General features: G+C 63.4%; 46 protein-coding genes (2 of these 46 running past the window's edge). 24 read left to right on the top strand and 22 right to left on the bottom strand.

What is annotated here, in order from left to right; all coding sequences use genetic code 11:
- From dnaX to H7688_RS06550, 5 genes are all read left to right on the top strand, one after another.
- Window positions 1-1,524, top strand: partial view of a DNA polymerase III subunit gamma/tau gene (dnaX, locus tag H7688_RS06530; RefSeq protein ID WP_183360249.1) — the 3' portion only. 207 nt of this gene lie to the left of the window's left edge; 1,524 of the gene's 1,731 nt are visible here — the last part of the coding sequence; the start codon falls outside the window, past its left edge; the stop codon is at window positions 1,522-1,524.
- 54 nt (window positions 1,525-1,578) lie between these two features.
- The gene (locus tag H7688_RS06535; RefSeq protein ID WP_183360250.1) at window positions 1,579-1,893 is read left to right on the top strand and encodes a YbaB/EbfC family nucleoid-associated protein; all 315 of its coding nucleotides are present in this window, start codon (window positions 1,579-1,581) and stop codon (window positions 1,891-1,893) included.
- Between the two features lie 183 nt (window positions 1,894-2,076).
- Window positions 2,077-2,670, top strand: a complete 594-nt coding sequence (gene recR, locus H7688_RS06540; protein ID WP_183360251.1) for a recombination mediator RecR — start codon at window positions 2,077-2,079, stop codon at window positions 2,668-2,670.
- Window positions 2,671-2,759: 89 nt separating this feature from the next.
- On the top strand, window positions 2,760-6,332 hold the full coding sequence (gene nifJ / locus H7688_RS06545) for a pyruvate:ferredoxin (flavodoxin) oxidoreductase (RefSeq protein ID WP_183360252.1): 3,573 nt from the start codon (window positions 2,760-2,762) through the stop codon (window positions 6,330-6,332).
- Between the two features lie 98 nt (window positions 6,333-6,430).
- On the top strand, window positions 6,431-6,631 hold the full coding sequence (locus tag H7688_RS06550) for a cold-shock protein (RefSeq protein WP_183353814.1): 201 nt from the start codon (window positions 6,431-6,433) through the stop codon (window positions 6,629-6,631).
- A gap of 114 nt (window positions 6,632-6,745) precedes the next feature.
- Here the strand turns inward: H7688_RS06550 and H7688_RS06555 are convergent, their stop codons facing one another.
- Window positions 6,746-7,393: a pentapeptide repeat-containing protein gene (locus H7688_RS06555; protein WP_183360253.1), complete on the bottom strand. Its 648-nt coding sequence runs from the start codon at window positions 7,391-7,393 to the stop codon at window positions 6,746-6,748.
- 205 nt (window positions 7,394-7,598) lie between these two features.
- Here H7688_RS06555 and uvrA point away from each other — a divergent pair, with 205 nt between their 5' ends.
- The 5 genes from uvrA to H7688_RS06580 all read left to right on the top strand — a co-directional run bounded on the left by uvrA (window position 7,599) and on the right by H7688_RS06580 (window position 14,178).
- Window positions 7,599-10,439 carry an excinuclease ABC subunit UvrA gene (gene uvrA / locus H7688_RS06560; RefSeq protein ID WP_183360254.1) on the top strand — a complete coding sequence of 947 codons (2,841 nt, stop codon included), beginning with the start codon at window positions 7,599-7,601 and terminating at the stop codon, window positions 10,437-10,439.
- A gap of 30 nt (window positions 10,440-10,469) precedes the next feature.
- Complete coding sequence (locus H7688_RS06565) at window positions 10,470-10,637, top strand: hypothetical protein (RefSeq protein WP_183360255.1); 168 nt, start codon at window positions 10,470-10,472, stop codon at window positions 10,635-10,637.
- Between the two features lie 231 nt (window positions 10,638-10,868).
- A complete protein-coding gene (locus H7688_RS06570) occupies window positions 10,869-11,441 on the top strand; it encodes a hypothetical protein (RefSeq protein ID WP_183360256.1) in 573 nt (190 codons plus the stop codon).
- A gap of 137 nt (window positions 11,442-11,578) precedes the next feature.
- Window positions 11,579-13,096, top strand: coding sequence for a class I SAM-dependent methyltransferase (locus tag H7688_RS06575; protein WP_183360257.1), 1,518 nt, complete (start codon window positions 11,579-11,581; stop codon window positions 13,094-13,096).
- Between the two features lie 86 nt (window positions 13,097-13,182).
- Window positions 13,183-14,178, top strand: a complete 996-nt coding sequence (locus H7688_RS06580; protein WP_183360258.1) for a serine/threonine protein kinase — start codon at window positions 13,183-13,185, stop codon at window positions 14,176-14,178.
- 160 nt (window positions 14,179-14,338) lie between these two features.
- Here H7688_RS06580 and H7688_RS06585 read toward each other — a convergent pair whose 3' ends face one another.
- The 7 genes from H7688_RS06585 to H7688_RS06615 form a co-directional block, all read right to left on the bottom strand.
- Complete coding sequence (locus H7688_RS06585; protein ID WP_183360259.1) at window positions 14,339-15,364, bottom strand: adenosine deaminase; 1,026 nt, start codon at window positions 15,362-15,364, stop codon at window positions 14,339-14,341.
- Between the two features lie 45 nt (window positions 15,365-15,409).
- Window positions 15,410-15,937: a hypothetical protein gene (locus H7688_RS06590; protein ID WP_246329727.1), complete on the bottom strand. Its 528-nt coding sequence runs from the start codon at window positions 15,935-15,937 to the stop codon at window positions 15,410-15,412.
- The gene (locus H7688_RS06595; RefSeq protein WP_246329728.1) at window positions 15,934-17,184 is read right to left on the bottom strand and encodes a GGDEF domain-containing protein; all 1,251 of its coding nucleotides are present in this window, start codon (window positions 17,182-17,184) and stop codon (window positions 15,934-15,936) included. Before H7688_RS06595 ends, H7688_RS06590 begins: the two co-directional genes overlap by 4 nt.
- Window positions 17,185-17,312: 128 nt before the next feature.
- Window positions 17,313-17,831: a shikimate kinase gene (locus tag H7688_RS06600; RefSeq protein ID WP_183360261.1), complete on the bottom strand. Its 519-nt coding sequence runs from the start codon at window positions 17,829-17,831 to the stop codon at window positions 17,313-17,315.
- A gap of 157 nt (window positions 17,832-17,988) precedes the next feature.
- Window positions 17,989-18,420, bottom strand: coding sequence for a hypothetical protein (locus tag H7688_RS06605; RefSeq protein ID WP_183360262.1), 432 nt, complete (start codon window positions 18,418-18,420; stop codon window positions 17,989-17,991).
- An 86-nt stretch (window positions 18,421-18,506) separates the two neighbouring features.
- Window positions 18,507-18,806, bottom strand: coding sequence for a hypothetical protein (locus tag H7688_RS06610; RefSeq protein ID WP_183360263.1), 300 nt, complete (start codon window positions 18,804-18,806; stop codon window positions 18,507-18,509).
- 75 nt (window positions 18,807-18,881) lie between these two features.
- Window positions 18,882-19,667 carry a rhomboid family intramembrane serine protease gene (locus tag H7688_RS06615; protein ID WP_183360264.1) on the bottom strand — a complete coding sequence of 262 codons (786 nt, stop codon included), beginning with the start codon at window positions 19,665-19,667 and terminating at the stop codon, window positions 18,882-18,884.
- A 541-nt stretch (window positions 19,668-20,208) separates the two neighbouring features.
- Between H7688_RS06615 and H7688_RS06620 the strand changes: the two genes are divergently transcribed.
- The gene (locus H7688_RS06620; RefSeq protein WP_183360265.1) at window positions 20,209-21,870 is read left to right on the top strand and encodes a hypothetical protein; all 1,662 of its coding nucleotides are present in this window, start codon (window positions 20,209-20,211) and stop codon (window positions 21,868-21,870) included.
- Between the two features lie 37 nt (window positions 21,871-21,907).
- A complete protein-coding gene (locus H7688_RS06625; RefSeq protein WP_183360266.1) occupies window positions 21,908-23,128 on the top strand; it encodes a LysM peptidoglycan-binding domain-containing protein in 1,221 nt (406 codons plus the stop codon).
- A gap of 258 nt (window positions 23,129-23,386) precedes the next feature.
- Here the strand turns inward: H7688_RS06625 and H7688_RS06630 are convergent, their stop codons facing one another.
- Complete coding sequence (locus H7688_RS06630) at window positions 23,387-24,100, bottom strand: lytic transglycosylase domain-containing protein (RefSeq protein ID WP_183360267.1); 714 nt, start codon at window positions 24,098-24,100, stop codon at window positions 23,387-23,389.
- 364 nt (window positions 24,101-24,464) lie between these two features.
- Between H7688_RS06630 and H7688_RS06635 the strand changes: the two genes are divergently transcribed.
- The 3 genes from H7688_RS06635 to H7688_RS06645 are packed head-to-tail and all read left to right on the top strand — an operon-like array spanning window position 24,465 to window position 26,799.
- Window positions 24,465-25,550: a transglutaminase-like domain-containing protein gene (locus H7688_RS06635; protein WP_183360268.1), complete on the top strand. Its 1,086-nt coding sequence runs from the start codon at window positions 24,465-24,467 to the stop codon at window positions 25,548-25,550.
- Between the two features lie 14 nt (window positions 25,551-25,564).
- Window positions 25,565-26,116, top strand: a complete 552-nt coding sequence (locus H7688_RS06640; protein ID WP_183360269.1) for a DUF350 domain-containing protein — start codon at window positions 25,565-25,567, stop codon at window positions 26,114-26,116.
- A 23-nt stretch (window positions 26,117-26,139) separates the two neighbouring features.
- The gene (locus H7688_RS06645; RefSeq protein WP_183360270.1) at window positions 26,140-26,799 is read left to right on the top strand and encodes a YceH family protein; all 660 of its coding nucleotides are present in this window, start codon (window positions 26,140-26,142) and stop codon (window positions 26,797-26,799) included.
- A gap of 269 nt (window positions 26,800-27,068) precedes the next feature.
- On the opposite strand, the gene H7688_RS06650 is transcribed toward H7688_RS06645, so the two are convergent.
- The 10 genes from H7688_RS06650 to traF all read right to left on the bottom strand — a co-directional run bounded on the left by H7688_RS06650 (window position 27,069) and on the right by traF (window position 37,109).
- Complete coding sequence (locus tag H7688_RS06650; protein WP_183360271.1) at window positions 27,069-28,139, bottom strand: type IV pilus twitching motility protein PilT; 1,071 nt, start codon at window positions 28,137-28,139, stop codon at window positions 27,069-27,071.
- A gap of 24 nt (window positions 28,140-28,163) precedes the next feature.
- Complete coding sequence (locus H7688_RS06655) at window positions 28,164-29,891, bottom strand: DUF4388 domain-containing protein (RefSeq protein ID WP_183360272.1); 1,728 nt, start codon at window positions 29,889-29,891, stop codon at window positions 28,164-28,166.
- Between the two features lie 141 nt (window positions 29,892-30,032).
- On the bottom strand, window positions 30,033-30,929 hold the full coding sequence (locus H7688_RS06660) for a triphosphoribosyl-dephospho-CoA synthase (protein WP_183360273.1): 897 nt from the start codon (window positions 30,927-30,929) through the stop codon (window positions 30,033-30,035).
- Window positions 30,919-31,413, bottom strand: coding sequence for a citrate lyase holo-[acyl-carrier protein] synthase (locus H7688_RS06665; protein WP_183360274.1), 495 nt, complete (start codon window positions 31,411-31,413; stop codon window positions 30,919-30,921). The genes H7688_RS06660 and H7688_RS06665 overlap by 11 nt, the downstream gene beginning before the upstream one ends.
- Window positions 31,388-32,926 (bottom strand): citrate lyase subunit alpha, encoded by a 1,539-nt coding sequence (citF, locus tag H7688_RS06670; RefSeq protein WP_183360275.1) that lies wholly within the window; start codon window positions 32,924-32,926, stop codon window positions 31,388-31,390. Before citF ends, H7688_RS06665 begins: the two co-directional genes overlap by 26 nt.
- Window positions 32,913-33,833: an HpcH/HpaI aldolase/citrate lyase family protein gene (locus H7688_RS06675; protein WP_183360276.1), complete on the bottom strand. Its 921-nt coding sequence runs from the start codon at window positions 33,831-33,833 to the stop codon at window positions 32,913-32,915. The genes citF and H7688_RS06675 overlap by 14 nt, the downstream gene beginning before the upstream one ends.
- Window positions 33,834-34,310, bottom strand: a complete 477-nt coding sequence (locus H7688_RS06680) for a PPC domain-containing DNA-binding protein (protein ID WP_183360367.1) — start codon at window positions 34,308-34,310, stop codon at window positions 33,834-33,836.
- Between the two features lie 9 nt (window positions 34,311-34,319).
- A complete protein-coding gene (gene citD / locus H7688_RS06685) occupies window positions 34,320-34,583 on the bottom strand; it encodes a citrate lyase acyl carrier protein (protein ID WP_183360277.1) in 264 nt (87 codons plus the stop codon).
- Window positions 34,580-35,584 carry a [citrate (pro-3S)-lyase] ligase gene (locus tag H7688_RS06690; RefSeq protein WP_183360278.1) on the bottom strand — a complete coding sequence of 335 codons (1,005 nt, stop codon included), beginning with the start codon at window positions 35,582-35,584 and terminating at the stop codon, window positions 34,580-34,582. The genes citD and H7688_RS06690 overlap by 4 nt, the downstream gene beginning before the upstream one ends.
- 301 nt (window positions 35,585-35,885) lie before the next feature.
- Window positions 35,886-37,109, bottom strand: a complete 1,224-nt coding sequence (gene traF / locus H7688_RS06695; RefSeq protein ID WP_183360279.1) for a conjugal transfer protein TraF — start codon at window positions 37,107-37,109, stop codon at window positions 35,886-35,888.
- Between the two features lie 329 nt (window positions 37,110-37,438).
- Here traF and H7688_RS06700 point away from each other — a divergent pair, with 329 nt between their 5' ends.
- From H7688_RS06700 to priA, 5 genes are all read left to right on the top strand, one after another.
- Window positions 37,439-39,925 (top strand): penicillin-binding protein 1A, encoded by a 2,487-nt coding sequence (locus tag H7688_RS06700; protein WP_183360280.1) that lies wholly within the window; start codon window positions 37,439-37,441, stop codon window positions 39,923-39,925.
- Between the two features lie 213 nt (window positions 39,926-40,138).
- On the top strand, window positions 40,139-40,420 hold the full coding sequence (gene hbs, locus H7688_RS06705) for a non-specific DNA-binding protein Hbs (RefSeq protein WP_183353842.1): 282 nt from the start codon (window positions 40,139-40,141) through the stop codon (window positions 40,418-40,420).
- 454 nt (window positions 40,421-40,874) lie between these two features.
- A complete protein-coding gene (locus H7688_RS06710) occupies window positions 40,875-42,185 on the top strand; it encodes a DEAD/DEAH box helicase (protein WP_183360281.1) in 1,311 nt (436 codons plus the stop codon).
- A 150-nt stretch (window positions 42,186-42,335) separates the two neighbouring features.
- Window positions 42,336-43,523 (top strand): FprA family A-type flavoprotein, encoded by a 1,188-nt coding sequence (locus H7688_RS06715; RefSeq protein ID WP_183360282.1) that lies wholly within the window; start codon window positions 42,336-42,338, stop codon window positions 43,521-43,523.
- A 132-nt stretch (window positions 43,524-43,655) separates the two neighbouring features.
- A complete protein-coding gene (gene priA, locus H7688_RS06720; RefSeq protein ID WP_183360283.1) occupies window positions 43,656-45,929 on the top strand; it encodes a replication restart helicase PriA in 2,274 nt (757 codons plus the stop codon).
- Window positions 45,930-46,124: 195 nt separating this feature from the next.
- On the opposite strand, the gene H7688_RS06725 is transcribed toward priA, so the two are convergent.
- From H7688_RS06725 to H7688_RS06735, 3 genes are all read right to left on the bottom strand, one after another.
- Window positions 46,125-47,975 (bottom strand): cytochrome c3 family protein, encoded by a 1,851-nt coding sequence (locus tag H7688_RS06725; RefSeq protein WP_183360284.1) that lies wholly within the window; start codon window positions 47,973-47,975, stop codon window positions 46,125-46,127.
- A gap of 448 nt (window positions 47,976-48,423) precedes the next feature.
- Window positions 48,424-50,268 carry a B12-binding domain-containing radical SAM protein gene (locus H7688_RS06730; RefSeq protein WP_183360285.1) on the bottom strand — a complete coding sequence of 615 codons (1,845 nt, stop codon included), beginning with the start codon at window positions 50,266-50,268 and terminating at the stop codon, window positions 48,424-48,426.
- The gene (locus H7688_RS06735) at window positions 50,265-50,816 is read right to left on the bottom strand and encodes an MXAN_5187 C-terminal domain-containing protein (protein ID WP_183360286.1); all 552 of its coding nucleotides are present in this window, start codon (window positions 50,814-50,816) and stop codon (window positions 50,265-50,267) included. Before H7688_RS06735 ends, H7688_RS06730 begins: the two co-directional genes overlap by 4 nt.
- 158 nt (window positions 50,817-50,974) lie before the next feature.
- On the opposite strand from H7688_RS06735, the gene glmU reads away from it, so the two are divergent.
- From glmU to H7688_RS06755, 4 genes are all read left to right on the top strand, one after another.
- Window positions 50,975-52,348 (top strand): bifunctional UDP-N-acetylglucosamine diphosphorylase/glucosamine-1-phosphate N-acetyltransferase GlmU, encoded by a 1,374-nt coding sequence (glmU, locus tag H7688_RS06740; RefSeq protein ID WP_183360287.1) that lies wholly within the window; start codon window positions 50,975-50,977, stop codon window positions 52,346-52,348.
- A 313-nt stretch (window positions 52,349-52,661) separates the two neighbouring features.
- A complete protein-coding gene (gene glmS / locus H7688_RS06745; protein ID WP_183360288.1) occupies window positions 52,662-54,491 on the top strand; it encodes a glutamine--fructose-6-phosphate transaminase (isomerizing) in 1,830 nt (609 codons plus the stop codon).
- Between the two features lie 968 nt (window positions 54,492-55,459).
- Window positions 55,460-56,260, top strand: a complete 801-nt coding sequence (locus tag H7688_RS06750) for a TnsA endonuclease N-terminal domain-containing protein (protein WP_183360289.1) — start codon at window positions 55,460-55,462, stop codon at window positions 56,258-56,260.
- Between the two features lie 9 nt (window positions 56,261-56,269).
- A protein-coding gene (locus H7688_RS06755) for a TnsB C-terminal domain-containing protein (RefSeq protein ID WP_183360290.1) crosses the window boundary here: on the top strand, window positions 56,270-57,129 show its start. It continues 1,336 nt past the right edge of the window; 860 of the gene's 2,196 nt are visible here — the first part of the coding sequence; it begins with the start codon at window positions 56,270-56,272; its stop codon lies beyond the right edge, outside the window.

The following is a 57,129-nucleotide window of genomic DNA, read 5'->3' on the forward strand; positions in this document are numbered from 1 at the left end:
GTCGAGCCGTGCAACCACTGCTCGGCGTGCCTCGAGATCACCGAGGGGAACTCGGTCGACGTCTTCGAGATCGACGGCGCCTCCAACACCGGCGTCGACGACATCCGCGAACTACGCGACAACATCAAGTACCTCCCCTCGCGCTCGCGCTACAAGATCTTCATCATCGATGAAGTGCACATGCTCACCACCAACGCCTTCAACGCCCTGTTGAAGACGCTGGAAGAGCCCCCCGCCCACGTCAAGTTCATCTTCGCCACCACCGAACCGCACAAGGTCCCCATCACCATCCTGTCCCGCTGCCAGCGCTTCGACTTCAAGCGGATCGCGTTGCCGCGCATCGTCTCGAGGCTGCGCTACATCGTAGACCAGGAAGGGGTCTCGGTAAGCGATGAGGCGCTCACCATCGTGGCCCGCAAGGGGGATGGCAGCATGCGCGACTCGCTGACCACCCTGGACCAGGTGCTCGCCTTCTGCGGAGAGCAGGTCTCGGACGAGGAGGTTACCGCTCTTCTCGGGGTTGTGGACCGCCGCCTGATCCTGGACGCCGCGCGCGCCGTCTTCGAGCGCGACCTGCGCGGGGTGCTGGAACTGGTGGCCCGGGTGGACAGCTTCGGCTACAACATGCGCCAGTTCTGCCAGGAGCTCATCGACCTGTTCCGCGCGGTGGCGATCATCCAGGCGGTGGGGGATGCCCAGGGGCTTTTGGACCTCTCCGAGGCGGAACTCGCCGAACTGGCCGGCCTCGCCAAGACGCAGAACCCGGGCGAGTTGCAGCGCCACCTCACCCTGCTTCTGAAGGCGGAAGGGGAGATGGGGCAGGCAAGCTTCCCGCGGCTCGTGCTGGAGATGGCACTCATGAAGATGGCCACCCTGCGCCCGGCAGTACCGGTGCAGGAGCTTTTGCAGCGGATCGCGGCGCTGGAAGGGGGAGCTCCCCCGGCAGCGCGCCCGGCCCAGCTGGCAGCCGCCGAGCGTACCGCAGCGGCTCCCCGGCCCCAGGCACCCGTTGCCCAGGCTGCCCCGTCCGGTGCAGCACCCCGCCCGGCTGCCGCGCCGGCGCCTCAGGCCCCGCGTCCCGCGCCCCAGGCTGCTCCGGCCGGTCCCCCCGTGGGCTCCGGGGACCTCTGGGGGAGCCTGGTGCGCTTCATAAAGGGTAAGAAGCCGATGCTCGGCTCGCTTCTGGAGCAGGTCTACCCGGTCCGTGTGACCCCGCAGAGCCTGGAACTGGGCTGCCTGGCCGGCTCCTACGAGCTGATGCAGGTGCAGGACAACGCCAAGCAGGCCGAGCTGCGCGCCCTGGCCGGCGAGCACTTCGGCGGCAACCCCACCTTGAAGGTGGTGGCGCTGGATGCCGTCCCCAGTAACGCCGCCCCGAGCCTCTCGGAAAAAAAAAGCCTTGAAGACGCCGAACGGGCCGCAACCCTGAGGCGCGAGGCGGAAGAACACCCCCTGGTGACCGCCGCCGTCGAGCTCTTCGACGGCGAGATCGCCGAAGTAACCGAAATCAAGACAAAGCCCTGACGAAAGCCTCACGGCGCTCGTCGGGACAGGTCAGATACTCACGCGGAGGATACGATGTCTAAAGGTTTGGCGCAGATCATGAAGCAGGCTCAGATGATGCAGCAGAAGATGGGTAAACTGCAGGAAGAAGCGGCGGAGAAAACCGCCGAGGCGACCGCAGGCGGCGGTGCCGTAACAGTGGTTGTCAACGGGAAGAACCAGGTGCTCTCCCTGACCATCAAGAAAGAGGCGGTCGATCCGGAGGACGTCGAGATGCTGCAGGATCTCATCCTCAGCGCGGTGAACGAGGCACTGAAAAAAGTGCACCAGGCGATGAGCGAGGAGATGAGCAAGATCACCGGCGGCCTGAACATCCCGGGACTCTTCTAAGAAAAGACCTACAGTTAGGCGCGGATGCCGGCCGGGCGGGACGATCCTTCGATCGGAACATCCCGGACCGTCATCCGCGTTTTGCGTTCAATTTCTGGTGTTTTAATTAATTAACCGATTCTCGGTCAAAAAATTTTTTGGCCAAAATAATCAGTAAAAAAATGTTTTATCCGTGGTGGGAATATGCTACATTTTTCGAACTCGCTGACCCGGCTGGTAGGTGAACTCAAGAAATTACCAGGAGTTGGCGAGAAGAGCGCACTGCGACTGGCGTTTCACCTCCTGAAGCATCCCGACAACATCGACGCCCTGGCCGAGAGCCTCACCCTGGTGCGGGAGCGGGTCAGGTTCTGCTCGGTCTGCTTCGCCATCACCGAGGAGGACCCCTGCTGGATCTGCTCGGGAGAGCGCGACGCCAGCACCCTCTGCGTGGTGGAGGAGCCCCAGGACATCCTGGCCATCGAGAAGAGCCGGGCCTTCCGCGGGCGCTACCACGTGATGCAGGGAGCCCTTTCCCCCTTGAGCGGGGTAACCCCGGCGGAACTGAGGATCGCCGAGCTCATGAAGCGGCTGGAGGGGGGCGAGGTTCGCGAGGTGCTCATCGCCACCAACTTCAGCGTCGAGGGTGAGGCGACCGCACTTTTCTTGACAAAGCTCATCAAGCCGTTATCCATTAGAGTCACCCGGCTGGCCCACGGCATCCCCATCGGCAGCGACCTCGAATACGTAGATGCAGCAACGGTGCAGCGCGCCGTCGAAGGGCGCTCTGAATTGTGAACCGTAATCCACGGCGGAACCGACCCGGAAAACCGACCGCCGTTCAACCGCTTCATTAATCCTAGCCCTATTCTCACAGGAGGAAATCAATGTCCCGCAGAATGGTAACGATCGACGGTAATACTGCCGCAGCACACGTGGCGCACGCCACCAACGAGGTGATCGCCATCTACCCGATCACCCCTTCCTCCGTCATGGGGGAGATCTCGGACGAGAAGAGCGCCCGGGGCGAGAAGAACATCTGGGGAACCGTACCTTTCGTCTCGGAGCTGCAGTCCGAGGGTGGCGCCTCCGGCGCCGTGCACGGTGCGCTGCAGGCCGGTGCCCTTACCACGACCTTTACCGCAAGCCAGGGCTTGCTCCTCATGATCCCGAACATGTTCAAGATCGCCGGCGAATTGACCTCGACGGTGTTCCACATCTCGGCCCGCGCCATCTCGGCCGCAGCGCTGAACATCTTCGGCGACCACTCCGACGTCATGGCGGCCCGCTCCACCGGCTGGGGGATGCTCTGCTCCAACAACGTGCAGGAGGTCATGGACTTCGCCCTGATCGCCCAGGCTGCGACGCTTAGGGCCCGGGTTCCCTTCATGCACTTCTTCGACGGCTTCAGGACCTCCCACGAGGTACAGAAGGTCGAGGAGCTTACCTTCGACGACATGCGCGCCATGCTCACCGACGAGTTGGTGCAGGCGCACCGCGACCGCGCGCTCACCCCGGACCGCCCGGTGATGCGCGGCACCGCCCAGAACCCGGACGTCTACTTCCAGGGTCGCGAGACCGTGAACGCCTTCTACCCGAAGGCGATGACCATCGTCCAGGAGGAGATGGACAAGTTCGCCAAGGTGACCGGCCGCAGCTACAAGCTCGTCGAGTACGTGGGCGCCCCGGACGCGGAGCGCGTGGTCATCGTGATGGGGAGCGCCGCCGACACCTTCCAGGAGACCCTGGAGACCCTGAACAAGAACGGCGAGAAGGTCGGCCTCCTGAAAGTACGCTTGTTCCGTCCCTTCCCGGCGGAAATCCTGGCTGCCGCCATCCCGGCCACGGCCAGGAAGATCGCCGTACTGGACCGCACCAAGGAGCCGGGCTCCCTGGGCGAACCGCTCTACCTCGACGTGCGCACCGCCGTCGGCGAGGCGATGGCCGATGGCACGGTCTCTTTCCCGGGGTACCCGATCATCGTCGGCGGCCGCTTCGGCCTGGGATCCAAGGAGCTCACCCCGGGGATGGCCAAGGGGGTCTACGACAACCTGAAACTCGACAAGCCGAAGAACCACTTCGTGGTCGGTATCGTCGAGGACGTGACCAACTGCTCGCTCCCCTACGACGCCAAGTTCATGAACCCCTCCCCGGGCACCTACTCGGCGATGTTCTACGGCCTCGGTTCCGACGGCACCGTGGGCGCCAACAAGAACTCCATCAAGATCATCGGCGAGCACTCGGACAACAACGTCCAGGCCTACTTCGTGTACGACTCGAAGAAGGCGGGCAGCGTGACCACCTCGCACCTAAGGTTCGGCAAGGGGGAGATCCGCTCCCCGTACCTGATCGACCAGGCGGACTTCGTGGCCTGCCACAACTTCTCCTTCCTGGAGAAGTACGACATGCTGGAGCGCGCCAAGACGGGCGGCACCTTCCTGCTCTGCTCGCCGTTTGACAAGGACTCGGTCTGGGATTCCATGCCGGTCGAGGTGCAGAAAGAAATCATCGCCAAGAAGCTCAAGTTCTACGTGATCGACGCCATCAGGCTCGCCGAGGAACTGGGTCTGGGCGCCCGCATCAACGTGATCATGCAGACCGCCTTCTTCAAGATCTCCGGCATCATGGAGCTGCAGGTCGCCATCGACGCCATCAAGGACGCCATCAAGAAGTCCTACGGCAAGTCCGGCGAGAAGGTCGTCGAGATGAACAACAAGGCGGTGGATGCGGCGCTCGCCAACATCTTCGAGGTTAAGGTGCCGGCCCAGGCCAGCAGCAAGCTGAAGAAGCCGCCGGTCGTCGGTGCCCACGCCCCTGCCTTCGTCCAGGAGGTCACCGCCCCGATCATCGCCGGCTACGGCGACAACCTGCCGGTCTCCAAGATGCCGGCCGACGGCACCTTCCCGACCGCGACCTCGCAGTACGAGAAACGCAACATCGCCGTGGACATCCCGGTCTGGGACGAGGCGCTCTGCATCCAGTGCGGCATCTGCTCGTTCGTCTGCCCGCACGCCACCATCAGGATGAAGGTGTACGAGGGCGACAGCCTCAAGGGTGCGCCGGAGACCTTCAAGTCGGCCGACGCCCGCGGCAACGAGTTCAAGGGGATGAAGTGCACCGTGCAGGTCGCCCCGGAAGACTGCACCGGCTGCGGCGCCTGCGTCTACAACTGCCCGGCGAAGTCCAAGGAAGATCCCAAGCACAAGGCGATCAACATGAAGTTCCAGGCCCCGCTCAGGGCGACCGAGGCGGCCAACTACGACTTCTTCCTGCAGATCCCGGACACCGATCCGAAGCTCTACAAGCGCGACACCCTGAAGGGAAGCCAACTGATCACCCCGCTCTTCGAGTACTCGGGCGCCTGCGCCGGCTGCGGCGAGACCCCGTACTTAAAGCTCATGTCGCAGCTCTTCGGCGACCGCGCCATGATCGCCAACGCGACCGGCTGCACCTCGATCTACGGCGGCAACCTCCCGACCACCCCCTGGTCGCAGAATCAGGATGGCCGCGGCCCGGCCTGGTCCAACTCGCTCTTCGAGGACAACGCCGAGTTCGGCTTCGGCATGCGACTGGCCATCGACAAGTTCAACGAGGCGGCCCGCGAGCTGGTGACCCAGCTGATCGGCTGCTCCTGCAAGTCCTGCGATCCGGTCAAGCCGGTCATGCAGGAGATCCTCGCCGCCGACCAGAAGGACCAGGCGGGCGTCGAGGCGCAGCGCGGGCGCGTGGCGAAGCTGAAAGAGGCGCTGGCTGGCTGCAGTGAGCCGGCCGCCAAGAAGCTCCTCTCCATCGCCGACTACCTGGTGAAGAAGTCGGTCTGGTGCGTGGGCGGCGACGGCTGGGCCTACGACATCGGCTACGGCGGCCTGGACCACGTGATCGCCTCCGGCAAGAACGTGAACCTCCTGGTGCTCGACACCGAGGTGTACTCGAACACCGGCGGCCAAGCCTCCAAGGCTACCCCGATGGGGGCCGTGGCCCAGTTCGCCGCAGGCGGCAAGCCGCAGGCCAAGAAGGACCTGGCGATGATCGCCATGGCCTACGGCAACGTCTACGTGGCGCGCGTGGCGCTCTCCAACCCCGGCCAGGTGGTGAAGGCGTTCCTCGAGGCGGAAGCCTACGACGGACCGTCCCTGATCATCGCCTACAGCCACTGCATCGCCCACGGCATCGACATGGCGAGCGCCGTAGAGGAGGACCGCCGTGCGGTTGCCTCAGGTCACTGGCCGCTCTTGCGCTACAACCCGGAGCTGGCCGAGGCAGGGAAGAACCCGCTGCTGCTCGATTCCAAGGAGCCGACCATCACGCTCGAGGAGTACGCCTACGGCGAGAACCGCTACCGGGTGCTCAAGAAGAACAACCCGGAGGCCGCGGCGGCCCTCATGGCGCGCTCCAGCGAGCTCACCACCCGTCGCTTCGACCTCTACAAGCGGATGGCCGAGATGGAGTTCGGCAAATAGCTTGACACCATTAGGACGTAAAGCCTAAGATCTTAACAGTGGCGGGGAGATCGTCCCCGCCCGATTTTCAACCAGAAGTTAGTAAGGAGAATGCAGGAATGGCACAAGGCGTAGTGAAGTGGTTCAACGACAGCAAAGGTTTTGGTTTTATCGAACAGGACAACGGTGATGATGTCTTCGTGCATTTCTCCGCTATCCAGGGTGATGGGTTTAAGTCCCTGGCGGAAGGCGACCAGGTTTCCTTCGACGTTCAGAAGGGGCCGAAAGGTCTGCAGGCCGCAAACGTGGTGAAAATCTAGTAACTGACGACAACGGCTGACAAAAGCGAAAAAGCCCCGGAGAGATCCGGGGCTTTTTTCGTTGAGGCTGGCAGTGGGTGATCGATCCCGATTCCTCGGATCTGCCCCATGGGGTTACTCGATGCAGCTGCCGACCGAGCCGTTGCGGCAGACCGTCTTGTCGATCCAGAGAGCGCCGTCCATGCGGCTTCCGTCCAGGCGGGTGCCGCGCAGGCGGGCCTGGCTCAGGCTGGCGCCGCGCAGGTTGGCGCCGGTCAGGTCGGCGAGCTCCAGGTCGGTCTCGGCGAGGTCGGCACGCTCCAGGTTGGCCATGCGCAGGTTGACCCGGTTCAGCTTGGCACCGCTTAGGTCCATGCCGGTCAGGTTGAGCCCGGAGAGGTCCATGCCCGAGAGGTCCCGGGTGGTGCTCAGGATGCCGCGCACCTCGTTTTCGGAGAGTCGGCGGTTGTAGACCTTGGCCTGGGCCGGGTCGGTCTTTCCCTTGGCCTTATGCGCCCTGGCCTTCTTCTTTTTGGTTGCCGGCTTCTTCTTCGGCTCGGCGGGCTTGGCGGTGCCGTTCCCCTCGGCGGCAAGTGCAGCGAGCTTCGCCTCGGCGAGTGCCAGTTTACGGGACTGCACCTCGTTGCTCGGCTCGGCCTTCTCGGGCGCCGCCGCTGCAACAGCTGCCACGGCCGCGGGGGGCGCCGGTTCGGACGCGGCCAGGACGGCCGCGGGGAGAGCCAGGCTGAGGGCGATAAGTATGATCTGGTAACGGCGGTTCATGCGTCGCCTCCGGTAAATGGACATCAGGACTCTGCTGCACTGAACCTATCGGCTTCAGCTGAAAAAACTGTAGCGATTTCCTCGCCTGGCGTGAGGAAACCGGCCCTTTACGGAGAAAACCGGGAAAATGAGTGCACGATGTGCTATATTCTAATGTTACCTTCGGCCCACCTGGTTGGGTGGAAAATCTGGATGCGGGAGTACCATGGCAACGAACAAAATTATCATTAAGGGTGCCTGCGAGCACAACCTGAAGTGCATCGATGTGGAGATCCCCCGGGACCAGCTGGTAGTCATCACCGGTATCTCGGGATCGGGAAAATCAACGCTGGCCTTCGACACCATCTACGCGGAAGGGCAGCGCCGCTACGTCGAGTCGCTCTCGGCCTACGCCCGGCAGTTCCTGGAGCAGATGGAAAAACCGGACGTCGAGTCCATCGAGGGGCTCTCGCCTGCCATCTCCATCGAGCAGAAGACAACCAGCAAGAACCCCCGCTCGACGGTAGGGACCGTCACCGAAATCTACGACTACCTGCGCCTGTTGTTCGCGCGGGTCGGCAAGCCCTACTGCTACAGCTGCGGGAAGCTGATCTCCTCGCAGACCGTCTCGCAGATGGTGGACCAGGTGATGACCCTGCCGCAGGGGACCAAGCTGACGCTCCTGTCCCCGATCATCCGGGGGCGCAAGGGGGAGTACAAGAAGGAACTCGCCCAGTTACGCAAGGAAGGGTTCGTCCGGGTCATCGTGGACGGCACCACCCACGATCTCTCCGACGAGATCGAGATGGACAAAAAGAAGAAGCACGACATCGACATCGTGGTGGACCGCCTGGTGGTGAAGCCGGGGATCGAGAAGCGCCTGGCCGATTCGCTGGAGACCGCGCTGCACCACGCCGAGGGGATCGTCAAGCTGGGGGTGTCGGAAGACCAGGCCCTCGGCAACAAGGCGGAGACGCTCATCTTCTCCGAGTCCATGGCCTGCATCGACTGCGGCATCTCCTACCCGGAGATGACCCCGCGCATGTTTTCCTTCAACAACCCCTACGGCGCCTGCCCGGACTGCACGGGGCTTGGGACCCGCATGTACCTGGACGCCGACCTGGTGGTCCCGGATCCCGACCTCTCGATCCGGGAAGGGGCCATCGCCCCCTGGGAGAAACGCTTCTCGGGCTGGTACCAGCAGACCCTCGAGGCGCTCGCCAAGGCCTACGGTTTCTCGACCACGGTCCCCTACAACAAACTTCCCGAGAAGGCCAGGGAGGTGATCATGAACGGCTCGGGCGGCCGCCTGGTCGACTTCTGGTGGGAGGACGATTCCGGCAAGCGCCACAACTACCAGAAGGCCTTCGAGGGTGTGCTGAACAACCTGGAGCGCCGCTACCGCGAGAGCGAATCGGAGCAGGTGCGCGAGGAGCTGGAAAAGTACATGAACGTGATGCCCTGCCCGACCTGCCAGGGGGCGCGCCTCAAGAAGGAGGCGCTCTTCGTCAGGGTAGGGGGGCAGAACGTGCAGCAGGTGACCTCGCTCTCCATCAAGGACGCGCTCACCTTCTTCAACACCCTGTCGCTCTCCGAGAAGGAGGAGGACATCGCGCGCCGCATCCTGAAGGAGATCCGCGAGCGCCTGAACTTCCTGGTGAACGTGGGGCTCGACTACCTTTCGCTCGACCGCTCTTCGGGGACGCTCTCCGGCGGCGAGGGGCAGCGCATCCGGCTCGCCACCCAGATCGGCTCCTCGCTGGTCGGGGTCCTCTACATCCTGGACGAGCCCTCGATCGGCCTGCACCAGCGCGACAACGGGCGCCTCTTGCAGACGCTGCGCCACCTGCGTGACATCGGTAACACGGTGCTCGTTGTGGAGCACGACGAGGAGACCATCCAGGAGGCGGACTGGGTGATCGACATGGGGCCCGGTGCCGGGGTGCATGGCGGCGAAGTGGTGGCCCAGGGAACGCCGGCGGAGATCATGGCCAACCCGCGCTCGCTCACGGGGCGGTTCCTCTCGGGCGCGCTCTCCATTCCGATCCCCAAAAAACGGCGCAAGGGGCAGCGCTTCCTGACCATCGAGAAGGCGACCGAGAACAACCTGAAGGACGTCTCGGTGGACATCCCGCTGGGTGTCCTCACCTGCGTGACCGGCGTCTCGGGCTCGGGCAAATCAACGCTCGTCATCGACACGCTGTACCAGACCCTGAACCAGCACATCTACAAGAGCCGCGAGAAGGCCGGGGCGGTGAAGGCGATCAAGGGTCTCGAGGTGCTGGACAAGGTGATCAACATCGACCAGTCCCCCATCGGCAGGACGCCGCGCTCCAACCCGGCTACCTACACCGGCCTCTTCACCGAGATCCGGGACATCTTCGCCCAGCTCCCCGAGTCGAAGATGCGCGGCTACAAGCCGGGGCGCTACTCCTTCAACGTGAAGGGGGGGCGCTGCGAGGCCTGCTCGGGTGACGGCATCATCAAGATCGAGATGCACTTTTTGCCCGACGTCTTCGTACAGTGCGAGGTCTGCAAGGGGGCGCGCTACAACCGGGAGACCCTGGAGGTGCACTTCAAGGGTAAATCGATCGCCGAAGTGCTGGACATGACGGTCTCCCAGGCGCTCATGTTCCTGGAGCACATCCCGCGCATCAAGAGCAAGCTGAAGACCCTGGAGGACGTGGGGCTCGGCTACATCAGGCTCGGGCAGTCGGCGACCACCCTCTCCGGCGGCGAGGCGCAGCGCGTGAAGCTCGCCAAGGAGCTTTCCAAGAGGGCCACCGGGCGGACCATCTACATCCTGGACGAACCGACCACCGGCCTCCATTTCGCGGACATTGCCAAGCTTCTGGAGGTGCTGCACAAGCTGGTCGACGCCGGAAACACCATCGTGGTCATCGAGCACAACCTGGACGTGATCAAGACGGCGGACTGGATCGTGGACCTGGGACCGGAAGGGGGCGACCGCGGCGGCGAGATCATCGCCACCGGCACCCCGGAGCAGGTGGCACGGGTGGAGAGATCCTATACCGGGCAGTACTTGAAGAAGATGCTGAACCCGTAACCTTCGGTTGCCTAGCCAGGAGGTAGTGTCATGACAGAAAAGAACTGCAGTTGCGAGCCGGGTCGTCCCGGCAGTTGCCCCAGCTGTTTTGCGGAGCAGCTCATCGACTACTGGTGCGAGACCTGCCGGCTCTCGGTGCCGGACAAGCGCTGCCCGCACTGCGGGCTGAAGACCAAGAAAAAACGGCAGCAGGGCTAGCCCCTGACAAAACGGATCCAAGCGACCTCTGGGCCCGCCACTCACCTGCAGTGGCGGGCTCTTTTTGCTCCATTTCCCGGGTTCACCTCCGGTCGCCCGGCACTGGAGAGCCTGCCCCCGTCTTCCCCGCCCGTTACGCCAGGACCACCCGGAACCACCTCTCCTGTTCCCTCTGCGAATCTGCGTTATAATAAACCAGCTTTAATCTAACCTTTAACCGGGGCGCGGGACATGCGGCGTAACCTGCTACTGCAATTGACGGTGCTGGCTCTTCTGGTGCTCCAGGTCGGATGCAGCCGGCTGCTGCCCAGCGGCAAGGCGGTGGCCGAATCGCCCTGGACCAACTACTCCGACGCCAAGGGGGCCTTCGACAAGATAACCGTCGGCGAAACCACCGTGGAGGATCTGAAGGTGCTCGGCTTCGACGTGAAGAGCTCCCCCAACCTCAAGGTGCTCAACTACCTGGACATCGCGGCGACCGTGCAGGGGATCCCGCACGAGGAACTCGACCCCGGGTTGCAGGCCTGCCTCATGGCGCGCGACGACTGCCGCGCCTACGTTTTCGAGCCGAAGCGGACCTATACCAAGCGCATCGGCAATTTCTGGCTGGATATCGCGAGTTTCCGGCGGGTTACCCAGGAGACCGGCTGGCGCTTCAAGGCACTCATCGTCTTCGTGAACCACCACGTCGCCTACAAGCTCGCCAGCGGGGAACCGCAGATCGATCAACTGCAGGAACAGAACAACCCCCTGGGGCCGTTCCAACTCCCCTCCAACCTGATTTTCGGCATCATACCCTTCTGATTGACGTGCTCGAACAGTTCATTAGACAATAGGTCACTGGTTGACATAACCGGGGCTAGCTGCTATTTTGCGGCCTTTGTAAACATTTGTAATAAACGGCTCCCGAGGCATCGGCTGAGGAAGCAAGGGCAGGCACCATGGAATGGCAAGACGGCTACATCACCGAGGTCGAATACGTGCACGGGGTCTACCGCGAGCTGGGTCCCTCGGCCCTCAACTTCATCCTGCTGCTGCAAAGCCGCGATCCGGTGCCGCTCAAGGAAGGGTTCAGCTACCTGGACCTCGGTTGCGGTCAGGGTGAATCGGTAAACCTGTTCGCCGCCTGCCACCCAGAGGGGCAGTTCCACGCCGTGGACTTCAACGCGGCGCATATCGCAGGCGCGCGCAACGTGGCGCGCCAGGCGAGCATCCAGAACGTCACCTTCTGGGAGGCGAGCTTCGCCGACCTCCCCGAGCTGGACCTCCCCCAGTTCGACTTCATCGTGCTGCACGGCATCTACTCCTGGGTCGGGCCGGAGAACCGGCAGCGCATCGTCGACTTCCTGCGCACCCACCTCAAATCCGGCGGCGTGGTCTATGTAAGCTACAACAGCCTCCCGGGCTGGAGCAGCTACGCCCCGTTGCGCCAGCTGCTCTCAAGCTACGCCGACACCCAGCCGGGGAACCTGGAGGAGCGTGTCGAGCGCGCGCTCAGGTTTGCCCAGCGGCTCAAAAGTGCCGGAGCCTCCTTCTTCAGCACCAATTCAGCTGCCCGGGATTTCTTCGACTACATCTGCACCCTGCCGCGTAACTACGTGGTGCACGAATTCTTCAACCGGGACTGGTCCCTTTTCTACCATGCCGAGGTGGTACGCAACCTCGCCGCGGCCAAGCTGCACTTCGTCGGTTCGGCGAACCTCGCCGAGAACCAGGACATGCTCCGCTTCAGCGCCGAGCAGCAGCAGGTGCTGGGGGCGATCTCGGACCGGGTGATGCGCGAGACCGTGAAAGACTTCACGGTGGCGCCGCTGCTGCGCCGGGACATCTTCACCAAGGGGGGGCGGCGCATCCCGGCGGTGGAACAGCTGCGCCACGTGGGGGAGACCGGGTTCGCCCTGGTGGTGCCCCGGGCGAGGGTCGAGTACAAGGCAGCCTTCCCCATCGGTGAGGTGGCTCTCGAGCCCCTGTTGTACGACCCGATCCTCCTGGCGCTGGAAGAAAGGCCGCAGACCCTGGACCAGCTCCTGTCCCATCCGGAGGTCGAGTCCCTGGGCAAGACCCGGGTGATCGAGGCGCTCATGGTGCTCATGGCGGCGGACTACGTGATGACCGCGGTGGAACCGGCGCTCTACACCACCATGACCACGCGCCGGCTCAACAACGCGATCATCGAGCGGCACCTGGACAACCTGGAGAAAAAGACCCTCGCCTCGCCGGTCCTGCAAAGCGGCGTGAAGGTGGACTGGCTGGAGCGGCTGCTCCTGCTCTGCGAGATCCGCGGCACCGACGACCCGGCGGCCTTTATCTGGGGAGAGATGCGGCAGCGCGAACAACTGCTGAGCCGAGAAGGAGAGATCCTCACTACCGAAGAGGAGAACCTCGCCGAGCTGGCCCGGGTGATCGCGGTGTTTCGCGAGGAGAAGCTCCCGCTCTTGCGGCAACTCGGTGTTTTCTGAGGCGGAACCGGGCGTTGCCGTCGGGCGGCCAATGGTGGTATGGTAGCAAACGTAGCTAAGCCAAACGCGCAGGAGATACCCGCCCGATGCCGGAGAGCACCCATCCCTTTCAGACCCTGACCCCCAGCTTCATCATGGACGCCGTGGAGAGCCAGGGATACCGCTGCGACTGCCGCACCTCGGCCCTGAACAGCTACGAAAACCGCGTCTACCAGGTGGGGGTCGAGGACGGTCAACCGCTGATCGCCAAGTTCTACCGCCCTAGGCGCTGGAGCGACGCCCAGATCCTCGAAGAGCATGCCTTCTCCTTCGAGCTTGCCGAGCACGAGCTCCCCGTGGTGGCCCCCTGCCGCAACGAGGCAGGCGAGAGCCTGTTCCACTACGAGGGGTTCCGTTTCGCGCTCTACCCGCGCCAGGGGGGGCACGCCCCCGAGTTCGACAACGACGAGAACCTGGTGATCCTCGGTCGCATGCTGGGGCGCATCCACTCGATCGGTGCCCTGCGACCCTTCAAGGAGCGCCCAACCCTGGACTGCATGAGTTTCGGGCGGCGCAGCGTGCAGCTCATCAGTGCCGACTTCATCCCGGACGAGTACCGGGAGAGTTACCTGGCGGTGACCGAGCAGCTCCTGCAGGCGATCGACGAGATCTTCGCCGCCACCCCGGACGTCCGCGTCATCCGCGCCCACGGCGACTGTCATGCCGGCAACATCCTCTGGCGCGACGGTGCCCCGCACTTCGTGGACTTCGACGACGCCCGGACCGCTCCGGCCATCCAGGACCTCTGGATGATGCTCTCCGGCGAGCGGCCGCGCCAGCAGGCACAACTGGTCCAGCTCATCAAGGGATACCGCGAGTTCAACGACTTCCACTCCCGCGAGCTCTGGCTGGTAGAGGCTTTGCGCGCCCTGCGCATGCTGCACTACAGCGCCTGGCTCGCCAGCCGCTGGGAGGACCCCAGTTTTCCGCGCACCTTCCCCTGGTTCAACACGGTGCGCTACTGGGGGGAGCACATCCTGCAGCTGCGCGAGCAGTTGGCGCTCCTCGAGGAACCGCCCCTGGAGCTCCCCCGCGACCTGTGATCGAACCTTATGACAAAAAAAGGGCGCCTCTGCGGCGCCCTTTTTTGTGGGTTGTGTGATGTTAATCCCCCCGCCCTTGACGGGAGGGGGATAGGGGGTGGCGGGACTCCACGATCTTAGAGAAGATCCACCGCCCTGCTCCTTTTAGACCGCGGATATTCTAGTCCTGCGGGAACCCCGCGCAGTAGTGGCGCACCTCGTCCAGCAGTTCCCTTTTTTCCCGCTCCCCCAGAAACGACGCACTGAACCCGTTGTCGGCAAGCTGACGGATCTCGGCGAAGCTGAGCCCGAGAGCGCGCTGCACCGCGAGGAAGTTCTCGGTGAGGTAGCCGCCGAAGTAGGCGGGGTCGTCCGAGTTCACCGTGACGCAGAGCTCGCGATGCAAAAGCTCCTTCAGGTTGTGCCGGGCCATGGTGTCGAAGACGCGCAGCTTCACGTTGGAAAGGGGGCAGACGGTAAGCGGCACTTTCTCGGCGGCGAGCCGCTTTACCAGGCCTTCGTCCTCGAGACAGCGCACGCCGTGGTCGATGCGCCGTACCCTGAGGAGGTCCAGGGCCTCCCAGATGTAGGCGGGCGGCCCTTCTTCGCCCGCGTGCGCCACGGGGATAAGTCCTTCCTGGCGGGCCCTGGCAAACACCGCCTCGAACTTGGCCGGGGGGTGGCCGCTCTCCGAGGAGTCGAGCCCGACGCCAATGAGCCACTCGCGGTAGGGGAGCGCCTCTTCCAGGGTCGCCTGTGCGCTCTCGGCGCTTAGGTGGCGCAGGAAGCAGAGGATGAGCCCGGAGCTGATCCCCAGGCGCTCGCGGGCCTCCTCCTGCGCACGACGCAGCCCCGAGATAACCGTCTTGAAGGGGATGCCGCGCTCGGTGTGACCCTGGGGGTCGAAGAAGAGTTCGCAGTGGCGGATCCGGTCTGCGTGGGCGCGCTCGAAATAGGCCAGCGCCAGGTCGTAGAAGTCTTCCTCTTTGATAAGGACCTGCATCCCCTGGTAGTAGATGTCCAGGAAGGACTGCAGGTCGCTGAACTGGTAGGCGGCGCGCACCTCGTCGAGCGAGGCGAAGGGGAGGGTGATGCGGTTGCGCTCGGCCAGCCGGAACATGAGCTCCGGTTCGAGGGTCCCCTCGATGTGCAGGTGTAGCTCGGCTTTGGGAAGGTTGCGGATGAAGCTTTCAATCGGGCGGGTCATCGGTAGGCTCCGTGGGCGCTCGCTCCCGCGGAGAACTGCGGGTCGCTAACGTTTTTTTTCAAGTTCCAGGTCGAGGTGTTTCAACTGCTCGATGTTCTTGTTCAGGTCGTTGATGGTACGGTTCAGGTCCCCGACCTCGTGGCTGAGGGTCTGGTTGGTGATCCGGTAGGCGCGGTTTTGTCTCTTCAGTTCATCGGCAGTAGTGATCAATTCTACAAGAGGGGTGGCTTGGACGCTCCAGGGACTGGCAGGAAATTCCTTCTTCAGGCGCCTGAGCAGCTGGTGCCCCTGGGGTGAGGCCGGACGCTCGACGCTGGGTTTCAAGGACAACAGCGCCAGCCTAAAGAGCGCCTCGTCGGTAACGCCGGGGATGGCCGGGCCGCTCACGATAGACTCCAGGATCTTGCTGGCGCCGGCACTGTCCCCTTTCTCGAGGGAGGTCCGCGCCGAGGCGAGGCGGCGCCCTTCCGAGAAGCTCTGCAGGAAGCCGCTCCCTTTTTCGCCGGACCGCCCGGTAGCGCAGCCGGCGCACAGGGCGGCGGCCAGGATAAGGGTCAGGTGCTTTTTCATCATGCCTGCTTTCGTTTCCCGACGATCAGGTAGTTGCTGCCGGGAGTCTCCTTGGCCGAATCCTTGGCCTGGGCCGAGGCCCGGGCGATGTCGACCGCGGAGGAGTACTCGTCGCCGCCGCAGATGATGACGGCGATGGAGATGGTGGTGATGGGGAAGAAGCGGTGCACGCCGTAGCGGTCGCAGCCGTCTATGCCGCCGCGCGCCAGGTCCTCGGGTCCGAAGTGCCGGCGTACTTCCCTGTCAAAGTTGCGGATCACCGCCTCGCAGACCTCGGCGACCCGGTCGGTGGAGAGGACCATGACGAAGTCGTCGCCGCCGACGTGGCCGACGAAGCTCCCCGGGTCGCCTACTTCCTTCACGGTGGCGAGGATCAGGTCGCCGGTCACCCGCAAGAGCTCGCTCCCCTTGGCGTAGCCGTAGTGGTCGCTGAAGGGCTTGAAGTTGTCCAGGTCGGCGTAGCAGAAGGCGAAGTTGCCGCCGCTTTTCAGCCGCTGGTCCAGGACCCGCTCGATGGCGATGTTTCCGGGGAGCCGGGTGAGGGGGCTCGCGTCCAGGCTGTTTTGCTCGAGCACCTTGAGGCGCGCCGCCATCCTGGTGAAGTCGCGGGCCAGTTCGCTGATCTCGTCGCCCGGGGGGATCTGCGGGTCGTAGTCGAAGTCACCCTCGGCGATCCGGTGCGTGGCGCGCTGCAGCTTCCGGATCGCCCGGAAGGTGCGGTAGGTCACGAAGGGGGCGACCCCGATGGCGAGCAGGAACCCGGTGCAGGAGATGATGATGGTCCAGCGGATGGTCGATTCCTGCTGGTAGTTGGCGCTCTGCAGTTCGGCCTGCAAGAGGTCCTGGCGCTTGCCGTAGAAGGCATCAACGGCGTTCAGGAGCCGCACGGAAAGGGCCCTGAGTTCCCCCTCACGGTCACTTTCCCCGGAGAAAAGCCGGGCCGCGGCCAGGCGGAAGTCGGCGTAGAGCCGGTTCAGGGTCGCCGTGTCGCGCGAGGAGTCGAGGTCCTGGAGCACCCCCAGGTTTACCATGGTCTCCTTTTCGCGCTGGTGGAACAGTTCGACGAAGGTCGGGTCCTTGAGTATCTGGTACTTTCCCGCGTAGCTCTCCTGTGCCAGGAGCGAGGTGCGCAACTTGATCAGGGAACTGATCATGGGGAGATCTTTGTTGGCGATCCCCCGGGCGGTCTTGTTCAGAGCGTACAGGCTGAAGGAAGAGAACGCAAGGGCGGCCATGGTAAACAGTGCCATGGCTGCATAACCCACACTGATCTTTTGGATCAGAGAGAAGTTGGAGAAGCGGAAAGCCGATTTTAGCTTGGGGAGGATTTCCATAGCGAGAATATTAGGGGAGACTGAGGGATAAGTCAACGGATCAGTCAGTCCTTGTGCCAGTAAGCTTGCAGTTGTGCAAGTACCTGGTCGGCTTCCGATTCAGCGGTCGCTTCGCTGCAGTGGATGCAGAGGTGCGCCCAGTGCCGGTAGAGCGGCAGGCGTATGGCGAGCAGGGCCTCGAGGCTGCCGGCGTCCGTCAGGCCGATGATCCCGCGCGGGGCCTGTCCGGCGATATGTTCGCGAACCTCGGCAATCGGGGCGTCCAGGAAGACCACCGTCGAGAGGGAGGCCAGGCGCTGCATGCCGGCCTCGGAATAGATCGCGCTCCCCCCCGGGGCGATGACGCAGCAGTCGGGGAACTCGACATCGACCAGGGTCTCCTCCTCGATCTCCAGGAAGGCCGATTCGCCCACCCGGTCGATGAGCTGCTGCAGCAGAACTCCCCGGCGCGCCTCGATCACCTTGTCGGTGTCGAGGAACTGCCAGCCGAGCCGTTCGGCCACCAGGCGCCCGACCGCGCTTTTGCCGGAACCGGGCATACCGATCATGGTTACTCTGGACATGAAACCCTACCCTGAAATCTTGATCGCACCGGATCCCGCGCCAGGCGTTTTCCGGAGCTGAGAGCATACTGGCAGCCACTGCGTTAGCCAAGAAAAAAGCGTCGCGGTCAGTTTTTGTCATCTTTTTTCGGTCGGGGGGAGCTGCGAGGCGCCGGCGTCAGTACCAGGGGTACCCCTTGCGGCGTCGTCTGATCAGGTGCTCCACCAGGAAATAGGGACGGATGAAGATGATCCCCTTGCGCTTGAGGTCGCACAGGTCGAGCACGAAGTGAAACAGGCAGCCGGCCAAAAGGGGCCAGAGCTGCGGATGCCAGAAGAGTAACAGGGCCAACAGGAGGAAGAAGTCGATGGTGTGAAAGACGCAGAGACCTACGTAGGAGATGCTTCTCTCGAGCGGTATCAGTTCGGCGAAGTAGCGGAACATCCCCGGTACGCTGAAGTTCTTGCGGCGCTGGATGTAGAGGAAGTAGTGATCGACGTCGATCAGCACTCCGCCTGCGGCAAAGAGTGCGAGATCCTGTGCGCCAAGGACCGGGGCGAGGGCTGCGGCGGCAAGGCCGGTGAATGCCAGATGCTGGGTGAGGGTCATCGATGCTACCTGGAAAGAGAGCTGGACGGAACTCGGGGAACCGCCGGGCAACTGTACCAGCTTTCGAGCCTGGGCGCCAGTCCTGGCTAGCTCCCGCTGAAGAGCAGGGTCCCCTTCAGGAGGTCGCGCAGGTCGCTGTCGGCGCCGGCAGATTCCTTTTTGACCATGGCCTTGCGCTCCTTGAGGCTCAGGAAAGCGGCCAGGTGGCCCGCGGCGAGCTTGCGGCTGCCGGCGATGGAGACGGCGAGCCGGCAGAGGATCTGGGCGGGGATACCGTTGCGGTACCCTTCCACCAGCTTGCCGATCTCGTCACGGCGCTGCTCGTCGCTCCAGGTCTGGTAGACCTCGTCACCTATATTGTTGAGATTACTCAGATTGTTCAGCATGTTCCCTCCGCATCGTGGTGGTGACGGCGTGAGTTGGGTGGTGCACACACGACTTCGTGCGCCGGGCCGTCCCTGCTATTTCTTGTGCTGGTGGCTGAAGATGTGGTCCCGGCAGTACCCGTAGGTCCCTTTGCACTGGGGGCAGTAGCGGAAGTCCATCTCCGGGTGGGTCTTTTCGGTGATGCCGCAAACGCTGCAGCGGTGCACGGTTTCGCTGCGACGCGGAGCGAAGCCTGCGGCCTTCCTGGTCAGCTGTTTGCTGCCGTAGCGGGCGTTCACGGCGATGTCGCGGGCGAAGAAGATCAGGTAGTTGGCCAGGGCAGAGAGGACCATGACCCGGGTTGCCCAGTCCCCTGCGATCAGCTGCCAGGCGTAGCCCAGCCAGGTAAGCAGGGCAAGCCACTTGATCTTCACCGGGATGACGAAGAACAGCAGGATCTGGAACTCGGGGAAGAGCGTCGCAAAGGCCAGGAAGACCGACCCGGCGAGGAAGCCGTTGCTGATCGGGTACCCCGGCACCAGAAACGCGGCGGCAATGGTGATGAGGCAGCCCAAAAGGAGGTAGACGTTGTAACGGAACGCGCCCCAGTGCTCCTCGAGTGCCGAGCCAAGCATGTAGAAGAAATACCAGGCGATGAGGGTGAAGATCAGGCTCTGCCGGGGCGGGTCGAAGGGGAGCGTGAAGATGCGCCACCATTCTCCCTGCAGGAGCAACTCGGCGGAGAAGTAGGTAGCACCGCGCTCCAGCTTCCCCGTCAGGTACATGACGTAGAAAAGTGACTGGCCCGCGATGAGGTACAGGGTCAGGTTCGGAATGGCATAACGTCCGAATTTGCGTTCCAGGGAGTCCAGCATGTTCATAGCGGATCTGGCCCTCTCGGTCGTGCAGCCAGCAGGTCGGCCGCACCTGCTGCAGGGTAAAGGGAAAAGCGTCGCGTGGTGACGCGCGGGAGGTGACTGGAGCAGGATTTCCCGGTCTTGCCGGTGCTCGATGCGCTGACCATCCAGCTGTGCCAGGAGCCGGAGCCGACGGGGGCGACGGTTGCCGGAGCCCGGGTCGCGCACCTCGTTGACCGGGAAGAGAGGCTTGCTATCATACCAGCTGCACTCGGGACCCTTGCAGCTAGCCTGTATAGCAGTTTCTAAGAAAGGTGACAATGTAAATTACTCCAAGGGAAACCCTTCCAGGAACCCGAGTTTCCCGGGGAAACTGCCGCGGCGGCTCTCCTCCACTTCGTACGACGCTGGTTTCATGAATAGGCTTGTTTGAGAGGACCGAGAGGAGGTGGCGGCGCGGTCCACGGGGTTCTGCAAAATGTGCCCCGAGGTGTTGAATACTATTGATTCTTGCGCCCTGCTCCCCTAGAATGGGCCAATTCCCGAACTACCCTCCAAGGATCTCATGAAGCACGTTCTCCTCATCTCCGATACCCCCAGAGTGCAACAGGTCTTCGAGTCGCTCGAAGCACAGGGACTCCTGCAGCTTAAGACCGCGGTCACCCTGAACCAGGCCGACCAGGAGATCGCGGCGGCCGCGCCGCAGCTTGCCTTCGTGCAGGGGCGCATCTCGGGGTTCTCGCGCGACATCATCGTGCGGCACCTGAAGAAGGTGCTCCCCAAGGACGCCGCGCTCGTCCTCTTGGCAGGGAGCTTTGAGGAGATGGATCAGGCCTTTCAGCACCAGGAGACGTTCGTAGACGTGGCGCTGGAGGACCAGGCACTGGCAGACGTAGTACGCCAGGTGCTGGAGGGGAGTTACCAACCGCAGCGCCCCGTGCCGGCAAAACCCGCGGCGTCGGAGCCTGTCGAAACAGAACCTGCCGAAGCGAAACCTTCCGAAACCGAGCCTGTCGAAGCAGTGCCTGCCGAACCGGAGCCGGAGGCAGAACCGGAGCGGGACGAGCCGCAGGCCGAGGTCGTGCAGACCGGGGTGGAAACGCCCCAGGCGCCGCCTGCCGAGGCCGGGCCGGCCGCCGAGTCTGCCCCCGCCGAGCCGTCTGCCGAGGCTGCACCTCCTGAGCCGCAGGCTCCGCCGGAACCGGAATCGCTCGAGCAGCATCAGTTCGTCCCCCAGTTCGAACCGTTCAGCGAGTCCCACCCGGTTCAGCTCTCCGGGCAGTCGGCCGAGAAGACGGCCCAGCTTGCCTCGTTTGCAGCCCTGATGGATGAGGCGCAAAAGGAAGCTGCCGGGCCGGAAGGTTCCCTGAATATCGAGGAGCGCATCGTGCTGGGAGCCCACAAGAAGGCTCCGGAAGCCGCTGCCGCCCATTCCGAACGCCCGCAGCAGGAACACGGTGCGGGAGAACGCCTGATTGGTGAGCCGCTGGCTGATGCGCTGCGGCGTGCCAAGAAGGAGAAACGACCGCTCTGGATCCCGGTTGCCCTGGTGCTGGCGCTCATCCTGGTGCCGCTGTTCTCCTACCTGGCCGGCAAGAAGACAGCCCCGAAGGAGCCGGCGCTTGCGCCTTTGAGCTCCGCGCGTCCTGCCAAGGAAAAGAAGAAAACGGTCCCGGCAGCGCCGGCGGCACCCCGGGTTGCCGAAGCGCCGCTCGCGGCGCCCGCTGCCAAGCCACAGCCTGCCCCGGCTCCCAAGCTGCAGCCCGCCCCGCCGCAACCCGTTCCTGCGCCCGCGGCCGTCAAGGCGCAGCCGCAGGCCGTCGTGGCACCGCCTCCGGTCGCCGCTCCGACTGCTGGGACTGCTGCAAACGGCCAGAAGGCGTTGCCGGCACTCTTGGGCCAGACCAAGCCCGATCCCGAGTACGCCAAGAATCACCCCGGCTGGCAGCGCTTTGTGGGCACCAGCGCGGAGTACAAGGTCTTCAGGGAAGGAGAGCGCTACAAGGCGCTCCAGGTGCTGACCCTGCACGGCGAGACGCTTCCCGAGCCCCTTTTGACCCGGGCGCTCAAGGAGTTTGGCGGAACCGAGAAGTACCGCGTGGGGACGGGCGGTGTGAAAGGGAAGTATCTGGTTCAGCAGGGTGATGCAGGCGGCGGCGTCGCGCTCACCGTGTACCGGAATAAGAGCGATCGTAGCCTGAAGGCGTTCGTCATCTATTACCGTTAGCCCCCGGCAGCAGAGCAGCACCGATTTGAGGTATGGAATGACCAATGCACAACATGGCGGGGCCTTTTTGCTGGTGGCACTTTTGTCGCTTCCCTGTCACCTGTACGCCGCAGCCTCCCCCTTCGACATAGACGTGAAAGAGCTGGACCGCTCGGCGCCCAAGGCGTCAGCCCCGGCGGCGCAGCCCAAGGCAGCTTCCCCCTACGATATCGACCTGAAGGAACTGGACCGCTCCAGCACTCCCCCGCCCAAGCCGGAAAAGAAGGCCAAGAAGAAAGAAGCCCCGGCGCGTAGCGCCAAGCCGTCCCGCGGGCACCACGCCGTGAGCGGCGAGGGGGAGTACGTCCGCTACACGGTGAAGCCGGGTGACCACATTTTCAAGATCCTGGTCGCGCGCTTCGGCCTCTCCAACGAGGCCGCCGAAAAGCTGATCCCGGAGATCATCCGGATCAACGACGTCCCCGACATCAGAAGGCTCACCGTGGGGAGCACCCTCTTGATCCCGACCTCTGCGCACCAGGCACGCTCGGCACGCACGCACCGGCATCATGAGCCGGCCAGCAGTCCGGAGGCCGCGCAGGCACCCGTGCCGGCTCCCACTCCGCTGCCGAGTCTCCCCGCGGTCGCTGCGCCCCCGGTTTCGGCTGCGCCCGCGGCACCGCGCGAGCTGCCGCCTCCACCCGCTCCGGTAGCCAAGGCCCCGACTCCGGCCCCGGCCCCCACTGCGCCGTCGGCGGCAGTCTCCCCGGCAGCGCCGGCAGCCCAGCCTGCGCCGCCGGTCGCCAACACCTGGATCTGCTCGGTGCGCGACCGTGAGCCTGCCCGCATCGTGGACACCGTGCTGAATGCCCTGGCACTGCGCTGGAGCAAGAACCGCATCATCCAGTCCGCCGAAGGTGCCTCCAACGCCTACAGCATCAGGGTGGATCGTTACTTCGAGAAGAACGGCGCGCGCTACATCGTGAGTATTGGCGAGGAAGATCCCTACAGCTACACGCTGCTCAGGCTTCTGGAGGGTTCGGGCTACCGGGTGCTGATGATCGGCAAGGGGGATGACTTCCTGAGCATCGGCGAGAAGCTGTTGCGCCTGATCGGGCTGACGCCGGACTTCGGCAAGCACCTGATCCAGGGGGGGAAGGCGGAGACCGGCTTCCTGGTGCAGCAGGACGACCCGGAAGGGCGGCGGGTGCTGCTGACCAGCGACCCGGCAGACCCGACGGTGAAGTGGACCCTCCCCGCCGGCTGCGCGTCCCGCTAGGCCAAGGCGCCCAATCATACAAACAAAGAGACCGCAGTTCCCGGTTGGGGCTGCGGTCTCTTTTTTGCCTGCTACGTTTGCAGGTCAGGGCTCATCTGAAAAAAGGAAAGTCGGTGGAGAACGGTCCCCACTCCCCTTGCGGGGGAGGGATAGGGTGAGGGGGAAGGGGCCACTTCAGTGCAGCTGGCAGCTTCACCCACCCCCCGACCCCCTCCCGTCAAGGGAGGGGGGGGAGTAACCCTGAAACTTCAGCTGTTTTTACGGGGTCGGCGGGCGGTTCTCACCCTGGTGCCCCTCGGGCGCCGGATCGAAGGACATGAGCGGTTGGCTGCCGTTTAAACTCGGGAGCGTCCCCTGCAGCGCGGTCTCGGAGAGGCTGGGCGGCTCCTGGCCGGCGCCCTGGGGCTCGGCCGCACCGGCTGCCGGGGGGACCTGCACCACGAACTGTTCCTTCCCCTGCTGTGCGCCGGCGACCCAGTCGTCGACCTTGTTCTTGATGAGGGCCTCGAGCCGGTCCTTGATCGGCGCGTAGGAGGCCTCCTCGGGTACCGGCTTCACCTTCTGCAACTGCTCGAAGACCATCCTGGCATAATGGTCGCGCTTGTCGGGGGTCTGGCTGTTGTAGCAGCCGATCGCCTTCCAGTTGTAGCCGTACTTCTCGATGCACATGGAGAGGATCCAGGCGCCGGTTTTCGCGTTGACGCAGGCGTCCCCCAGCGAGTTCCAGCGCTCCTTCCCCAGGGTGGGAGCCCAGCTCGAGTTGATCTGCATGAGGCCGAAGTCGAAGGTGCCGTTCGTGTTGCGGTGCACTGAGCGGGGGTTGAAGTTCGATTCCACCTTGGCGATGGCGCGCAGGATCTGCGGGTTGATGCCGTACTGCGCTCCCGCTTCCTCGAAGCAGAAGGCACGTGCCTTGCCGGAAAAGGCAAGGAGCAGCGCGGCGATCAGGCAGAGCGTTCTGCGATTACCCATGAGGTACCTCGTAAGGATCCCTTCCCTCCGGATGCAGCGCGAGGGAAAGGGCTAATGATATCTGGTGCGCTCCCGATATAGTGTGGTACGGCGGGCCGTGCGGTTGGCAGGGGCGCGGGAACGTGTGAAAGGTCGCTGCGGGCGGAGCCGGAACTGTGCCGGCAACCTCGGGAATGATACCCGTTTCGAATTTTCCTGTCACCCCTTTTCGACCGTGCGTGCCGGGAGCCCCGGCCTCTAGCCCGCTCGGCGGCTGGAACTGGCAGAGGCAAACGGCCGGTTTGACAAGGATAAGGCACAGCGATAGCATGTCTCGTCTGGGACTGTGTCGCAACGCCATGCAGGTTGAGAGGACACAACGCAGATGCTCTCTGAGCGAGCTTCATCTGTCATAGCTTCTGGCGAAGAAGAACGCTGCTTCTCGGTACCGGGACTGAAACTCTGGTCGGTACTGTGCCTGGGCGCGCTGATCCTCTGTGCGACCGTGGTCGTGCAGGTGGAAGGGCGCCAGCGGTCAACTGCCGCGGGCGTTGTGGGGCGGCGAGCCGGGGCCGGTGAGACCCTCTCGGTTCACGCACCGGTCCCCGAACAGCGTCCCGGTGCGGTCGGTGCCGCGCAGTTCCAGCGCATCGAGGAGAAACGGGGGGAGATCTGTGCCGAGTACGGCTGCCGCAACTTCAACAACGACTCCCTGCGGGCGGGGCTGACGATCTCGACCCGGGAGCTGGTCCGCTACCTCCAGGGGTACGGCTATTTCCCGTCGGAGCTGGAGTCGCTCACCCAGTGGCAGAAGAAGGCGCTGGACGAGGCGTACCGCTACGCGGTGCAGAACCGGCAGAGCCAGCAGGATCTGAACCGGGCCGGAGCCGCCATCAAGGCGGAGTACCGCGCCAAGTACCGCTCCTTTCTCACCTCGCGCGGCTTCACCATCCTGCCGGGGAACACGCTCAGCGCGGACCTTCCTGGCATAGCGGGCCGTAACGTGAAGGAGTTGCGCCCCATGGCCCAGGCGCTCGGGGCGATCGCGGAGAAAAACGGCTACGATTCCTCCGAGGTTATCGGGGCGGCCCTGTCGCTGGTGCAGACCGCGTTCCGCTACGAGGCGGTCCCCATGGTGATCGACGGCCGGCAGACCGGCGGCATCTATCCGCCGCTGGAGGCGGTGGCCAAGGGGAAAGGGGACTGTGATACCAAGAGCGTGCTCCTGGCGGCCCTGCTCATGAACTGGAACAAGGTGAAGCTGGTCGGCATCGGGGTGCCGGACCACTACCTGATGGGGGTCCTGCGCAATCCGGGCAAGGGTGACGCCTACGTCGAGTACCAGGGGCTGCGCTACGTGCTGATGGAGCCCTCGGGGCCGGCCTGGCTCCCGCCCGGGATGGTGGGACCGACCACGACCGCCCTGCTCAACTCCGGCGCCGGCATGGCGGTGGAACCGTTTACCAACTGACAACTGGAGACCTCATGTTTTTCCTGCGCCTTCTGGTGAGCTTTTTCGAACTCGGCCTGATGATCGTCCTGTCCGGACTGATCATCTACGTCATCTACCGCGTGTTCATCAAGGCCAACCCGGAATTCGACATGGAAGAGGAGATCATCAAGGGGAACCCTGCGGTGGGGATCCTGGTCTCCGCCATCATGGTGTCGGCAGCGCTCATGCTGCGCAAGGGGGTGGGGGCGTCGGTCGGGATGTTCCGGCTCTCCATCTCGGCCCCCGCAGATGTCGCCTTCCCGCTTTGGCAGACCGCGCTCCTTACCCTGGGGCACCTGGTGATCACCCTGTTCTTCGCCATCTTCACCATTTCGTTGACTTTGCGGCTGTTCGGGAGGATGGTCAACAAGCTGAACCCGGCGCTGAGCCTGGGGGAGCAGGTACGCCAGGGGAACCTCGCAGTGGGGATCCTGCTCTCCGCCGTGGTGTTTATCGCCACCCTGTACGTCGGCGAAGGGGTGAGCGCGCTTACCAAGGCCCTCGTGCCGCAGCCGAGGATCGGCACCATCCAGATCATGGAATGACGCAGTCCTAGAAGGAGCAGCAGATGAAGATGAACCTGACCGACCTGGAAATCCGCGTGCTCGGCTGCCTGATGGAGAAAGAGCTGACCACCCCGGAGAACTACCCGCTGAGCCTTAACTCGCTCATGAGTGCCTGCAACCAGAAATCGAACCGCGACCCGGTGCTCTCGCTTAGCGAGCCCGAGGTGCAGAAGGTGCTGGAGGCTTTGGGGGCGCGGGGGCTCGCGCGGCTCACCACCACCGGCGGACGGGTGGCCAAGTACGTTCACTCGGCGGCTGACAAGCTCGGTCTGGCGGTGCCGGCACGGGCGATCCTGGCCGAGCTGATGCTGAGGGGGGCGCAGACCGCCGGCGAGCTGCGCAACCGCGCCGAGCGGATGGCACCCTTTGCCGACATCGAGGCGGTGGATGAGGTGCTCGGCGAGCTCATGCGCGCCGGTCCCCCCCTGGTGGTGCGGCTGCCGCGTCAGTCGGGGCGCAAGGAGGTGCGCTACGCCCAGGTGTTCGGCGGGATGCCGGAGCTCCCCGAGGAAGAGGAAGAAGAGGTTTCCGAACCCGCGCTTCCCTACAAGCTCCCCATGACCGGGCGGCTCCAGAAGCTGGAGAACGAGATCGCCGACCTGCGCGCCGAGACGGCGGAGCTGCGCAAAGAGGTGCAGGAATTTCTGGCGCAGTTTGGCTAGAAACGGTTGGTTCTACGCGAGCTACCAAGGAAATGGGCTTGCATCCGGAAAAACTTGCCATGGCGTCCGCTCTCCCCTTGCGGAGAGGGACAGGGTGAGGGGGAAGGCGCCACCTCAGCAGAGCTGCCAGCTTCACCCATCCCCTAACCCCCTCCCGTCAAGGGAGGGGGGACTACTTCTCGATCCTGCAAACAAAGAGAGCTCCTGGAATGACTCCGGGAGCTCTCTTTTATTTTGGGTGACTGAAAACCGGTAAAGCCGGCGCCGCCTCAACTGGTGAACATCAGCTTGCGCTCCAGGTCGGTGGAGTGGGACAGGCGCTTGGCCTCTTCCATGGTGATCAGGTCCTGCTCGTGCAGCTGGATCAGGTGCTGGTCGAGGGTCTGCATCTGGTACTGGCTGCGGCCGTTCTCCATGTGCCCCTCGATCTCGTCCAGACGCCCCTCGCGGATGCAGCTCTGGATGGTCGTGGTGGAACGCATGATCTCCAGGGCCGGCAAAATAAAATCGCCGGTCTTGTTCTTGATGAGCCGGATCGAGACGGTCGCCACCAGGATGTCGGCCAACCGGTGCCGCACGATCTCCTGGGCGTCGGGCGGGAAGTGCCCCACGATACGGTTGATGGTCGAGACCGCACCCTGGGTGTGCAGGGTGGAGAGCACCAGGTGACCGGTCTCGGCGGCCATGAGACATGACTCGATGGTCTGGGTGTCGCGCATCTCGCCCACCATGATGATGTCGGGGTCCATGCGCAGGGAAGCCTTCAGGGCGCTCGCGAAACTGTCGGTGTCGATCCCCACCTCGCGCTGGATGATGCAGCTTTTCATCGAGGAGAACAGGAACTCGATCGGGTCCTCGATGGTGATGCAGTTGTAGCTGAAGTTCTCGTTGATGTGGCGCAGCATCGAGGCGAGCGTGGTGGACTTGCCGTTGCCGGTAGGCCCGGTCACCAGGATGAGCCCGTTGGGGGCCTTCACGATATCACCCAGGACGCTTGGGAGTCTCAGCTCGTCGAAGGTGCCGATGTTGGCTGGAATCACGCGCATGATGATGCCGAAGTGGCCACGCTGCCTAAAGATGCTCACCCGGAAGCGCGCGCCGGTGGGGAGCGAGAAGGAGGTGTCGAACTCCTTCTGGTCCGGCTCCCAGCGCCGGTTGTTGTGCTCCAGGATGGTGTTGGCGATGAACTCGGTGTCGGCAGGGGTCAGGTTGGGGAGCTTGGACCGGATGATCTGTCCCTTGCCCCGGAAAAAGGGGGGGTTGTCCACCTCGAAATGTACGTCGGACACCTTCTTGTTGAAGGCAATCTCAAGAATCTGGACCAGTATCTTGGAATCCATGGCTGCCCCTTCAGGTTTAAGTGGTTACTTCTGTGCCACCCGCTTGCGGTAGAGCGCGTTGTCGATGACCAGGCTGGCGTGCAGGGCCAGCATCTCCAAAAGTTCCGGCTGGGGTGACCCGCCGGCCCGGCTGCCGAAATCGGCGTAGATGAGGGCGATGACCCGGCCGAAGCTCTGCACCGGCAGGAGCAGCACCTTCTGACTCGCCGGTGCGCCGATCACCGGGAAGAGGTTCTGGCTCAGCGCGGCGTCGGGGACGCCATAGTAGCTGGTGCGCTGGTCCAGCGTCTGCTGCACCAGCGAGTCCCCACCAAGGGGGAGGCGCAGCTTCAGCGAGCTTACCTGGCCCGGGGCGTCGAAGCCGATGCCGCGCTCGGCGATGAGCTCCGAGCGCACTGCAACCAGGGTGAGGGCCCGGTCGAAGAGGCCGCCGATCGCCTTCAAGAGCTGGAAGGTGACCTCGGAGGGCTCGCGCTGCTCGGAAAGCCCCACGAGCATCCCCTTGAACTGCTGCAGGAGCCCCTGCCCGGGCTGGCTCCCCAAGTCTTTCAGGTAGCGGCTCAGGGCGCGGGTGCACTCGATCGCGTCGTCGAGGAAGCTTTCCGGGCGCTCCTCGCGGCTTGCCCTGGGGAGCACGGTCTTGAGCCCGGCCTGCAGTGCCAGCGCGCCGAGTCGGAAGTCGCCGGGACAGCCAAGGACCACGATGGTGAGGTCCGGGTACTTCTGCCGCTTCTGGTGCACCAGGTCGAGGAGCTCCTCGCGCCCCTGTCGCCGGGTTCCCGGCTCGCCGGGATCAAGCAGCAAGAGGGGGGCCACGCCGCGCGACAACGACTGGTCGAGGATCGGGTCGAGACCGGCAGGATCGTTGGTCGCGATCCTGAAGAGCGGGCCGCAGGCGGCGGCAACGCACTCGCGCAGCACCTTGTCCGAGGTAAAGAGGATTACGCCGGTACCATCGGCGGGGAGCGCGGAGGCACCCAGCAGCGAGTCGAGGAACCTGAAAAACCGTTCCTGCTCCTCGGCCGGGACCCCGGTGAGCAACCCCTTCAGACGGGAGCGCGGGGTGTCGGGTTCCTGGTCGGAAAGCCCTGCAAAGGGGGTGGGGATGTGGCTATCCAGGAGGTCCAGTGCGTCGAGCCCCAGGTCCTCCGCGGAGAGGTCCGGCCCCTGCAACTCCTCGGTCTCCGGGAGGGTCGGGATCTTGCCGAAGATGAGCTCGGAGGAGAGGGTGCCGTCGCGCTTGCGCTCGTCGTAGATACGCAGGGCGTCCATCAGCACGTTCTGGGTGTTGAGCTGGATGTCCTTCTTCAGCTGTTCGGGGAAGTAGCGGTACTCGTCCGAGACGAAGGTCTTGGTGACGTCGAGGGAGAAGGTGCCGCGCACCCAGGTGAGCACCTCGACGATGGTCATCTCGATGAGGACTTCCAGCCCCTGGTAGGCGTCTTCGGTGCGGATGCGCCCCGCCTCGATCATGGTCTGGATGATCGGCTTGCGCGCTGCGCCGGCCCGCTGCTGTTCGTTCAGGGCCGCGGAGAGCTCTTCCGGGCTGATCATTCCCATGTCGATCAGGACTTGACCTATGCGCACACTGTTATTGACGTGGTTGGCACTGACAATGTAGCCGTCGTGGAAGACCAGCTGACTGTCACCCTTGGGGCCACGCAGGGTCAGCGTGCCCGATTTACCCGTGGCGTGCAGGAGCTGGATGACATCGACAATGGGGAGGTGTTCCAAATCGCCGTCGAATGACATGGGCTGAAAACCTTCTGGTAGTGTCGGGGAAAGCAGGATAGAGATGAGCGCAGGGATTCTAACATGCCGTAGCCGTTAAAGTAAACGCTAATCTGGGGTGGGATTCAGTCCTACAGCGGGTGCGCCAGGGCGCGGGGAGGGTCAGCCGTGGCAGGCGGAGACCTGCTCCAGCTGCGCCGCGGGGCGCGCGGCTGGGGGGGCGAGTTCGCCGGTGTGGCTGAGCCAGGAGAGCGCCAGGCCGAGCAGGTCCGCGACGCCGCCCATGGTGAGGTTCTGCTCGATGTAATAAGCGTTGCGCTCGATGAGAAAGCCGAGGAAATCCTCGCGCTCGAGCACCATGCGCTCCAGGGTCCTGCCGTCTTCCTGCACGGTCTTAAGTCCTTCGGGGCCGCAGCGGTGCAGCGCGGTGGTGTCCTCCACGGTCTGCATGAGCCGCCCGAGCATGGCGTAGGTGGCGGTACCGCGGTTGCCGCCGGAGGCGATCTCCTGGCGGAAGACGGGGAGGGCGTGCTCGAAGAGGGTGGTGAATCCGGAGAGTGCCTCGTGGCGCACCCCCCCTACCTTGTAGCGGCTGCGCGCCTTGCTGCCGTTGGTCGACTCGTACTCGCCGCGGGCGAAGAAACGCTTGGCGAGGAGGGCGATCTCCTGGCTCAAAAGCTTCTCGTCGAGGCTTGGAACCAGGGCGCTGGCGGCGAGCAGCATACCGCTTACGAAGATGTAGCCGCGATGGCAGTTGGTGCCGGTCAGGCGCAGCATGGCCCGCTCGGCCGCGGTTCCCAGGCGCACCTGGGCGGCCAGCGGCTCGCCGCCTGCCAGGGCGTCGGCCAGGTCGCCCAGGTAGCAGGAGACGATCTGCAGGGAGGCCTCCATGCGTGCCACGGAGAGGTCGGGGTGCGAGCCGCTGTCGTTTAAGTCGACGAGGCCCGGCTTGGGAGTCAGGTAGAGTTCCAGAAAGGCGCCGCGCACCAGGTCCTGGGCGAGCTTCCCCAGGTGGGCGGGTGCAGGATCGGTTGTGCAATAGGTAGTGTTAGAGTGCATCGATCACCGCGTGTGCGCGTGCCTGCAGTTGGGCGCCGTCGTGACGCCCGGCCCGGATGCAGGCAACTGCTGCCTCGCTACAGATAAGGCAGGTTCTGGGGGAAATGCCCAAGCCGGCGCGGTCCACGGGACGCCCGGAGGGGTCGTAGATGTCAAGGTCCAGGAGGCGGCCGGCGGGGTGCGCCGTTTCCACCTCGATGGCCTTGCGTTTCGCCGGTTCGGCCGCAAGCCCGACGCCGTACAGGGCGAAGGGGCCGAGCGCGTCGTCCTCCCGCGCGAGGAGTCGGGCCGGCAGCGCGGCCAGCAGGGCCTGCTCGCCCCACCGGAAGAGGCGCTCCGCCCGCGGCCCGGTCTTCCGGTCACCCGGCAGGTTGAGGCTCAGCATGAGGATGGCGGGGTACTCGCTGGGGAACCGGCGCTCGAGGAGTGCCTGGCGCCGGTCGCGTGCCGCCAGGAGGCTATTCCTTAACGCGTCGCACCACATCGATGATCGACCCGTCACGGTATTCGATAAGTGCCACGATTTCATCCTCAAAGTCAAGAGGTCGCGGCGTTCCGGTGATCCTGCAGGTCTCTTTTTGCAGGTCGTGGATCTCTTTTACCGGCAGTTTGCGCCGGATAAGCTCCTCTTTCAGCTCGGGATGCCGGTCGTGCACCGCGATGCCGCGCTCGGTCACCACCACCGAGATGGTTTCGCCGGGGGTGGTGATGGTGGTCACCTGGTCGCGCACGATGGGGAGCCTGCCGCGGATCGAGGGGGCCACGATGATGGAGAGCTTGGCGCCGGCCGCGGTGTCCGAGTGCCCGCCGGTGTTGTGCAGCAGGTAGCCGTTACTCTCGGTGTTCACGTTCACGTTGAAGTTGCAGTCCACCTCGGTGGCGCCCAGGATCACGCAGTCCAGCCGGTTCACCACCGCGCCTCGGTTGAAGGGGTTCGCGTAGAGGTCGGCGCTGATCTCCTGGTGCGCCTGGTTCACCCCGATGGAGCGCACCGCTTCGGTATCGAAGCACTGCACGTCCATGAGCGAGGAGAAAAGCCCCTCCTCGAGCATCCCGACGAAGTAGCCGGTGATGCCGCCGCAGCCGAAACTCCCCTTGATGTTGCCGCGGCGCATGGCGCTTCTCATCTTGTCCGCCACGGCAAGCGAGATGCCGCCCGAGCCGGTCTGGAAGGAGAAGCCGTCCTGCAAGAGCCCCGAGGCCTCGATGACCTGCGCGGCGTAGGAGGCGATCTGCAGGCCGACCGGGTCGGTGGTGATGCGGGTGGTGGTGGAGACGATCTTCGCCGGGTCGCCGAGCCTTTCGACCTGGACCACGAAGTCCACGAGCGTCTGCGGGATCACCACGGGGACCGCGGGGTAGGGGACCAGGTTGTCGGTTACGGCCACGACACAGGCCGCGTGCAGGGCGTCGCTCTGCGCGTACCCCAGGCTGCCGCAGGCCGAGGGGCCGAAGTAGCCGTTCAAGTTCCCGCAGGGGTCGCAGCAGGGGGCGGCGATGAAGGAGACGTCGATCTTCACCGACCCTTCCAGGATTGCCCGGGCCCGGCCGCCGTGGGAGCGCACGATGATGGGGACCTGGAGTTCCCCCTTGCTGGCGAGCTCGCCGATAAGCCCGTTCACGCCGCACTGGAAGCCGGCGATCACGCCGCTTTTGATGTGCGGGATGATCTCGGCGTGCACCGGGTGCACCGACGAGGATGCGATCCAGATGCCGCGGATCCCCAGCGCCGCGATCTCGTTCACTACCGCGTTCAACAGGTAGTCGCCGTTTCGCAGCGCGTGGTGCGTCGAGATGGTCATGCCGTCTTTAAGCCCGCTCGCCTCGATCGCTTCCCTGAGCGAGCCAACCAGCTTGCTGGTCCCCGGGTTCACCCGGGTGATGGGGCGCGGGGCGGCGAGGCCGGAGGGCTGGTTCGAGAAGGGGTCGCGGTAGGGGGTAAGCGTGCGTCCCGCGTAGCTTGCCGGGATCTCCCGCCCGAGGCTATTGAGCGCCATGGATGGCCTCCTCGTCGATCAGGGTGTCCACCATGCCGTGGGCGTAGGCGGTGCGCAGGACGCGCGCGGCGCGCTTCACGACCGGGGCGTCCACCATCTTCCCCTTCAGGGAGATGACGCCGGTACCCAGCGCACGGGCCCGCTGGATCGCCTCGATGACCTGCAGGGCGTAGTCGACCTCCTCCTTTTTCGGGGCGAAGACGTCGTGCACCACCTCGATCTGGCGCGGGTTGACCAGGCACTTCCCGGTGTAGCCGAGCCTCTTGGCGAGCTCGGTCTCGGCTTTCAGTCCTTCCATGTCGTTCACGTCGGCGAAGATGGTATCGATGGCCTGGATGCCGGCGGCCTTGGCGGCCCAGAGCACCCGGGTACGGGCGTTGAAGAGCTCCTCGCCCCCCTTGGTCCGCTCGATCTCCATACTGGCCGTGTAGTCCTCGGCGCCGAAGGCGAGCGCGAAGATGCGCTGCGAGCTGTTGGCGATCCCCACCGCGTTGATGATGGCGAGCGCGCTCTCCAGCGAGGGGAGCACCCGGAAACGGCCGATCTCGAGGTCCAGTTCCTCTTCGAACTCGGTCAAAAGGGTGTCGAGCCGCTCCACGATCTCCGGAGTGTCCGCCTTGGGGAGGCGGATGCCGTCGGGGAGCGCCGGGAGCACCACCTTCAGGTCCTCGTAGCCCCACTTGGAGTCGAGGGGGTTGATGCGCACCAAAAGTTCCTTGTTGCGCTCGGTGTAGTTCATCAGGAAGTGTTTCACCAGGTGGCGCGCCGCGTCCTTCTCGCTCATCGGGACGGCGTCTTCCAGGTCGATGATCACCGCGTCGCAGTTGAAGATCGGGATGTTCTGCAGCATGGAGGGCATGTTGCCCGGCACGTACAAAAGCGAGCGCCTCAGCTTGAAATCGCCCATTTAGGCACCCCCTTCGTCGATGTAGAGGGTGGGGATCCCCCCCATCTTGGAGACGTGGCGCTCGACCCCCTCGACGGAGAGCTCGGTAAGCACGATCTCGCAGGTGGCGAAGACCTGGGCGTCGTAGAGATGCCCCCCCACCACCTCGCCGGAGGACTTCGACATCATGATGTGGAAGTGGCAGTCCAAAAGGTCGTCCTCGCCGGGGACGATGTTCCCCTGCAGCCCGAGAAGCTCGAGCGGTCCCTCGATCTCGTGGATGGTGACCCGCGGGGCGGTGATCGGGAGCTTGGCGCCGGTCTTGATGCCGCGCAGCTTCACGTTCTTCACGCTCCCCAGCGCCGAGACGATCATGGCGTAGCGCACGTCGGCCAGGTGGGCGAACTGCAGAAGCCGGGTGGTCAGGTTCTCGCCCGGCGTGATCTTGATGATGAAGCGTCTCCCCTGGGAACACTCCTTGTACCAGAGCCCTTCCATGTTCACGTCTTACTCCTCCGCTGCCCGTAGAAGGGCGGTCTCCAGGCGAGCCTCGATGGCGTAGTCCAGGGCGCCGCGGTCGGTGATGCGCACCTCGCCTGATTCCACGTGGTGCCGCGCGAGCACCTCGTCGACCTTGGCCCGGATCAGCTCGCCGAACTGCTTCAAAACCGTCGACTCGATGGTCACCGTGAGGTGCTCCGCCGGCTCGAGAAATACCATCAGGTCGCTGGACTGCATGGTCCCGGCCTGCACCTTACGCGTGATTTTCATGCTGCCTCTCCTTTGGGGTCCCAGACCCGCCGCCCTTCGCGCGACAACAGGAAGTTGAGCGTGGTCTCCGGCACCAGGCTCGCGAGCTGCCGCGAGTCCCCCTCGGCCAGAAGCGCCCGGACCCGGGTTGCGCTGATCGGGGCGCTCCCCGCGTCCACCCGCTCGAGTTCGCTGACCTCGATGCCGTGCTCGGGGAGGATCCGCTGCATCGCCGCATTGTAGCTCGCGGTGGTGGGGGAGAGCGGCTCGCTTCCCACGAAGCGCCGGGTGATGTGGAAAAAGGGTGCGATGTGCTTGGCGAAGAGTAAGAGGTCGAGCTCCATCTGGAGGACACCGCCCGGATCGCCGTTCTTCAGAAAGTAGGTGGGGAAGGTGACGCTGGAGACCGCGTAGCTGGAGGTGTCCAGGAGGATCACGTTGGGGAGGTCAGCGGTTCCCTCGCGCACCATCCGGTGGCGGTAGTCGAAGGAGAACAGCGAGCGTTCCTCGCGCACCACGAAGAGGTAAAGCTTTTCGACCTGGGAGGCGGCCTCCTCGACCAGGTAACGATGCCCCAGGGTGAACGGGTTGCAGTTGGCGACGATGGCGCCGTTGGGCCCCGGGGTGACCAGCTGGCGGTGCCGGTTCAGGTAGCGCCCCAGGCCGTCGCCGTATTCCAGGAGCGCGCTCTTCGACGAGGCGGCCAGGAGGTGAAAGTTGAGGGCCTGGAAGCTGGTGACCTGGCCGGGCGAGGTGAAGATGAAGAAGGAGTCGAGCCCCTCCTGGTAGCCGCGTCCCACCAGGACGGTGACGATCTCGTCCAACAGGCTCCCCCCCTGCGCCTCGGGCGCCACCGCGAGCATCTTGAGGACCCGCCCTTCGCGTGCGCCCACCGCCTGCAGTCGGCCGGCCTGGAAGATACCTACCAGGTCGTCGAAAGGGGGCTCGAAGCTCAGGCCGCTGGCGTCGATAAGGTCGCAGGCCTGGCGCAGATCGTCTGTGGAAAGCAGCGAGGTAACCATGGCCACAATGTTATCATTATTCAAGAATATGGGTAATCATGTATACGGCGAGAGACGGGTTGAGGTTAAGGTTAATGCTGAGAACTACGAAGTTTTTGAGAGTAAAGTTAGAGGTGGTTCATTATGTTAGTGGTGGCCGGATGGGTTTCTTAAAAAGAAGAGGCCGAGGTGGGGGTGCAGTCTGCATCCTTTCCTCGGCCTCGCTTTCGTTTTTCCCCCCTCCCTTGACGGGAGGGGGGTTAGGGGGTGGGTGAAGCCGCCAGCCGGGTAGAGGTGCAACCTTCCCCCCCACCCTTCTTGTCTAGAACGCGAAGTTTAAGCTGACCTGGGCCTTCGCTTCGCTGGGGTAGGAGTGGTTATCGAATTTCGCGGTCCCCAAGCCGTAGGCGCCGTCGATGTCCAGGAAGAACCAGGGGATGCCGATGCTCAAGCCGGCGGTGACCGCACCGTCGGAGCCGGAGTCGGCGAGGTTGGTGTAGCCACCGGCGCGCAGCTTAAGGCAGCTGAAGGGGTGGAACTCGGCGCCGCCGCCCAGGTTCTGGCTCTTCATCCCGGGGATGATGGTCGAGTTGGAAAGGACATCGATGTCGCCGGTCAGCTCCAGCCAGGAGAGGGCGTCCCAGGAAACACCGGCACGCACCTGGCGTCCGACGCTGATCTTCTCGCCGTTTTTCGCCTTGAAGGACGGGGAGTTCAGGTTCTTGCCGACCAGGCCCACGGCGAAAGAGGGTACCGGCTTCCAGAGGGTGCCGAGGTCGATGCCGAAGGACGAGGAGTCGTGGAAGTTCTTCTTCCCTTCCTTGAAGAGGTCCGAGGAGGAGATGACCGATTTATTGGCGGCGTCGTAGATCTGCAGGTTCTCCTTCATGGTAACCATGCCGTTCAAGTATTTAAGGCTGGCACCCACGCCCAGCTTGCCCCACTTCCCTGCATCGAAGGCGTGGCCGTAGGATACCGGTACCTCGGTCAGCACGATGCCGCGGGTGGTGACGGTTTTCGAGGAGAGTGCGGCGTCGATGGTGCTCTGGGTGGAGCCGTTCACCGTGACGGGAACCGTGAGCTTGGTGCCGCCCGGGTCGGGGTTGGCTCCGACTTCGGCGGTGCCGTAGGCTCCGAAGCCGAAATGCTTGATCTGCACCCCGAGGGCCGCCCCACCGGTGACGTGGAAGTTGTCCTTGGTGTTGGTGTCGACCAGGGTGTTGAAGGCGTTAGCGAGCGCGTCGGCATTGGTCTGGTTCTGGGTGCCGTTCCAGGCGTCGTTTGCCTTCACCAGGTTGTCGAGATCTTCGGCAAGCTTGCCGTGGGTGTTGAGGCCCGCTCCCGCGGTGAGGGAGACCGTCACGGTCTTCGGGGCGAAGGCGAGGCCCGCCGGGTTCCAGTAGGGGGCCATGGCGCCGTAGGTGCGTGCGACGCCGGAACCGCCGACGCCGAGCGAACCGGCGCCCAGGGGCTGGAATTCAAGCGCGTGAGCCGTGGAGCCGATACCGAGGAGAATTGCCGCTACTGCTGCTGAACGTCTGATCATGTGCCACTCCTTGCAGGTTGGGATATCAAAGCAGTCCAAAGACAGGGATGCCGAACTCGGTATCGAGAACTCCCGCGACGGGCAAAATCTAATTAACGATCTGCCACTTCGGGTCGATGCGGGCCGAGTATACACAAAAATGTCGGGTTGGTGCAGCAAAACTTTAGGTTTTATGGGGACATGCAGAGTCTTTTAACTTCCCGCTCAGGAACCGGCAGGAGCGCCGGGCACATTAACCTTGAATTCGCGCGTGGATCTGGGATAATCTCCCCTTTGGCGCTTCGCGCCGGAACTGCGCGATTACGCTAGTCAAACGGGGGATACCGCTCGTGGAAATCTACAGGGCACAGCAACGCAGGCGTCCGCAACGCTCGGGCGCCAAGCTTTTCTTCACCATACTGGGCGCTGGTGCCTTACTCGCCCTGTTAGGCGGACTGGGCTACTTCTTCTACCTCCTGGGAGCGCTCCCCAAGGTCGACCGCCTGGCCGACTACCGCCCCCCCATCCTCTCGCAGGTCTTCGGGGAGGACGGCAGTCTGGTGGGCGAGTTCTACCTGGAGCGGCGCACCGTGGTGCCGGTGGACAAGATCCCGCGCCGGCTGATCCAGGCTTTCGTCTCGGCCGAGGACTCCAACTTCTACCAGCACAAGGGGATCGACTACCTGGGGATCGTGCGCGCCGCGGTGAAAAACGTGGTGTCGCTCCGGAAAAAAGAGGGTGCCTCGACCATCACCCAGCAGGTGGCCAAGTCGATGCTGCTCACCCCCGAGAAGAAGTTCTCACGAAAGATCAAGGAGGCGATCCTCGCCAAACGGATGGAGGAACGGCTCACCAAGGACGAGATCCTCTACATCTACCTGAACCAGATCTACCTGGGGGCCGGCGCCTACGGGGTGCAGCTCGCCTCGGAGACCTACTTCGGCAAGGAAGTGGACCAGCTGAACCTGGCCGAGATGGCCATGATGGCCGGGCTCCCCAAGGCGCCCAACACCTACTCGCCGATCAAGCACCTCGACAAGGCCAAGGAGCGCCAGGGGTACGTCCTGGAGCGCATGGTGAAAGAGGGGTACATCACCCAGGCCGAGGCCGACCACGCCAAGGCTACCCCTATCGAGATCCGTCCGCTCAAGAAGGTGAACGCCGACCAGTCGGCCTACTTCCTGGAGCAGGTGCGCCAGCAGCTCGAACAGAAGTACGGCGAGGAAAGGCTCTACAAGGATGGGCTCAAGATCTACACCACCATGAACGCCGAGATGCAGAAGGGGGCCTACGAGTCGGTGGTGAACGGGCTGAAGGCGCTGGACAAGCGCCAGGGGTTCCGCGGCGCGGCCCGGTACCTGGCTGAGAGCGAGGTGGATGCCTTCTGCAAGAAGATCGAAGACGGCATCGACTACCTCTCCCTGAAGCAGGGCTCCACCTACCAGGGGGTGGTGATCGCCGTGGACCCGGCCAAGCGCGAACTGACCGTCAGGGTCGGCGACCGGATCGGCTCCATCACCAAAAAGACCATGGATTGGGCCGGCAAGCTGGAGCTGGTGAACGCCTGGGGGAAACCGGAGGCCAAGCGGGCCATCGGCCTTGGGGCGGTGCTCGAGGTGCAGGTGAAGGAGCCGGACGTAAACCGCGCCGGTGCCCTCTTTAACCTGGACCAGGTGCCGGAGAGCCAGGCGGCGCTCATCGCACTCGACCCGTTGACCGGCGCGGTGCGTGCCATGGTCGGGGGGTACGACTTCAAGAAGAGCCAGTTCAACCGGGCCATGCAGGCCAAGCGCAACCCCGGTTCCGCCTTCAAGCCGATCATCTACGCGGCGGCCCTCGACAAGGGGCTCACCCCGGCGACGGTCATCGAGGACAGCCAGGTGGAGTACGACTCGGGTCAGGAGAAGGCCTGGAAACCGAAGAACTACGACAACGTCTACCGCGGACCGGTGACCATGCGCGAGGCGCTCACCGAGTCGATCAACGTGGTGAGCGTGAAGATCCTGGAGCAGATCGGGGTGCAGACCGCCATCGAGTACGCCAAGAAACTCGGGATCACCTCCCCCCTGGCGGCGAACCTCACCCTGGCCCTGGGCTCCTCGAGCCTCACCCCGCTCGAGCTCACCAGCGCCTACGCGGTCTTTGCCTCGGGGGGGTACCGCACCACCCCGTACTTCGTGACCAAGGTCCTGGACCGCGACGGCCGGGTGCTCGAGGAAGTGGCGCCGCCGCGCATCCCGGTCTTTACCCGGATGTCCAGCGCGGCCCCCGCGGCGGACGGTGCAGAGGGGGACGAGTCTGCCAAGCCGATCGAACTGAAACTGCCGGCACCGGCGCAGGAACCGGTCCCGGTGGGGGCCCAGGGGCTCTCCGCGGTGCCGGTCATCTCCCCCGAGACCTCCTACCTCATGACCAACCTCATGGAGAGCGTGGTAACCAGCGGCACCGGCAGCCGGGCGCGTGCCGTGGGGCGGCCGGTGGCGGGCAAGACCGGCACCACCAACGACATGAAGGACGCCTGGTTCGTGGGATACGTGCCGCAACTGGTGGCCGGCGTCTGGGTCGGCTACGACCAGGAACGCAGCCTCGGGGCGGGGGGGTCGGGCGGCCAGGCCGCCGCGCCGATCTGGACCGAGTTCATGCAGCGCGCGCTGGCGGGGATGCCGGTCAAGCCGTTCAGCGCACCCCAAAACGTGACCTTCGCGCTCATAGACCCGCGCACCGGGCGGCTTGCCAAGGAAGGAACGCCGGGCGCCATCCAGGAATGTTTCATAAGCGGCACCGAGCCGACCAGCTACAGCGAGGGACCGGCCCCGGCGCCCGAAGCGGCTCCGTAACTGTCCTACAAGGCGGGAACTGGCGGCACATCCTTGTAATTTCTTGCAGTTAGCGGCACAACGCGCTTCCCGGGCCCGGGGGGAAGCTTCCGCTGGAAGGCGGCCCGGGCGCAGCTGACGGCGCCAGAAAAGCTGCCAACCCCAAGAAAACCCTTGCAAATTGCCAGATTATGATTATAGTGACCTTAATTTAATCCATCCAAGGAGGGTGACATGACTAAAGCTGAACTCGTCGAAGCCGTAGCAAAATCCGCGAACATCCCCAAAAGCGCCGCCGAGAAGGCTGTGGGTGCCTTCATCGACAGCGTGAGCGACGCGCTGAAACAGGGTGACCGGGTGACGCTCGTTGGCTTCGGCAGCTTTGAGGTTTCCAGCCGTCAGGCCCGTACCGGCCGGAACCCGCAGACTGGCAAGGAGATCAACATCGCCGAAGCCAAGGTGCCCAAATTCCGCCCCGGCAAGGCGCTTAAGGATGCGGTAGCCAGCAAGAAGTAATCGGCGGGCGCCCTGGCGCCTCCGACCAGCTGTTCCGGTACCTACCAAAAAACCCCGCTCCGGCGGGGTTTTTTGTGGGGCCAGTTTCCGGGCCGGGAGACCTCCCAGCATAAAAAGCTTGCTTTTTGGAAACGAACTGTAGTAAGTGTGTTCGACTGACGGTCAGCAGTTCCATCGGGGAGTACCGACTCCCGTCCCATCGATCCAACCCCCTCGCATTCAATCCCCATGAGAAATGCGGCAGCAGCTTTGGTTGGCGACGATGTATGTGTTTGCCGGTCACTAGTTGCGCGTCGTAATCGAATCTTAGCGGCAAAATGGTTGCTGCGGCGTTTTTGCGCGCTCCGAATAATCTTTTCACCACCCGCCCGGAGTCTGGCGGGCCGCACTCGTTTCCGGGGGATGACGGATACGTTTGTGTGGTCCAGCTGTCGCCTGGCCAGAAGGAAACTCCATGTCGTTTGAAGCACTCAACCTCGCAGCACCCCTCGTAAAAGCTATCGCCGCCTGCGGCTACACCGCGCCGACCCCGATCCAGGCCGAGTCGATCCCGCTGGCACTTGCCGGCAAGGACCTGATCGGCAGCGCCCAGACCGGTACCGGCAAGACCGCCTCCTTCGTACTCCCGGCGCTGCAGCGCCTTTTGACCCCCTCGCAGAAGCCGGGCAAGGGGCCGCGCATCCTGGTGCTCACCCCGACCCGCGAATTGGCCACCCAGGTCACCGACGCGGTCAGGAGCTACGGCAAGTTCATGCGGGTGCGCTGCGGCTCGATCCTGGGCGGCATGCCCTACCGCGACCAGATGATGCTGCTCGCGCAGCCGGTCGACATCATCGTGGCCACCCCGGGGCGTCTCATCGACCACCTGGACCGCCGCTCGCTCAACTTCTCGCGCCTGGAGCTTCTGGTCCTGGACGAGGCGGACCGGATGCTCGACATGGGCTTCTCGGAGGACGTGGACCGCATCGCGGCCGCAGCTCCCGAAGACCGCCAGACCCTGCTCTTCACCGCCACCATGGACGACGCCATGGCGAAACTCGCCAAGAGGCTTTTGACGGACCCGGTTCGCATCGCCGTGGAGGCCAAGGAGCTGGCCCAGCCCAAGATCGAGCAGCGCCTGCACGTCACCGACGACATGCGCCACAAAAACCGCCTGCTGCAGCACCTGGTGAACGACGCGAGCGTCACCAAGGCGATCATCTTCTCGGCCACCAAGCGCGACGCCGATCAGCTGGCCGCAGAGCTCTACGCCCAGGGGCATGCCGCAGCCGCACTGCACGGTGACATGTCGCAGGGGGCCCGCAACCGGACCATCGTCAACATGCGCCGCGGCAAGGTGCGCCTGTTGGTGGCGACCGACGTGGCGGCCCGCGGCCTCGACGTCTCCGGGATCAGCCACGTGATCAACTTCGACCTCCCCAAGTTCGCCGAGGACTACGTGCACCGCATCGGCCGTACCGGCCGGGCCGGCGCGACCGGCGTCGCCATCTCCTTCTGCTCGACGAACGAGGTCGCCTACCTGGACCGCATCGAGCGCTACACCGGTAAGAGCCTGCCGCAGAGCGTGATCCCGGGTCTCGAGCCGAGCCGCCCTTTGAGGCGCGCAAGCGGCGCCCCCGGTGCCCGCAAGCCGCGTCCCGGCGCCCCCGGCAAGAAACCTTTCGCGGGTGGCAAACGTCCCTTCGGCCCCGGTAATGGCGCGAGCCGCCGCGATTCCCAGGTGCACGTAGAGTACCGGCGCGGCAGGGGCGGCGCCCCGAAGTAGCCGTTTTCCGGGTTGCTTTCACCCGATCTTTTTGATATCGTCAGCGCAGTGTTTACGGCATCCCTTGGCGACGAGGCCAGGGGATGCCGATTTTATACCTGGGATCTTGCACGATGGTCGCCGCCCCAGGTATTCACGGAGGGTATCAGCATGAGTGGAGCTGTTGAAATAGCGAAGGGCATCCATCTGGTGGGGGTAAAGGACCCGGGGCTTACCCTGTTCGACGACCTGTTCCCGACCGCCTTCGGGACCACCTACAACGCCTACCTGGTCCAGGGCGCTACCCATACCGCTCTCATCGACACGGTGAAGGGGAAACGCTTCGACGAGCTGATGGCCAACATCCGCTCCGTCATGGACCCCTCCAAGATCGATTATATCGTGGTGAACCATTCCGAGCCGGACCACTCGGGCTCGCTCGCCAAGCTGGTCAAGGAGTGCCCCCAGGCGACCGTGGTTTCCAGCCAGGCCGCCCGCACCTTCCTGGGTAACCAGATCCACACCCCGTTCGAATCCAAAATCGTGAAGGACCAGGACACCCTCGACCTCGGGGGACGCACCCTGCGCTTCATCGCCGCGCCGTTTCTGCACTGGCCGGACACCATGTTCACCCTCCTGGAAGGGGAGGGAGCCCTGTTCTCCTGTGACGCCTTCGGTTCGCACTACGCCGGCGAGGGGGCTTTTGCCGACGAGATGCCCGACTTCTCCGGCGAGACCCGCTTCTACTACGACTGCATCATGCGCCCCTTCAAGGACCGGATCCTCCAGGCGGTGGAGAAGCTCGACGGCATCGAGCTTTCCCTGGTTTGCCCGAGCCATGGCCCGGTGTACCGCAAGGACGTGCGCAAGCCGATCGAGCTGTACCGCAAGTGGTCGGTCCCCAAGGCAGGCGGCAAGCGTATCGCCATCTTCTACCTCTCCCCGCACGGCAACACCGAGAGCATGGCGGAGGCGGTAGCCCGCGGCGCCTCGCTCCCCGGCGTGGTGGTGACCCAGTGCCACATCAACCACGCCTCGGTGGCCGACATCCGCGACCTGATGGAGGAGTCCGACGCGCTGATCTTCGGCACCCCGACCATCAACCGCGACATCCCGAAACCGATGTGGGACGTGCTTGCCTACCTCTCGACCGTGAGCCTCAAGGGGAACATCGGCGGCATCTTCGGGAGCTACGGCTGGAGCGGCGAGGCCTGCCGCATGGCTGAGGACCGTCTCAAGGGGATGAACTTCAAGCTGCCGCACCCCTTCGTGCGCACCCCCTTCATGCCCAAGCCCGAGATGATGGCCGAGTGCGAGGCCCTGGGGCGCACCATCGCCGAAGAAGTGCTCAAGAAGTAGCCAAACCTCAATCCACCACGGATTCACGGAGTACACGGAGAAGGCAAAAACCTTAAAGCTTTTGGTTTTTCTCCGTGACCTCCGTGTCTCCGTGGCAGTTTTTCCCCGGCTTTACCCACAAAAAACTCTCCTATGACGACTACCGCAGCCCACATCGTCGAAGTCGCCATCCCGCTCCCCCTCGAAGGACACTTCCACTACCTGGTCCCCGAACCGCTGGTCCCCCGCGCCCTCCCCGGCACGCGCGTCCTGGTCCCCTTTGGCCGCCGCAAGCTGACCGGCTACCTTTTGGGGAGCGCTCCTGCCGCTGCCGGCGAGCTCAAGGAGATCCTCGACGTCCTGGACGAGGCGCCGCTTTTCACCCCCGATGAGCTCGAGTTCTACCGCTGGATCGCCAACTACTACCTGCACCCGTTGGGCGAGGTGATCAAGATGGCGCTTCCCGCCGGGATCAACCTGGTGAGCCGCTACCGCTGCGAAACGGCCGAGGACGGCACCCCGGTGATCCGGGAGTTCCTGGCCGGCGGCAGGAACGTGCGGCTCGAGCGCTTCTACGCGGCACTTCCCGACCCACCGGTCAAGCCGCGCGGCAAGGGGCTCGAGATCCTGGAATACCTCGAGTACCTGCGCGAGTCGGATGAGTCGGCCGAGGTCTCCGGTGCCGACCTGCGGGCCCGCTTCGGCCCCTGCACACCGCAGCTGAACCGACTGGTGGAACTGCGTGCCGTGCGCACCGCCGAGCACGAGGTCTACCGCGATCCCTTCAAAACCCAGATCTTCGGTAAAGACCAGGCGCTGGAGTTGAACGAGGAGCAAAAGGCGGCGCACGGCAGGATCGCCGAGGCGCTCCGGGCCGGCAGCTTCGCACCGTTTCTGCTGCACGGCGTGACCGGTTCCGGCAAGACCGAGGTTTACCTGCAGTCGATCGCCGTTGCGCTGGAATTGCAGCGCACCGCGCTCGTGCTGGTCCCCGAGATCGCGCTCACCCCGCAGCTGGTCGGCCGGTTCAAAAGGCGCTTCAGCTGCGGGATTGCGGTATTGCACTCGGGGCTTTCCGACGGCGAGCGCTACGACGAGTGGCGCCGCATCCGGCGCGGCGAGGCCCAGATCGTGATCGGAGCCCGCTCGGCGCTCTTCGCACCGCTCTCGGACATCGGCATCATCGTGGTGGACGAGGAGCACGAGGGGAGCTACAAGCAGTCCGAGGGGGTGCGCTACAACGCCCGGGACCTCGCCCTGGTGCGCGGCAAACAGGCCGGCGCCGCGGTGGTACTCGGCTCGGCGACCCCTCTCATCACCAGCTTCTACGCGGCGCGCCAGGGGCGCCTTGGCTACCTTAAGCTCCCGAACCGGGTGCGCGAGCTCCCCATGCCGGCGACCCAACTCCTGGACGTGCGCGGCAAGAAGGGCCTCACCTTCCTCCCCGAACTGGTGCAGGCCATCGAGGAGAACCTGGACGTCGGTGGGCAGACCCTGCTCTTCCTGAACCGGCGCGGCTTCGCAACCTACCTGGTCTGCGAGGACTGCGGCCACGTGATGCGTTGCCCAAACTGCGAGGTGACCCTTACCTACCACCGTGGCAAAGGGCGCCACATCTGCCACTACTGCGACTACTCCCTCCCGGCCCCCTCGGTCTGCCCCACCTGTAAGGGAAAGGAGATCACCCTCCTGGGGCGCGGCACCGAACGGGTCGAGGAGGAGGTCCAGGAGCGCTTTCCGCTGGCGCGGGTGGCCCGGATGGACCGCGATTCGACCAAGGGGAAAGGGGGGCACGCCCGGGTCCTGAAGGCCCTTGAAGACGGGTCCGTGGACATCCTGATCGGGACCCAGATGATCGCCAAGGGGCACGACTTTCCCGGCGTCACGCTGGTCGGGGTCATCTCGGCGGACGCTTCCCTGAACCTCCCGGACTTCCGCTCTTCCGAGCGCACCTTCCAGCTGGTGACCCAGGTGATGGGGCGAGCCGGGCGCGGCGACCGCCCGGGCCGGGTATTGGTGCAGACCCTAGCGCCCGAGCACTACGCCCTAAGCCACGCGGTGGCACATGACTACGAGGGGTTCTACGACCAGGAGATCGCCTTTCGCGAGGAGGTGGGCTATCCCCCCTTCGCGCACCTGGCCGCGCTCACCTTCTCCGGGATCGATTCCCGCCAGACCGAGCAGAGCGCCCAGGAGGCGGCCCGGCTCCTGCGCAAGATCAAGGGGGAGGTCCGGCTGCGGGTCGAGATACTCGGGCCGGTGACGGCTCCCCTGGGGAAGGTGCGCGGGCGCTACCGCTGGCAGATCCTCGTCAAGGGGCGCGAGCGCAGCGAGCTGCACCGGGTGCTGTTCCACCTGCGCGGCAGCTTCAGCCACCCCTCGACCATCCGGCTGGTGATCGACGTCGACCCGGTAGAGATGCTCTAAGAGGAAGATAGCCCCTGAGAAAAGAAAGCCCCTGGCCGCAGTCGCGGTGCAGGGGCTTTTTGTTAGGTGCTTGCGTGATTGCCAGGAAGGTCTTGAGCCATCTCCTGAAAAAGAAAACTCCTGCCGACGCTGGGTCGACAGGAGTTTCTTTTTGGTGCTGCGGGTCAGGCTGACCCGTGGTGTTCGCTTACCGGGTTAGTGCCCCGGGTTGATGAAGGCGTAGATCATCAGGATCAGCAGGGCGATACCGATGGACAGTGCGGTGAAGCCGAAGGTCTTCAGGCAGAAGTCGTAGGCAATGCCGCTGCTCCTGTTGGCACGGAACTTCTCGGTGATCCCTTCCTGCTCGTAACGAGCCCACTGGTCACCACGCTCCTCGATGAACTCGTGCTTGGACATCTGGCCGTTGAAGATGACGAAGTCCATCGGGAACTTCTCCGGACGCCCGTGGGTGTTGAAGAAGTGTACCGTGAAGATGAAGCCGGTGGCCAGGAGCGCCTCGTCAGAGTGGATGATGGTGGCCACGTTGAAGGCCCAGCCCGGCAGGAAGCTGCCGAAGAACTCGGGGAACCAGAGCATCAGGCCGGAGCCGCCGATGGCGAACATACCCCAGAAGACTGCGATGAAGTCGAATTTCTCCCAGTAGGTCCAGCGCTCGAAGGTCGGCTTGGGACCCTTGAAGAAGAACCAGCGCACCATCCCCACCACGTCGGTGATGTCGCGGAGGTTCGGGCAGAGGGAGTCAGGTCCGAAGAGCCTCTGGATGAAGTTGCCTTTGAGGTCCTGCCTGATGAACAGGAAGTGGATGCTCAGGCCCAGCGCCATGACGAAGTACACGAAGGTGATGCCGGCGCACATGCGGTGGATCAGCGCCGCGTTGGGAGCGCCGCCGTAGAGGCCCATGAGCACTTTAGCCCAGCCCTGGTCGGAGAACTTGAGCGGCAGGCCGGTCAGCGACAGGCCGAGGAAGCTGATGATGACCAACAGGTGCATGAACACGTGACGCGGCTGGAAGCGGCGGTACTGCTTGTGGCCGTCGGCTACCTGGTGCAGAACGTGACCTTCCTCGAGGGCAGCGGCCTTCTCGCGGTTCTCGACGAAGCCGCGGATCATCCAGAGCAGGGTGTGCAGCCAGAACACCGCGAAGGTACCGGTCAGCAGGCCGGTCATGGCGATGAAGGTGTAGTAGAGGATCGGGTAGTGCTCGCGGTCGTTATGCTCGCCATGGGCGTAGAACTTGGTGAACAGTACGGAGCCTTTCTTGTGGCAGGTGCCGCAGGTCTTCACCAGGTTGTTCGGGTTGACCGAGGAGTTGGGATCCTTGGAGGGGAGGATGCCGTGTGCGGTGTGGCAGTCGGCGCAACCGGCAACCTTCTCCGGGTAGCCCAGGCGGTAGTTCTTGCCGTGGTAGCTGGCGAGGTAGCTCTCGACGGCAACCTTGGAGATGTGGTTACGCTCGACCAGTTTTTCGTCGCCGTGGCAGCGCAGGCAGACCTTGGTGTGGAACTCGCGGTTGGCGTGCGAGGTCGGATCGCCGATCGCCTTGATGTCGTGCAGGTTGTGGCAGTCGTTGCAGGCTGCGGAGTCCTGGTTCCCGGCGAGTACCCCCTTACCGTGTACCGACTGGGCGAAACCACGCTCATCCTTGTGGCACTGGACGCACTTGGCGATGACGCGACGCTTGTCCTTGTTCCAGGAGGTGTGGGTGTGGATGTCGGTGTGGCAGTTGTAGCAGCCTACCCCTTTCTGGGTGTGGATGCTGCCGGCATGCTCGGCTGCCTCTTTCTTGTGGCAGCGTACGCACTGCACCTTGCCGACCTTGATCTCACCCTTCATGTGCTTGGCGAGTTCGATGATCTCGACGTGGCAGCTGGTGCACCCGTTTTTGCCATGGACCGAATTGGCCATGAGGGTTGCCGAGATCTTGTCTCCATGGCAGCCAAGGCAGGTGGCCGGGTCGATGGCCAAGCCTTGCTGGGCGGCGACCGGCCGCGCAAGCACAATGAGCAACAATAGAGGGAGGATACTTCTCAAAACACGGGCCATTGGTAATCTCCTGTAATTAAAAAAACGACGTTTTACAAAGCCGTATTCATGTGAGCTGCCCCTGAGACGGCGCCTAATGTATAACGGGCAGTCTCATAAATCAACACAAAATGTGCAAAGTAATAAGGTACATACAACAACGGTGGCTGGTTATTTGGCGGAATTAACCCGAGGTGGCCCAGTGAAATCGCCGAAATCGGATTTATCTTCATGAATAAAAGTAGGAGAATTGACAGGCAGATAGGAATGGATCGTGGGTAGCTGTAGGAGAACCGGGGCCGGTATCTGACGGAGGAAAACGAGTCGCGAAGGTATGCATCAGAAAAGATGGCGACTGCGGGAAGGCTCTTGACGCGCCAGGGGCAGGGCTTGGCAGAGTTGCCACGGGGTGGGGCGCCGCACCGCTCAGGTCGGAAGTGCCGAGAAGTGATGTCCTGAAAAGGGCAACCTATCGTAACATAACGATTCCTTCGCCGACCGCAAACTCGAGGAACGTCTGGGCGTCGCGCCAGGAGAGCCCGAGGCGTTTGGAAAGCTCTCCGGCGGGGCTCATGCCGTCCAGGGCGGCCAAAAGCTCGTAGTAGGCAGGATCGAGCGATTCGGTGCAGATCTCACCCTGCGCCGGGTAGATCACCGCACCGGAGGCCGCCGGCTTGAAGCAGGAGGCAAAGGGGGCGAGTTCGATATCGCCGGCTTCCAGGATATCGAGGATCTCGTACGAGAAGCGGCCCAAAAAGGCGGAAGGGGCGAGCGCCAGCGCCTGGCGCTTCAGGTCGAGCTTCTTGAGCTCTTTGGGGGTGAGCGGTGGGGGAGGTGCGGCAAGAAGCGCCTGAGCGTAGTAGTGGTGGTAGTCCACCAGGTCGAGGGCGAGCGGCAAGAGCTTCGCTTTCTTGCGCGCCGGGAAGAGCTCGCTCAGAAAGCCGCGTTGCAGCGGCCAGATCTCGTCTTCGGCAATCTCTTCTTCTCGTCCGGCGCGCGGGCCGAGGAAACGGGCGAATTCGGCGATGAGCTCCGCGGGGGCGAGCTTTACCGCCTGGCAGACAGCGTTGAACCAAGCGACCGCCTTGCCGCGGCTGTAGAAGACGTCACAGGCCGCGGCGAGGCGCCCGGCCTGGGCAAGCTCCTCAGGAGAGAAGCTCGGGGTAGCGGTCACGGTGTACGGGGGAGCGTCCAGGTGTTCGAGCCCGAGGCTCGCCGCCTTGGTGGAGAGGCGGGTCCCGGGGAGCACCGCGAGAGGGAAGATGTCCAGGTGGTTCGGGTAGAGCGACAGGGCGAAGTCGAGCGATTTCCGAAACAGGGAGATGCTGTCCCCGGGGAGCCCGAAGATGAGGTCGAAGCCGAAGATGGCGCCGGTCTGGTTCAAAAGCGCGACCCGGTGCACGAAGTCGTCCCGGTCGAAGCCGCGCCCCACGCCACGCAGTACGCCCGGGTCGGCGCTCTGCAAGCCGATCTGCAATGAGCAGGTGATCGAGGCGAAGAGTTCGGCCATCTCGGCGTCCAGGAACTCGCTGCGCACCTCGAAGTGGAAGTGCACCCCGGGCGCCAGCCGCCGGATCAGCCTGAGGATCTCCTTGGCCCGGGAGGGGATCTTGTTGAAGGTGGAGTCCAGCACGAAGACCTGGGGCACCTCGAGCTGGGCGAACAGGCGCAGTTCCGCCTCGATCCGCTCCAGCGAGACCCGGCGTACCCCGCCCCCCCCCTTGTGGTCGAAGCAGAAGGAACAGGCGAAGTCGCAGCCGCGCGAGAGTTGCCAGAGCGCCCCGCCGACCGGGGTCGGGTCGAGGATACCGGTCAGGTAGGGGGAGGGGATCTCTTCGGGATCGACGGAAAACGCCAGGGGACCGGGAGCCGCGCCGGGGAGTTGGATCCCGGGGATGCCGGAGAGTTCGCCCGTTTCACCCAGGGCGCGCAGCGCGGCCGCGAAGGGGGCCTCCCCCGCACCGCGTACCAGGAAGTCGAAGTGTCCCTGGTCCAGGAACTGCTCCCCGGCGGTACTTGGCTCCGGCCCTCCCGCACACAGGGTGAGGCCCGGCCGGGTGCCACGCAGCTCGCGGGCGAGGGCGAAGGCGTCCTCACGGTTCCAGACGTAGACCGAGAAGGCGACCAGGTCGGGGCGGTGTGCCAGGATCTCGGCGGCACCCGAGGCCGCATCGGCTCCGGCGAACAAGTTGACAATCTCGATTCGGTGCTGGTCCGGCTGGTCTTTTTCCAGGTGGGCCTGCAAGAAGGCGCACGCCAAGGGGACCGCTTGGGGAGACGGGTAGGGATGGATGGCTACCAGGACGATATTCATGAGCGGACCGGGCGAGCCTTCAGACGAGGCTTGCCTCCTTCCACGATGACCGCGAACTCGATGTCGCGGCAGCGGTACTTCTCCATGATGGCGGGTTTCTGACGCTCGATTGCGGCGGCGATCTTCTCCTGGGAGAGGTGCTCCACCGGGAGATTGCAGGCGGCACAGGCTGCCAGGTAGTCCTGGTAGATCTTGTCGACCGAAGCACCCGGGGAATGCTCGTGTTTCCTCGAGGCCTTTTCGGTCCCTTCCCGCTGGTGCAGCGACATCTTGAAGCGGTCCCGGTTGTACTTCCCCTCCTCGATGAGGCGGTTGATCCGGCTCCACTTCTGCCGGTGCACCGCGAGGCTGGCCACCAGCGAGTTGTACTTGAACTTGTACATCGAGTTGGTGATGTTCACGTTCTGGTAGTGCCGGCAGGTGCGCTCCACCGCCTCGAGCAACAATAGCGGCTCGCGCTTCTCGATCCCGCAGAAGTACTGCTCGTAGCGGATGATCAAGTCGCGCAGATCCTTCTCCAGTTGCGCTATGTCCTCGGGTAACGCCATGCCACTCCTCCACGAGCGACTATAACGGGAACTTATCGAGCTGTAAATCTTAAAAGTTAGGCGCGATGCGGGCTTGCAAAGGTTAAAGACCTTGACGCGATTCGCTAATGTTGTTAGAAATACGCAATCTAGCAATTGTACGTGGGTAAGGAGGAGAGATGGCAGCAATATCTGCAGTGGTGCTGGCAGCCGGAATGGGAACCAGGATGAAGTCCGGGCTGGTGAAGGTCATGCATCCGCTGGCCGGTCCTCCCATGATCGCCTGGCCGGTTGCCGCGGCGCTCGATGCCGGCGTGGACGCCTGTGTCCTGGTGGTTGGTCACCAGGGGGAGAAGGTGCGTAACTACTTTGCCGGCCGCGCCGAGATCGCTTTTGCGACCCAGGCCGAACAACTGGGGACCGGGCACGCCGTGGCCTGCGCGCTGCCGGAGCTTCCGGCGAGCAGCGACACCGTGCTGATCCTGTGCGGCGACACCCCGCTTTTGACCTCGGCCACCTTGAGCGCCATGCTGAGCGCCCATGCCCAAAGCGGCGCCGTGCTCACCGTGATGACCGCGAGCTTCGCTGACCCCTTCGGCTATGGCCGGATCGTCAAGGGGGCCGACGGCAAGGTCCTGAGGATCACCGAGCAGAAGGACGCCACTCCCGAGGAGCGCGCCATCCGCGAGGTGAACGCTGGCGTGTACTGCGTGGAGCGGGCCTTCCTGGAGCGGGCGGTGGCCGCGTTGGGCAACGACAACGCCCAGGGGGAATACTATCTGACCGACGTGGTGCGCCAGGCCGGGTCCGAGGGGCTCACCTGTCTGAGCTACCCGGTGCCCGATGCCGAGGAGATCACCGGCGTGAACGACCGGGTGCAGTTGGCCGAGGTGGCCCGCGTGTTGCGCAGTCGCATCAACCGCGAGCTGATGGTGGCCGGTGTCACCATGATCGATCCGCAGGCGGTCTACATCGACCGAGGCGTCGTTATCGGCCGCGATAGCGTTATCTACCCCGGGGTCACCATCACCGGTACCACGGTAATCGGCGAGCGCTGCGAGATCCAGCAGGGGGCCATCATCGAGTCGTCGCAGATCGGCGACGCCGTGGTGGTCAAGGCGGGGAGCGTTGTGGAAGAGGCCGTGGTGCATGAGGAAGTCTCCATCGGTCCCATGGCGCACCTGAGGCCGGGGAGCGAACTCTCGGCCCACGTGAAGATCGGCAACTTCGTGGAAACCAAGAAGGTCTTCATCGGCGAAGGGTCCAAGGCCTCGCACCTCACCTACCTGGGGGATGCCACCATCGGCCGCGACGTCAACATCGGCTGCGGTACCATCACCTGCAACTACGACGGCGTGCGCAAGCACCAGACCGTCATCGAGGACGAGGTTTTCGTGGGGAGCGACGTGCAGTTGGTGGCACCGGTCACCGTGGGACGCAACTCGCTGATCGCCGCCGGCACCACGGTCACCAAGAACGTGCCGCCCGACTCCCTGGCCCTGTCGCGGGTGCCGCAGGTGAACAAGGAAGGGTGGAAGCGGAAAAAGAAATAACCTAAACGGCTTAGCGCTCATCTTCCCCCGTCCCTCCCCCTTCAAGGGGGAGGGACGGGGGGGGGATGGGGGGCAGCTCCGTGCCAGTGTGTGCCCATCCCCACCCTCTCCTTGAAGGGGAGGGAGATGTTATGAGCGGAAGCTTGGCGTTCATCAAGTAACCTAATACCCATTCTATGTTCTAGGCTAAAACCTTAGATCGTAGTATGATGGCCCGTTCGCCTGCCGTACCATGGGCGAGGGAGACTGAAGAGGCCGCGTCTTTTACTAAGAACGTAGAACAAAGAATGTAGAACCAGATTGAGAGGTTTTTATGTGCGGAATCGTTGGATATACCGGGAGTCAGGAAGCCACGTCCATCATCGTTGAGGGACTGAGGAAGCTGGAGTACCGCGGCTACGACTCGGCCGGGATTTGCACCATCAGCAGCGGCAAGGCGGCCATCAGGCGCAGCGAGGGGAAACTCGCCAACCTGGAGCGGCTGCTTAAGGCCGAGCCGATCAAGGGGTCGGTCGGCATAGGGCACACCCGCTGGGCCACCCACGGGCGCCCCTCGGAGATCAACGCCCATCCGCACCAGGCCGGCAGCTTCGTGGTCGTGCACAACGGCATCATCGAGAACTACCTGCAGCTGCGTGACGAGTTGAAGGCGGCGGGGCACACCTTCAAGAGCGAGACCGACACCGAGGTGATCTCGCACCTCATCGAGGATCGGCGCCGGCGCACCGACAGCTTCGAGGCGGCGGTTCGCCTGGCCCTCTCCGAGGTACGCGGCGCCTACGCCCTGTGCATCCTCTCCGAGCAGGAGCCGGAGGTGATGATCGCGGCCAAGTATGGCGCGCCGATGGTGGTGGGTCTTGGGGAGGGCGAGTTCTTCGTCGCTTCCGACATCCCGGCCATCCTCGCCCACACCCGTTCCATGGTCTTCATGGAGGACGGCGAGATCGCGGTCTTCAAAAACGGCGCCGTGACCTTCTCCACCGTGGCCGGCGCCCTGTTGGAGAAGACGCCGCGCCACATCGACTGGTCGCCGCACATGGCGGAGAAGGGTGGCTACAAGCACTTCATGCTGAAGGAGATCTTCGAGCAGCCGCGCGCGGTGCGCGACACCCTGGCCGGACGCCTGCGCGAGGAAGAGGGAGACGTCTACCTCGAGGACCTGCACCTATCCGACGAGCAGCTGCAGGGGATCGACCGGGTCACCATCATCGCCTGCGGCACCTCGTGGCACGCTGCGCTCGTCGGCAAGTTCCTCATCGAGGAGCACTGCCGGGTCCCGGTCGAGGTCGATATCGCCTCCGAGTTCCGCTACCGTAATCCCGTAATCGACGAGAAGAGCCTGGTGATGCTCATCTCGCAGTCGGGCGAGACCGCGGATACCCTGGCAGCCATGCGTGAGGCGAAACGGCGCGGCGCCAAGTGCGTGGCCATCTGTAACGTGGTCGATTCCTCCATCGCCCGTGAGGCCGATGGCGTCGTCTACACCCATGCCGGGCCCGAGATCGGCGTCGCCTCCACCAAGGCCTTCGTCACCCAGCTGATTGCGCTCTATCTCTTCACCATTCGCCTCGGCCGTTCGCGCGGCATGATGACCGTCGATGCCGGCCGTGCCCTTATTGCGGCGGTGGTACGGGTCCCGGCGCTCATGGAAGAGGCGCTCAAGTTGAACGAGCAGGTCGAGAAGCTGGCGCGCAACTACCTGCAGGCCCGCGACTTCCTGTACCTCGGGCGCGGCATGAACTACCCGATCGCCCTGGAAGGGGCCTTGAAGCTGAAGGAGATCAGCTACATCCATGCCGAGGGATATCCCGCCGGCGAGATGAAGCACGGCCCCATCGCCCTCATCGACGAGCACATGCCGGTCGTTGTGCTGGTGCCGCAGGGGGCGAACTATGAGAAGGTCTTCTCCAACATGGAGGAGGTCATCGCCCGCGGCGGCCGTGTCATCGCCGTCTGTTCGCAGGGAGACAGCGAGGTGGCCTCCAAGGCGGAAGTGGCCTTGGAGATCCCGACCGACGGCGAGGAAGTGGCGCCGATCATCCTCTCCATCCCGATGCAGCTATTGGCCTACCACGTCGCCGTCCTCAAGGGGACCGACGTCGACCAGCCGAGGAATTTGGCCAAGAGCGTGACGGTGGAATAAGCAAAGATAGATAGGGTGTGCGAGTGTCTGGTAAAAATAAATTTTCCAACTGAAAAATAAAGTTTCCAACAGGAAAATAAAGTTCCCAACTAAAAAATAAAGTTCCCAGCTCGGCCTAAGGATGGATTCATCCCCTTAGGCCGTTTTTTTGGCTCTTCAGGGTTTTTCGTGGGTGACAGGGTAAAAATCGAGCCCGCCAAGCCGAAACCAGATCATTTTTTGAACCATTCCCCGTTTCGAAACCCATGGTCGTGCCTTTACGGGAGCGGCTGTTGTCCAAGAGACCAGGGCCGGCATGGAAAGCATAGCCAACTGGTAAGGGAAACCCCTGGCCCTTGAAAAAAACTGTCCAGGACCATGAATGAAAGGCCGATACCCGCGAAGGTCCGGCTGAACTAACCGCAAATAAAAACTTACCTTATTTGCTTTAACCGGTCTAAACGCAAATTACCTCAACCTATATTTGCGGATACAATCATGCGAAGACACCCCCTCCTCTGAGGACAGATTTAACTTTACCCACGGAAAACCCTGAAGAGCCTTTTTTTTACCCCTCCGGACTGACCTCCAGATAGACCTACCTTATCCTCAACCCATCTACCGCTGTCGGCAACAACCAGGATGGTGTGATTGCTCAGGCCTGGCCAAAATCAGAATTGTAACGAATTCATTCACGGGCTCTGCAAAACCCCTTGTGGGCTAGCAAGATACATGAGCCGTTCGGCTGCCATAATACCAGATTTGGTTTTAACGTACTGATATAATTGAAAAAAATATTGCTTCTGGCTGGACTTTTGATTCCTTGCCGGTACCATTTTTGGGGTTTCCCGGAATAGGGGTATCTTGGAACCTTTACCAGGAGCCTATCCGCAACCAGCGTTTAACCCGGCAAGATTCGGCTAAGGTTTATCTTTTGGCAGACGAAAGGTGATTAGATGGCGGAGTAGATGGCCTACTGGAGGCTTTTAATGGCAAGAAAAAAATCTTCAACAAATACGAAGATAAAAGAGGGAAGAGGACTAGGGCATGGAAAGGGGTACAAACCTTTCCTGCGGGTTGGTGATGTTCCCTCACTGGGGAAAAGTTCAAGGCCCAAAGGATGGAAAACCGAAAGAACGCATCAGCTTCTGTCCAGCCTTGAACTCAATTATTTCTATGTTCTTGAGTGGGCCCCTGGGGTCGTAGATGTCAGAGAGCAGTTTCCGCTACCACTGGAGGAAACGTTAGAAATTGCGAAGCGGCTGGGGATAAAGCACTCAGCTGACAACGCTACGGGGGAAAGTTTCATTATGACGACCGACTTCTTAGTGGATGAGGTCATAGATGGCAAAACCATTTTGAAAGCTCGCTCAATAAAGCCAGCAAGTGAGTTGGGCAGTAAACGGGTGTTGGAAAAACTGGAAATAGAGCGGACATACTGGGCTGACCGCGGTGTGGATTGGGGGCTCGTAACCGACCAGGATATCCCCATGGCACTTTCAAAGAATGTCGAGTGGGTACATGATTCGCTCTTACCGGAGGTCCCGGAGGACCTTTTATGCCAGATTGAAACGGCTCTATTTGCTGAGTTGGAAGAAAGAGCTGACATGCCGCTATCGAAATTGGCACTAAAGGTCGATCGCGACTTGGGGATGAAGCCGGGACTTGCTTTATCGGTGGTGCGCCACCTAATTGCCTCTCGGCAGTGGCTGGTAGATATGAACCAGTTGATTCTTACCGACAAGCCCCTTTCGGTAACCCGGAACTTCTCCGATATTGCTCTTGCTTAGAGGATGTCCATGCTAGCCGAGTGTGCTGTAATTGAATGGGTTGTGGAAGAAGAGAAGCGGACCTACATGGAACGCATCCTTTATGTCGACCGCCCGGCAGGCCAACTTGTAGTTATTGCTCTATGCGATGATGCTTTACCAATTTGGAAATGTCTTGAGGACGTCGCCGATGCCATTGCAGCAGGGCGCGCCTTTCGGAGAGCAGACCCCTATGCGTGGCACGCAGACCCGTTGCCGGAGTTTCTGGAAAAGCATGCTGAGCGCAGGGACAGGGGCTGGGAATTAATAAAAGACTTAGTTGGAAATGAACCGGGAATCTTTAACCCAGAAATTCGAGGAAAACTGATCCGGGAGGCGGTGGAAAGCCTCGAAACCGACAGAACAGAGCTCTACCGTCTCCTCAGGCGATACTGGATAAGGGGAAAAATTAAGAATGCCTTGCTCCCATCATATGATCGTTGTGGAGCTCCGGGCAAAACACGGACCCTCGTCCTTAGGGCAGACGGCTCCTTTGCTAAGCGAGGCAGACCATCCAAAATAAGCCGCCTGTATCCTGACCGCCCGGGAGTCAATGTTGACAATGGGATTGCAGCAATTTTCGATTGCGCAATCAAGCTTTACTACCACAAACAGAACTCCAGGAGTCTTAAAGACGCTTATGACCAAATGCTGGACAAACACTTCTCGGTGGGGATGGTCCAGAAAGACGGAATACAGGTACCCGTGCACTTGCCCCCTTGGGAGCAGCCGACCTATCCCCAGTTCAGATATTGGTATGAAAAGAAGCTTGACCTTCAGGAAGCGATCATAAAACGTCGAGGCCAGAAGCGCTTCAATCTTGAAAATCGGCCAATTTTAGGAAGTTCTAC

The organism is Geomonas limicola (assembly GCF_014193675.1).
GTDB lineage: Bacteria > Desulfobacterota > Desulfuromonadia > Geobacterales > Geobacteraceae > Geomonas > Geomonas limicola.

What these genes read in the sequence shown, in the direction of transcription:
- H7688_RS06535 (WP_183360250.1), top strand. Translation starts at nt 1,579, where the DNA reads ATGTCTAAAGGTTTGGCGCAGATCATGAAGCAGGCTCAGATGATGCAG.
- recR (WP_183360251.1), top strand. Translation starts at nt 2,077, where the DNA reads ATGCTACATTTTTCGAACTCGCTGACCCGGCTGGTAGGTGAACTCAAG.
- nifJ (WP_183360252.1), top strand. Translation starts at nt 2,760, where the DNA reads ATGTCCCGCAGAATGGTAACGATCGACGGTAATACTGCCGCAGCACAC.
- H7688_RS06550 (WP_183353814.1), top strand. Translation starts at nt 6,431, where the DNA reads ATGGCACAAGGCGTAGTGAAGTGGTTCAACGACAGCAAAGGTTTTGGT.
- H7688_RS06555 (WP_183360253.1), bottom strand. Translation starts at nt 7,393, where the DNA reads ATGAACCGCCGTTACCAGATCATACTTATCGCCCTCAGCCTGGCTCTC.
- uvrA (WP_183360254.1), top strand. Translation starts at nt 7,599, where the DNA reads ATGGCAACGAACAAAATTATCATTAAGGGTGCCTGCGAGCACAACCTG.
- H7688_RS06565 (WP_183360255.1), top strand. Translation starts at nt 10,470, where the DNA reads ATGACAGAAAAGAACTGCAGTTGCGAGCCGGGTCGTCCCGGCAGTTGC.
- H7688_RS06570 (WP_183360256.1), top strand. Translation starts at nt 10,869, where the DNA reads ATGCGGCGTAACCTGCTACTGCAATTGACGGTGCTGGCTCTTCTGGTG.
- H7688_RS06575 (WP_183360257.1), top strand. Translation starts at nt 11,579, where the DNA reads ATGGAATGGCAAGACGGCTACATCACCGAGGTCGAATACGTGCACGGG.
- H7688_RS06580 (WP_183360258.1), top strand. Translation starts at nt 13,183, where the DNA reads ATGCCGGAGAGCACCCATCCCTTTCAGACCCTGACCCCCAGCTTCATC.
- H7688_RS06585 (WP_183360259.1), bottom strand. Translation starts at nt 15,364, where the DNA reads ATGACCCGCCCGATTGAAAGCTTCATCCGCAACCTTCCCAAAGCCGAG.
- H7688_RS06590 (WP_246329727.1), bottom strand. Translation starts at nt 15,937, where the DNA reads ATGATGAAAAAGCACCTGACCCTTATCCTGGCCGCCGCCCTGTGCGCC.
- H7688_RS06595 (WP_246329728.1), bottom strand. Translation starts at nt 17,184, where the DNA reads ATGGCACTGTTTACCATGGCCGCCCTTGCGTTCTCTTCCTTCAGCCTG.
- H7688_RS06600 (WP_183360261.1), bottom strand. Translation starts at nt 17,831, where the DNA reads ATGTCCAGAGTAACCATGATCGGTATGCCCGGTTCCGGCAAAAGCGCG.
- H7688_RS06605 (WP_183360262.1), bottom strand. Translation starts at nt 18,420, where the DNA reads ATGACCCTCACCCAGCATCTGGCATTCACCGGCCTTGCCGCCGCAGCC.
- H7688_RS06610 (WP_183360263.1), bottom strand. Translation starts at nt 18,806, where the DNA reads ATGCTGAACAATCTGAGTAATCTCAACAATATAGGTGACGAGGTCTAC.
- H7688_RS06615 (WP_183360264.1), bottom strand. Translation starts at nt 19,667, where the DNA reads ATGAACATGCTGGACTCCCTGGAACGCAAATTCGGACGTTATGCCATT.
- H7688_RS06620 (WP_183360265.1), top strand. Translation starts at nt 20,209, where the DNA reads ATGAAGCACGTTCTCCTCATCTCCGATACCCCCAGAGTGCAACAGGTC.
- H7688_RS06625 (WP_183360266.1), top strand. Translation starts at nt 21,908, where the DNA reads ATGACCAATGCACAACATGGCGGGGCCTTTTTGCTGGTGGCACTTTTG.
- H7688_RS06630 (WP_183360267.1), bottom strand. Translation starts at nt 24,100, where the DNA reads ATGGGTAATCGCAGAACGCTCTGCCTGATCGCCGCGCTGCTCCTTGCC.
- H7688_RS06635 (WP_183360268.1), top strand. Translation starts at nt 24,465, where the DNA reads ATGCTCTCTGAGCGAGCTTCATCTGTCATAGCTTCTGGCGAAGAAGAA.
- H7688_RS06640 (WP_183360269.1), top strand. Translation starts at nt 25,565, where the DNA reads ATGTTTTTCCTGCGCCTTCTGGTGAGCTTTTTCGAACTCGGCCTGATG.
- H7688_RS06645 (WP_183360270.1), top strand. Translation starts at nt 26,140, where the DNA reads ATGAAGATGAACCTGACCGACCTGGAAATCCGCGTGCTCGGCTGCCTG.
- H7688_RS06650 (WP_183360271.1), bottom strand. Translation starts at nt 28,139, where the DNA reads ATGGATTCCAAGATACTGGTCCAGATTCTTGAGATTGCCTTCAACAAG.
- H7688_RS06655 (WP_183360272.1), bottom strand. Translation starts at nt 29,891, where the DNA reads ATGTCATTCGACGGCGATTTGGAACACCTCCCCATTGTCGATGTCATC.
- H7688_RS06660 (WP_183360273.1), bottom strand. Translation starts at nt 30,929, where the DNA reads ATGCACTCTAACACTACCTATTGCACAACCGATCCTGCACCCGCCCAC.
- H7688_RS06665 (WP_183360274.1), bottom strand. Translation starts at nt 31,413, where the DNA reads ATGTGGTGCGACGCGTTAAGGAATAGCCTCCTGGCGGCACGCGACCGG.
- citF (WP_183360275.1), bottom strand. Translation starts at nt 32,926, where the DNA reads ATGGCGCTCAATAGCCTCGGGCGGGAGATCCCGGCAAGCTACGCGGGA.
- H7688_RS06675 (WP_183360276.1), bottom strand. Translation starts at nt 33,833, where the DNA reads ATGGGCGATTTCAAGCTGAGGCGCTCGCTTTTGTACGTGCCGGGCAAC.
- H7688_RS06680 (WP_183360367.1), bottom strand. Translation starts at nt 34,310, where the DNA reads ATGGAAGGGCTCTGGTACAAGGAGTGTTCCCAGGGGAGACGCTTCATC.
- citD (WP_183360277.1), bottom strand. Translation starts at nt 34,583, where the DNA reads ATGAAAATCACGCGTAAGGTGCAGGCCGGGACCATGCAGTCCAGCGAC.
- H7688_RS06690 (WP_183360278.1), bottom strand. Translation starts at nt 35,584, where the DNA reads ATGGTTACCTCGCTGCTTTCCACAGACGATCTGCGCCAGGCCTGCGAC.
- traF (WP_183360279.1), bottom strand. Translation starts at nt 37,109, where the DNA reads ATGATCAGACGTTCAGCAGCAGTAGCGGCAATTCTCCTCGGTATCGGC.
- hbs (WP_183353842.1), top strand. Translation starts at nt 40,139, where the DNA reads ATGACTAAAGCTGAACTCGTCGAAGCCGTAGCAAAATCCGCGAACATC.
- H7688_RS06710 (WP_183360281.1), top strand. Translation starts at nt 40,875, where the DNA reads ATGTCGTTTGAAGCACTCAACCTCGCAGCACCCCTCGTAAAAGCTATC.
- H7688_RS06715 (WP_183360282.1), top strand. Translation starts at nt 42,336, where the DNA reads ATGAGTGGAGCTGTTGAAATAGCGAAGGGCATCCATCTGGTGGGGGTA.
- priA (WP_183360283.1), top strand. Translation starts at nt 43,656, where the DNA reads ATGACGACTACCGCAGCCCACATCGTCGAAGTCGCCATCCCGCTCCCC.
- H7688_RS06725 (WP_183360284.1), bottom strand. Translation starts at nt 47,975, where the DNA reads ATGGCCCGTGTTTTGAGAAGTATCCTCCCTCTATTGTTGCTCATTGTG.
- H7688_RS06730 (WP_183360285.1), bottom strand. Translation starts at nt 50,268, where the DNA reads ATGAATATCGTCCTGGTAGCCATCCATCCCTACCCGTCTCCCCAAGCG.
- H7688_RS06735 (WP_183360286.1), bottom strand. Translation starts at nt 50,816, where the DNA reads ATGGCGTTACCCGAGGACATAGCGCAACTGGAGAAGGATCTGCGCGAC.
- glmU (WP_183360287.1), top strand. Translation starts at nt 50,975, where the DNA reads ATGGCAGCAATATCTGCAGTGGTGCTGGCAGCCGGAATGGGAACCAGG.
- glmS (WP_183360288.1), top strand. Translation starts at nt 52,662, where the DNA reads ATGTGCGGAATCGTTGGATATACCGGGAGTCAGGAAGCCACGTCCATC.
- H7688_RS06750 (WP_183360289.1), top strand. Translation starts at nt 55,460, where the DNA reads ATGGCAAGAAAAAAATCTTCAACAAATACGAAGATAAAAGAGGGAAGA.